This window comes from Exiguobacterium artemiae 255-15 (assembly GCF_000019905.1).
GTDB classification, from domain to species: domain Bacteria; phylum Bacillota; class Bacilli; order Exiguobacteriales; family Exiguobacteriaceae; genus Exiguobacterium_A; species Exiguobacterium_A artemiae.
In genome coordinates this window covers 784,386-842,056 of sequence record NC_010556.1, presented here as the reverse complement: position 1 = coordinate 842,056, position 57,671 = coordinate 784,386, and the positions used below count along the sequence as shown (strand labels likewise).

Sequence of the window (57,671 nt, the reverse complement as noted above, 5' to 3'; positions counted from 1 at the left end):
GAGATTCATGACGGTGGGTATCAGTATAATGCCAACGGCCGGACAAACGAATTGAATCCAAGTGACTTCTTCTAAGCATACTTGACGAAAACCCCCTCAACGGACTGACTCGCTGAGGGGGTTTTGCTGTTTGTTCATATTACAGTTTAAACTGGCTGGTTTGTTGATCCAGTGAAGTCGTTGTTTGTTCCAGTTCCAGCATCAGTTGATGAATTTGTTCGAATGATGCTTGCTGATCGCGCATCGACGCCGCCACTTCTTCGTTCCCGGCGGCTAATTCTTCCATCACGCCACTGACTGAGCTGACTTGATTTACGACCTGATTCGCCTGGTCTTTTGACTGAAGTAACTGTGTCGTCATGAACTGGACGGCTTCCGTTACATCCGTCACGTGACCACGGGTTTCCTCGAATGACGATGTCACCTCAGCAAAGTTTTGAACCTGATGTGCTTGCTCCTTTTCAGATTGAAGCAATGCTTCCTGCAAAATCGCTCCGTCTGCCCGAATCGAACGAACGAGTGAAAAGATGGAACGCGTCGCTTGATGGGTTTCGTCCGCTAACTTCTTCACTTCACTCGCCACGACGGCAAAACCACGTCCTGCTTCTCCTGCCCGAGCCGCTTCGATGGCCGCGTTTAATGACAGTAAATTCGTTTGCGCCGAGACACTTGAGACAAGTTGCGCCATCTGTTCGATTTGCTGGGTTTGTTGTAAGAATCCGGCTAGCTTGCGACCGAGTTCCTGATTTTGAAGTGTCGCTGCCGCCAGTGATTCCGCTTGTTCCTGCATGATGGTTGCACTTTTCCCCATCGTCGTATCCGCCAGTTGACCTTGACTCAATGCTTGTTGCGCCCGTTGTTCGCTTTGTTCAAACAATGTGCTCATATCCGTAATGGTACTGACTGTCGTTTGCAAATCATCCGAGACAGTTTGTGTCCCACTGGCCATTTCATTGATGGCATGTGTCATGTTGCCTGATACTTCGACGATATTGGCATTTTCAGCTGTCGCCTGTTCGCTCATCTGATTGATGGTCGTCGATGTCTGACTGATCGTTCCGATGACACCATGCAATGTTCCTTGCATCTGGGCAATCGCTGACTCGAGACGACCGATTTCATCCGTCCGTCCCGAGATTTGTAGTTGTTGTGAGACATCCCCTTGCGAAATCTGTTCCGCCGTCTGAACGACCCGGCTGATCGGACGGGTGATGCTCCGCGCAAAGTACCAGTTATAGAGTGCTAATGCAATCAGAAGAATGAATGTCGCGATTAAAACCGAGCGCGTCAGATTCAATGTCTTATCTTTTGCTTCCTGTTGCAATACATCGTAAAATTCACCATTTTTCGTATGTAACGTATATAAATCGCTTAATACTCCTTCCACCTGGGCTGCGTGGGAGCGGATTGCAATTGGATCAAGCTCATTTAATAAAGTTGTCCGTTTCTCCGCCAAAGTCGTATATTTCATTTTGGCACGATTCAAATCCGGTTTAAACCGATCAATCAAATACGTTTTTTGTAAGGAATCAAGAGCTTTTTCATTTTTTTTACTTAAGGCAAGTGCTTGTTCTTTTTGATTTTCTGAAGGCTGACTCGCTAACCGGTTCCAGGCTGCCTGCTCATACAGTAACTTAGTCTCCAGTTCTGAAATCTCGACCAGTTGCTTTCCGTAATCCTCGTTGTAGGACTGGATTTGACGCAGTTCAAATAACGTCCAGCCCATTAAGGCGACAACACTGACAATCGTCACGAGTGTCGAAACCAAAAATCGTTGTCGTAACGTCATTGGACCTTCACCTTGCCTTCCAGTATGTCTTGTTTCAATTGTTCGAGTCGTTGTAAATCTTTTTCTGTAAAGTTGGTATTACGAATCGGCGCGAGTTGAATCGCTCCGTCTTTCACGCCTAATACGATTTGACCGGCTTGAAGACCCGGTGCTTTGACGCTGTCGCCAATTTTCGTAATCGCAAGATCGACCTGTTTTAACATCGATGTCATGACTGCGTCCGGTGCAATCGCCGTTTGATCGCTGTCGACACCAATCGCCTTGTTTCCTTTTTCTTCTGCTGCCTCAAGAACGCCACTGCCGGTCAGTCCTGCTGCCGCGTATAAGACATCCGCCTCTTTTTTCATTTGGGCATTAGCGAGCTCACGTCCTTTATCCGGCGCCGCAAAGTCTTCTGCATAATCGACAAGGACACGGATGTCCGGATTAATGGCTGTTGCACCGGCACGGTAGCCTTTTTCAAACTTCTCAATGAGCGGTGATTTCATGCCGCCGATAAAACCAATCGTATCACTGTCGGATTGGATTGCTGCCGCTGCCCCCGCCAGATAACTGCCTTCATCTTCTTTAAATGTGACGGATAATACATTCGGTAGTTCCGACACGGCATCAATTAATGCAAACTGCTGTTTTGGATACTGTTTAGCGACTTTTTCCAAGTCCGCCTGTCCCATAAACCCAAGACCGACGACAACGGTCGGATGTTGTTTCGCTAACGTGGCAAATGCCGTTTCATATGACTTTGTTTCACTTAATTCTCTATAATCAATGAACCAGTCTTCTTTTTCACGTAGTAAAGACATACCGCTCATGGCAGCATCGCTGAACGACTGATCCCCTAATCCGACATCGGATAAGACGACTGCCATTTTCCGGCGCTCCTTCACTGCTTGTTCAGGATGATCGATGATACTGCCGCAACCCGCCAGACCGATGGTTAAGGCCAGCATGGACAAACTGAATCGTTTTGACACTTTTCCACTTCCTTCCCTTGTTCTACAATGGATTATCGGAAGGGTTGTCTGACTTCTTAACCTGAAAATCAAATTCAGAATTGTTTTAAAACAAAAAGTGGCTGAATCAAAAAAGAATCACTCGTTCTTTCACACCCTTTCCTCAGGCGAGACACAAGCCAGTTTCCCTGCCTTATTGAGGCAGGAAATCGGGTCTTGTTTGTCTCTGACAGCGCAAAATGCGCTTTTCCTGTAGGAGTTGCGTGAAGAGAGTGATTCTTTTTTTACGAAATCAGGGTGGCAGATTATCACTCCGCCACCCTGATCTTTATCGAGAGTGACTTTTAAGTCAGCCTCTGGTTTTATCAAATTAAATTAGTAGTCGCTGTCTGAAGTTCCACCTGTAACGATGGCAATTCCGGCAGAAGCACCGATACGTGTTGCGCCGGCATCGATCATTGCTTTTGCTCCTTCAAAATCACGAACGCCGCCTGAAGCCTTGACACCGATGTCAGGTCCGACTGTTTCGCGCATGAGACGGATGTCTTCTACCGTTGCGCCGCCTGTTGAGAAACCAGTAGACGTCTTAACGAAATCCGCACCGGCTTTGACTGATAACTCAGCAGCTGTTTTGATTTCTTCTTTTGTTAAGAGGCAGTTCTCGAAGATGACTTTGACGAGTGTGCCGTTTGCCGCTTCGACAACTGCACGAATGTCGCGTTCAACGAGTGAAAGGTCGCCGTCTTTTAATGCACCGATATTTAGGACCATATCGATTTCTGTTGCGCCGTTTTTGATGGCATCTTGTGTTTCAAATGCTTTTACTTCCGGTGTGTTTGCACCGAGTGGGAAGCCGATAACTGTACATACTTTGACCGCATCGTCTGATTTCAAGAGTTCTGCCGCGAGTGCTACGTTTGTCGGGTTGACACAAACACTGGCAAATTTGTATTCGAGCGCTTCTTTACAAAGTGTTTCGATTTGGGCACGTGACGTTTCTGCTTTTAAAGCGGTATGGTCGATCATTCCTGCTAAATTCATGATTCAGTTCCTCCTTAAGGATATCCCTTAGACTCTGTTTTCATTCTATCACGTGAGAGGTCAGACTTCTATCTTTTTACGCGACTTTTCGTAGCTGTTTTTTTCGAATCAGTAAACCGTTTAATGTAAAGACGAGTGCCGCGGACCAAATGAATGTAAACGCAATCAAGTGTGTTCTCGTAAATGGTTCGTTATACAGAAGAACACCGATCGCAAGCGACAAGGTCGGGGCAACGAATTGCAGGAAACCGACGACCGTAAACGGAATCCGTTGGGCACCAAATCCGAACAATAATAACGGAACGGCCGTGATGATACCGGTTAAGAAAAGTCCAATCATCACAAACGGAGAAGAGGTAAAGGTCTCTTGTCCACTGACCCCCATGTATCCTAAAAATAATAAAGCAATCGGTAACGGAGCCAGTGTTTCGATCGTCAGACTGACGGTTGACTCAAGCGGCCGTTGTTTTTTGACGACACCGTAAAAACCAAAGCTGAAGGCTAGTGCCAAGGAAATCCAAGGGAATTTCCCATAGCCGATCGTCAGGATCAAGACACCGATCGTTGCAAGCAGAATCGCAAGCCACTCGATCCGCGACAGTTTTTCCCGGAAAAAGAACACCCCGAAAATAATGCTGACAATCGGATTGATGTAATAACCGAGCGATGCTTCAACGATAAAATTATGATTGACCGCCCAAATGTAGATGAACCAGTTCATGCTGATGATCAGCCCGTTCAGGAAAAACAAACGCCGGGTAAAGGGATTCTTCAGCGCACCGGTAAACTTCGGCAATGCTTTTTGAAGTGATAATAATAACAATAAGAAAATAAACGACCAGACGATCCGGTGTGCTAAAATCTCCTCACTCGAGACGGTCGCAAGTAACTTCCAGTAGATCGGCAACAGTCCCCAAATGACATAAGCGGCTAATGTCGCGATAAAACCTGATTTATTCATGATTCATTTCCTCTTTTCTCGGTCACGATACTTTTTTCATTTTCATCCGTCCGTTCGATATCCCACTGATTGTAAATAACGCAACAGCCAGCCAAATGAACAGGAAGGCGATGAAGTGAACCGGTGTAAAGACGTCATTGAATAAAAAGACACCGAGAATCAGGGTCAAGGTCGGGGCGATATATTGTAAAATCCCGACGTAGACGAACGGAATTTTCGGCATGCCGTATCCGAACAACATCAATTGGACCGCAGTCGCTACACCAAGCATGACGATGGCAAACAGTGCTTCCGTCGGCAAGGCAATCGGATTTGCTCCGGTCAGACCAAGCGTCAGCACGGCAAACGGTAACGTCACGAGCGTCTCAAGAAACAGACCGGATAACGGTTCTGCCGCCGCCTTCTTTTTCAGCACCCCGTAAAAAGCAAACGAAATGGCGAGTGAAAAGGCGATAATCGGAAACTTTCCGTATCCGAATGTCAGAATCAAAACACCTGTCACGGCACTCGCCATCGCAAAAAGTTGAGCCCGGTTCAGGCGTTCTCCGAAAAACAGCAAACCGAACAGGACACTGACGAGCGGATTAATGTAATAGCCGAGTGAAGACTCGACGAGATACCCTTCACCGATTGCGTATAAATATAAGGTCCAGTTTCCCCCAAGGACAAGTCCTGCCGTTAAAACGGTATTCCGTTGACGTTTGCTTCGCCAAAGTTGCTTGACGTGCTTAAATTTCCCGGTCAGTCGCAATAATAACGTAACAAAAATAAAAGCACTGATGATGCGAATCGAGACGACCGTCCATGCCGGTACGTGATCCGCAAACAGTTTGTAGATCGGTAATAATCCCCCAATCACATAGGCGACGAAGGTCGCACTCATTCCCCGTTTATCCACGATGAACCCCCTTATATGTATACAAGTAAAGCCGCCATCATCATGGCGACTTTTTTCAGCTTATTGTTGATCGAGTGTCTCGAACAATGTTTTCATTTCCGACTCCGTCAAGTCACGCCATTCCCCAATCGGTAAATCACCGAGTTCGATGTTCATGATCCGGACGCGTTGCAGACGTTTGACACGGTAACCAAACTCTTTGCACATCCGGCGAATTTGCCGGTTCAAGCCTTGGGTCAAAACGATTCGGAACGTCCGCGACTCGAGCTGTTCGACGACACATTCTTTCGTCGTCGTCCCAAGAATATCGACGCCGCCCGCCATGCCTTCGATAAACGTTTCCGTAATCGGTGCGTCGACCGTCACGATGTACTCTTTATCGTGATTGTTTTCCGCTCGTAAAATCCGGTTAACGATATCTCCGTCGTTCGTCAGGATAATCAAGCCGTCCGAATCTTTGTCGAGTCGTCCAATCGGGAAAATCCGGTTCGGATGATTGACGAAATCAATGATGTTGCCTTCGATGTCACGTTCCGTCGTACACGTGATACCGACCGGTTTGTTTAAAATCAAGTACTCGAGATCCGGTTTTGGCTGAAGCGGCTGTCCGTCAATTTCGACAGCATCCGTTTTTTCGACTTGCGATCCGAGCTCGGCGACGTTGCCGTTAATCGTCACACGTCCTGCATCGATCAGCTTATCGGCTGCGCGGCGGGAACAATATCCTGTTTCACTGATGAATTTATTAATTCGCATATCCTTATCCTCTTTCTTTTGTGTAATCTTTACTCAGTGTAGCGTATCCGTTCCTTGAAAACAAAAGAATTTGTCGGACTGTAAAATAAAATCCGCCTTCCTGTAACCGGAAGGCGAATCCCTTTTAAATCGCTTGCTCTTTTAACGTTTCCATGACGCGGACAAATTGTCCGTCATTCATCGGATAACCCGCTTTGCTGATTTTGACGCGAACGAGTTGACCAATCAGTGATTCGTCGCCTTCAATCGCGACACGTAAGTAATTGTCTGTATAACCGACAAGACGACCGCCTGCCTCTTCCGAAAATTCTTCCGGAATGATTTCCAGCAGTTCTCCTTCGTACTTCGATGCATATTCCTTTGCCAGCTGATCCGACAACGCAATCAGACGTGCGACACGTTGCTCCTTCACCTGCTCATCAACCTGATCGTCCATCATTGCAGCCGGTGTTCCGGTCCGCTTCGAGTACGGGAAGACATGCAGTTCGCTGAACTTATGGTCGTTGATGAAGTTAAATGTCTCCATGAACTCTTCTTCCGTCTCGCCCGGGAAACCGACGATGACGTCAGACGTAATCGCACAGTCCGGCAGAACTTCTTTCAGACGTGTAATCCGTTTTCCGAACTCTGCCATCGTATATTTCCGGCGCATCCGGCGTAAGACCGTATCCGACCCCGATTGAATCGGAACGTGCAGGTGGCGGACGACGATTGGCGAATCTTTCAGAACATCCAGCACTTCATCCGTGATTTGACTCGCTTCAATGGACGAAATCCGGAGCCGTTCAAGACCTGTCACGGACTCGAGCGCTTTCAGCAACTTCGCCAAGTTGTAGTCTTTTAAGTCTTCCCCGTAACCGCCTGTATGAATACCGGTCAAAACGATTTCCTTATATCCGGCATCGACAAGTTGTTGCGCCTGTTTCAAGACATCTTCCGGTTGGCGGGAACGCATCAGACCCCGTGCCCAAGGAATGATGCAGAACGTACAGAAATTATTGCATCCTTCCTGAATCTTCAGGGAAGCCCGTGTCCGGTCGGTAAAGGCCGGCACATCGAGTTCTTCATAGACTTTCGCCTTCATGATGTTCCCGACGGCATTGATCGGCATCCGTTCTTCGCGGAACTGTTCGATATAACCGATCATCTTATGACGGTCCTGTGTGCCGACGACGACATCAACGCCTGGAATCGCCATGATTTCCGCAGGTGATGTCTGGGCGTAACATCCCGTGACGCAGATGACGCTGTCCGGATTTTGACGGATTGCCCGCCGTATGACCTGGCGGCTCTTTTTATCACCGGTATTTGTTACTGTACATGTATTGACGACGTAAACGTCGGCATGATCTGCAAAGTCGACACGTCCATATCCCGCATCCTTGAACAGTTGCCAGACGGCTTCTGTCTCGTAATGATTGACTTTACAACCAAGCGTTTGAAAGGCAACCGTTGCCATTTCACTCACCCTTTCAATTCAAAATGATACGATACGGCGGATAGGACGTAGAGTGGTGCCGTTTCTGTCCGCAAAATCCGTCGTCCGAGTGATGCCGGCACGAATCCGCCAGCGGTTAACCGCGTTACTTCTGTTTCCGTCAGTCCACCTTCCGGACCGATCACAACCAATAAAGAGTCGCCTGACTGAAGCCGGGACAACGTCGAAGCAAAGGCTGCCGCCTCTCCCTCTTTTGCCGATTCTTCATAGGCAATCAGACACGCTGTATAATCGGCAGCACATTGTAGGACTTCATCATACGTTACATACTCAATCGTCGGCAAGTGTGCCCGGTACGATTGTTCTGCTGCTTCTTTGCTGATTTTTTGAAGACGTTCGAGCTTCTTCGGAATCTTTTTCGCATCCCATTTCGAGACCGAGCGGGCCGACTCAAATACAAGCAGCCGGCTAACGCCAAGCTCTGTCGCTTTTTGGGCAACGAGCTCCACTTTATCCCCTTTCGGCAGGGCATAGGCAATCGTCACATGAATCGGAAGTTCCGTCTCAATCGGTAATTCTTCAAGCAGCTCTGCGACGGCTGTTTGCTTATCCAGTTGCTCAAGCCGGCAACGGAACAATCCCGTTCCGTCCAATACTAAAATCTCATCCCCGACGTCCATCCGCATGACGTTTTTTATGTGATGGGCGTCGTCTTTTGACAATGTGAAGGTATTTCCTGCACGTGCGGTCTGTTCGACGAAATATCGTTGCATCGGCTTACGCCTCGCGTTTCGCGATAATCGCGACCCAGTCTTCGAGTTTCGTCGTCTCAACGATCGTGAATCCGGCAGCGACCATGGCGTCACGTACCATCTCTTTTTTCTGACCGATGATGCCGGAAGCGATGAAGTGACCGCCCGGTAATGTTAGTTCATACGCATCGTTGACAAATAACAAAATCACTTCGGCCAGAATGTTTGCGACAATCAACTCGACCGGCTCTTTGAGTTCTTTCATCAAATCACCTTGGCGGACGGTCACTTGCTGGCTGACTTTGTTTAACGCCACATTGTCTGTTGCCGAACGAACCGCGACTTCATCCAAATCAAGCGCAAAAACATCCTTGGCACCGAGTTTGGCCGCTGCAATCGCGAGAACACCCGAACCGGTCCCGACATCGACGACACGATCGTTGTCTTGAAGATAGTTTTCGATGGCTTGAATACAGAGGACGGTCGTCGGGTGTGTTCCTGTCCCGAATGCCATGCCTGGATCGAGCTCGATGATTTTCTCATCCGGTTGCGGTGTGTACTCTTCCCACATCGGTACAACCGTCAAATGACGGCTGATTTTAACCGGTTTATAAAACTGCTTCCACGAATGGGCCCAATCTTCTTCATCGACTTGTGTCAGCGTGACAGTTCCTGCACCAATCGTCAGACCGAATTTTGTCAGCATCTGAATGTCGCGTTCGATTCCTTTGATCGTATCCGTCAAATCGCTGCTTTCCGCAAGATACGCTTTGACGAGGACACCGCTGTCCGGATATTCGTCGCGCTTCTTCTCATCCCAAATCTCACCGAAGTTATCTTCACGGTGTGACATCATTTCGAAATCTTCGACGTCCTCGATGACGACACCGCTTGCTCCTGCTTCATGTAAGATGTTCGAGACTGCTTCGATTGCTTCTTGTGTCGTATGGACACAGACTTCTGACCATTTCATTTCCTGTCACGCTCCTTTAGTGATCACCCTGTAAAGAATGTTTTAATCCGGCTGAATACGCCTTCGTGTTGTTCTTCGACACCTTTTTCATCACTGATCTCATTGAACTCACGGAGTAGTTCTTTTTGACGGTCTGTCAGATTTTTTGGTGTGATGATGACGACGTTGACATATTGATCCCCGTGATGGCCTGAACGGACGTTCGGCATCCCTTTGCCGCGCAGACGGAATCGTGAACCGGTTTGTGTTCCGGCCGGAATCTTTAAGCTGACTTTCCCATGAACCGTCGGCACTTCAATTTCATCGCCAAGCGTCGCTTGGGCGAACGTAAGCGGCATATCCATCACGATATGATCGTCGACCCGTTCAAACAATTCATGTTCGCGGACACGGACGACGACGTACAGATCTCCGAATGGTCCGCCGTTGACGCCGGCTTCCCCTTTACCTGCCAGACGAATCTGTTGACCGTTGTCAATCCCGGCTGGAATCTTGACACGAACATCTTTGTTTTTACGGACACGACCTGCTCCGCGGCATGTTTCACACGGTTCTTTGACGATTTGTCCACGACCGTGGCATGTCGAACATGTCGTTTGATTGACGACACGTCCGAACATCGTGTTTTGCTCGACGTTGATGTGTCCTGATCCGCCACAACGTTTACATGTTTCCGGATGTGTTCCCGGTTTAGCACCTGAACCGTGACATGTTCCGCAATCTTCTTCGACTGGAATCGTAATGACTTTCTCGACACCTGAGAAAGCTTCCATGAAGTCGATTTCTTCGACATATTGTAAATCCTGCCCTTTACGCGGGGCATTCGGATCTTGACGGCGTCCGCCGCCGAAGAACATATCAAAGATATCGCCGAAACCTTCTGCTCCGCCAAATCCACCACCGCCTTGCGATGGATCCTGGTGACCGAACTGGTCGTAACGGGCACGTTGATTGTCGTCTGACAAAACTTCATAGGCTTCCGATAACTCTTTGAACTTTTGATCGGCATCCGCCTCTTTATTGACATCCGGATGATACGTCCGGGCTAGTTTTCGGTAAGCTCGTTTAATCTCTGCTGCTGAGGCATCGCGCGCGACGCCTAACACTTCATAATAATCGCGTTTTTCCACGTGCATTCTTCCTCTCTTTAGGTCCGATTCATTTCATACTGTTTGATTTTACCGAACTTCAGGCGACATGGAAAGAGCCAAAGCGCGGATTACGCTTTGGCTCTCTCTAGCGCCCGAAAAATCGGTCGGTTACTTATTTGTTGTCTTTATCGTCGACTTCTTCAAATTCAGCGTCCATGACATTGTCATCTTGTCCACCAGCTTGCGCACCTTCAGCGCCCGCTTGTTGTTGAGCCATGTTTTCGTAAACTTTTTGTGTCAATTCTTGAACAACCGTTGATAATTCGTCTTTTGCAGAACGAATCGCTTCGACGTCTGTTCCTGCGAGTGCAGTTGTTACTTTTTCTTTTGCCGCTTCCGCTTTTTCTTTATCAGCTGCGTCAATTTGCTCGCCAAGATCTTTGACTGCTTTATCCGTTGCGAAGACAAGTTGATCCGCTTCGTTACGAAGTTCTACTTCTTCTTTACGTTTGTTATCAGCATCCGCGTTTGCTTCTGCATCTTTGACCATTTGGTCGATGTCTGCTTCAGTCAAACCGCTTGATGATTGGATTGTGATCGATTGTTCTTTGTTCGTACCAAGATCTTTCGCTGATACGTTAACGATTCCGTTTGCATCGATGTCGAATTTAACTTCGATTTGCGGCACACCACGTTGTGCTGGCGGAATGTCTGTCAATTGGAAACGACCAAGCGTTTTATTGTCTGATGCCATCGGACGTTCCCCTTGAAGAACATGGATGTCAACGGCTGGTTGGTTGTCAGCAGCTGTTGAGAAGACTTGTGATTTTGAAGTCGGGATCGTCGTGTTACGATCGATCAATTTCGTCATCACGCTACCCATTGTTTCGATTCCGAGCGAAAGTGGTGTGACGTCGAGAAGGACAACGTCTTTGACGTCCCCTGTCAATACGCCACCTTGAACAGCTGCTCCGAGGGCAACGACTTCATCCGGGTTAACGCCTTTGAATGATTCTTTGCCTGTGAAGTCTTGAACGGCTTTTTGAACTGCAGGAATACGTGTTGATCCACCAACGAGGATGATTTTGTCGATTTTGTCCGGTGTCATGCCAGCATCGCTGAGGGCACGACGTGTTGGAGCCATCGTCCGTTCTACGAGATCAGCTGTCAAATCGTCGAACTTCGCACGTGACAATGTCATTTCAAGGTGAAGTGGACCTGCTGCGCCAGCCGTGATGAACGGAAGACTGATTTGTGTGGAAGAGACACCTGAGAGGTCTTTCTTCGCTTTTTCAGCAGCATCTTTTAAGCGTTGAAGCGCCATTTTATCTTGGGCAAGATCGATGCCGTTGTCTTTTTTGAATTCTGCAACCAAGTGGTCGATGATTTTTTGGTCAAAGTCATCTCCACCAAGACGGCTGTCACCGGCAGTTGAAACGACTTCGAAAACACCGTCTCCGAGTTCGAGAATCGAAACGTCGAATGTACCGCCACCTAAGTCATAGATGAGGATTGTGTGGTCTTCGCCTTTTTCAAGACCGTAAGCAAGTGCTGCTGCCGTCGGCTCGTTGATGATCCGTTTGACGTCAAGACCAGCGATTGTTCCTGCATCTTTTGTTGCTTGGCGTTCTGCATCGTTAAAGTAAGCAGGAACCGTGATGACCGCTTCCGTTACTTTTTCACCAAGGTAGTCTTCCGCTTGTGCTTTGAGTTTTTGAAGAATGATGGCAGATACTTCTTGTGGTGTGTAGTCTTTGCCTTCTACTTCGACTTTATAGTCTGTACCCATATGACGTTTGATCGACATGATTGTGTTCGGGTTTGTGATGGCTTGACGTTTTGCGACTTCCCCGACTTGACGCTCGCCGTTTTTGAAAGCAACGACAGATGGAGTCGTACGGTTTCCTTCAGCGTTTGCGATAACGACAGGCTCTCCACCTTCCATTACTGCGACACATGAGTTTGTTGTTCCTAAGTCAATACCAATGATTTTTGCCATGATAAATTCCTCACCTTCGAATAGTTAGTAGTGTTAAATCAGATCGAAATGTAGCTTATTCTGCGACTTTGACCATACTTGGACGAATGACACGATCGTGTAATTTGTATCCTTTTTGGAATTCCGCTGTGACGACACCTGATTCGTGTTCTTCACTCGGCTCCTGAACGACTGCCTGATGCAGGTTCGGATCAAAGGCTTCCCCGACTGCTGGAATCTCGATGACGCCTTCATTTTGAAGTGTTTCCACCAATTGACGTTTGACCATCTCGACACCGGCAAGGACAGATTTTGTCTCTTCGTTGTCCGATTCGATTTGAAGTGCACGGTCAAGGTTATCGACCAATGGAAGCAATTTCTCGACGATTGTCTGAGAAGAATACTTCGCACGGTTTTCGGCTTCAATCCGGTTCCGGCGTTTAAAGTTGTCAAAATCCGCACGAAGGCGTAATTCTGATGCTTTTGCTTCCGCAAGTTGTGCTTCGAAGTCAGGTGCAGCCGGTTCTTCAACGAGATCCGCCTGAACGACTTCTTCTTCTGTTACTTCAACTGTTTCTGCTTCTGTTTGTTGCTCGGTTGTTTCTTCAGTATTGAGGTTTTGATTCTGCTTATTTTCTTCCACTCTGAATCGAGCCCCTTTCTATATTCAATCCAAGCTGTTCTTACGCAACTCGGTTTGGAATGCTTGTAAAAGATGAATGATCGAATTGATGCCTCGATTATAATCCATTCGTTTCGGCCCAATCAGGGCGAGTGTGCCAAGTGAGACGCCATCAACGGAATAATGGGCACGAATCACGCTGCAGTCTTTTAAGGCATCGACGTTATTTTCACTGCCGATCGTAATCAAAATCTGATTATCGAGACTCGGACTCAAGAAATCAAACAAGGCTTCCTGCTGTTCGATCAACTCGAGGACCGGACGCAATTTCGCGACATCCTGAAACTCCGGTTGATCAAACATGTTGGCTTTTCCCCCAAGGTAAATCAAGGGACGTTCCTCATGCTGATCCGTCAAGACGATATCGAGTGCTTTTGACAGCAGGGTCGTCTGTTCCGAATGTTCGGAACGGAACCGTCTGATTTCTTCGAGCAGACGGAGACGCAACTGCCTGAGCGGCGTTCCGCGTAGCGTTTGGTTCAACCGTTCCATCAAGCGGCTGGCCGCCTCACGTGAGAGGGCTTCCGCGAGCTGAAGTGTCTTATGTTCGACGTGACCGGTTTCTGTCACGAGAACGATAACGACACGTCCTTCCGCTAAGGGAATCAGTTCTAAATGATGGAGACGTTGTCCTTCTTCTTTTGGACCTAATACAAGCGTCGTATAATGTGTCAATTCGCTCAACAAGTCCGCTGTATGTCGGATTAACCGATCATTTTCATTCACGGAATGGGCAAATAACGATTTTAACGCTTTTGCCTCTTGCGGTGAGATGCTTTCCGGACGAATCAGATGATCGACATAAAATCGATATCCGAGCTCGGATGGAATTCGACCTGCAGAAGTATGTGGCTTTTCAATCAATCCCATTTCTTCGAGGTCCGCCATCTCATTTCGAATGGTCGCGGAACTGAACGTCACGTCACTCCGTTTCGAGAGCGTCCGTGAGCCGACGGGTTGAGCGGTTTTGATATAATCATCGACGATTGCACGTAAAATCAACAATTGGCGATCCGTCAGCACCTTCTTCACCACCTTATTTTGTTAGCACTCACTTTTAACGAGTGCTAATTACATCTTTACTATAAGGAATTGGCGAAATGATGTCAACCAATTTGCTGAACCCTTTGAAGACTTTCCCATTCTGCGATACAGTGAAACAAATGACGAAAAGGATGAGATCTATGCTCGAACTGTTTGCAATGGCTGGAGTGTTCGTTTGGGTGTTCATCGCAATCATCGGCACGACCGCCTACTTTTTACGAAAACCGAAAAAATAAAACGGCGCCGGATACTTTCGTATCGGCGCCGTTTTATTTCCTGCTGTTCTGTTATTCCACTTCTGCTTCGCCGATGAACTCGGCAAATACTTCGTTGGCGAGCGGGACACCGGCGTCCGTCAGACGAAGATGAGTCGCTGTCCGTTCGACGAGTCCGCGCGGCAATAATTTTGCAATTGTCTGTCCGAAGACCCGGTCGAGCGAATGACCGTATTTTTCTTCGAAGTGCCGTTCTGACACCCCTTCTTTCATCCGTAAACCGAGAAACATCTCTTCTTCCATCCGTTCGACTTCCGTCAACGGCGTTTCATTACGGACCGGTAATCCTTCCGCTTTAATGTAGTGCGGAATCGGTGCGATGTTTGCCCGCCGTGTTTTGTTGATATAACTGTGGGAGCCGGCGCCAAACCCGTAATATTCATCATTTTCCCAGTAGACGCGGTTATGCCGGCTTTCCCGACCCGGCAGAGAAAAATTCGAAATCTCATATTGATGCAATCCGCCGGCTTCAATCGTTTCAATCATCAAACGGTACATATCCGCTTCCAGGTCCTGCGTCGGTAACGGCAACTTGCCTTTTCGTTCTTGAATCGCAAAAACGGTATGCGGCTCAAGAATCAATGAATACGACGAGATATGCGTGATTGGCAAATGTAATGCCCGTTTGACATCATACCGGACTTGTTCGAGCGTTTGGTTCGGTAAGCCGAACATCAAATCAACCGAGATGTTATCAAAGCGCTTTGCCGCATGATCGAGCGTCTCTGCGACTTTCGCTTCCCGGTGCGTCCGGCCGATCCGTTCGAGTAATCCGTCGTCAAATGACTGGACACCGAAGCTGACCCGGTTGACGCCGCCCGCTTTCATGATATCGAGTTTTTCCGGCGAAACGCCGTCCGGATTCGATTCGACGGTATACTCAAGTGTCGCATCCGTCAGCGGCAGAAGGTGCTTCGAAATGATATCCATCAATCGTTGCATCTGAGCTTCATTTAAGGCAGTCGGTGTTCCTCCACCGATGAAGATCGTTTCGAGCCGATCCGTCGGATAGTGTTGTAACGTCAGTTCGATCTCCCGTTCCAATGCATCCAGATATTCTGCAACCGGCTGATTTTTTAAAAAGACTTTATTAAAGTCACAGTAATAACAAATATGCTCACAAAATGGAATGTGGACATATGCGGCGCGTGGTGTCATTTCGCCTCATCCTTTCTTTCTTAAACAGAAAAAGGGTGCGCCAGAAACGCCCCCTTTGTGTCTTCTTTAATCTTCATCCATCGACAGAACCGACATGAAGGCTTCTTGCGGTACCTCTACCGAGCCTACCATCTTCATGCGTTTCTTACCTTCTTTTTGCTTCTCGAGCAATTTACGTTTACGCGAGATATCTCCGCCGTAACACTTGGCGAGAACGTTCTTACGCAACGCTTTGATTGTCGAACGGGCGACAATCTTCGTTCCGACGGCTGCTTGAATCGGTACTTCGAATTGCATCCGCGGAATGAGTTCTTTTAATTTATCAACGATGACTTTCCCGCGTTCATACGCAAAATCACGGTGAACGATGAAACTCAGTGCATCGACGTTTTCATTGTTTAATAAGATGTCCATCTTGACGAGACGCGACTGCTGATAGCCGATCAATTCATAATCAAGCGACGCATAACCTTTTGTGCTCGATTTCAACTGGTCGAAGAAATCATAGACGATTTCCGATAACGGCAGTTCATACGTGATTTTAACGCGTGTCGTATCAATATATTCCATATCGATGAACGTTCCGCGTTTCTTTTGACAAAGTTCCATGATGGCACCCACATAATCGTTTGGTGTCATGACGGCTGCCTTAACGTACGGCTCTTCGATGAATTCGACTTTTTGCTGTTCCGGCATCTTCGATGGGTTATCAACATGCAGCACTTCTCCCGCAGTTGTTGTGACATGATAGATAACCGACGGCGCCGTCGTAATCATATCAATGTTGAATTCGCGTTCAATCCGTTCCTGAATGATTTCCATATGAAGCATTCCAAGGAATCCACAACGGAAACCGAATCCGAGTGCCTGTGATGTTTCCGGCTCGAATTCAAGGGCTGCGTCACTTAATTGAAGACGCTCGAGTGCTTCGCGTAAATCGTTATAACGTGCCGCATCAATCGGATAGAGACCACAGTACACCATCGGGTTCATCTTCCGGTATCCCGGTAAAGCTTCTTGAGCCGGTTGCTTCGCCAAAGTAATTGTATCCCCGACGCGGACATCGCCGACTGTCTTTATAGAAGCCGATAACGTTCCAACGTCTCCGACCGTTAATTCTTTTTGACGAAGTGGTTTTGGTGTCGAGACAGCAAGTTCCAAGACTTCAAAGTCTTTTCCGGTCGACATCATCCGGATCTTGTCACCGACCTTTACCGTACCGTTGACGACACGAATCGACGCCACGACGCCACGATAAGCATCATAGTAGGAATCAAAAATCAATGCTTCAAGCGGCGCTTCCGGATCACCCGTCGGTGCCGGCACTTTCGCCACGATTTGTTCAAGGATTTCTTCAATCCCGATACCGGCTTTCGCAGATGTCGGAACAGCTTCAGAAGCATCCAGACCAATTACATCTTCAATCTCTTGACGAACACGTTCAACGTCGGCTGAAGGCAAATCAATCTTATTGATGATTGGCAGGATTTCCAAGTCGTTATCGAGTGCCAAATATACGTTGGCAAGCGTTTGGGCTTCAATCCCTTGCGCCGCATCGACGACGAGTACCGCCCCTTCACAGGCTGCAAGAGAACGGGAAACTTCATATGTGAAGTCGACGTGTCCCGGTGTATCGATCAGATGGAGGATATATTCCTCACCATCTTTTGCCGTATACTTTAACTGAACGGCGTTCAATTTAATGGTAATTCCGCGTTCGCGCTCGAGATCCATGGCATCCAGTGTCTGATCTTTCATCTCACGTGATGTCAAAGCACCTGTTTTTTCTAAAATGCGGTCTGCAAGTGTCGATTTCCCGTGGTCAATATGGGCGATGATTGAGAAGTTTCGAATACTTTTTTGCCGCTTTAAACGATCTGCATTATTCATGTTTATAGTCACCTTACCTTATAGTCAAACGTACATATGCTTCATTATACCAAAAATTACACGTGGTGCACCATCTCGTTTTGTTTTACCGAAAAACAAAAATCGAAAGAAACACTGGAGCTGTTATTGCTTTTAAGAAAAACGTTTGCTACAATTGTGTTTGTTCTGTTGAACGATAAATGCAGATATGCGAATATAAATCTCGAATGAGTTTTCTTGGAGGTGAATCATCCATGGCTAACATTAAATCAGCAATCAAGCGTGTTAAAACAGCTGAAAAACGCCGCGTCGCTAACGTACAACGTAAATCGTCTATGCGTTCAGCTATCAAAGCAGTCGAAACTTTCGCTACTGAAGGCAACAAAGAGCAAGCGCTCGTAGCTTTCAACACAGCATCTAAGAAAATCGACAAAGCTGCTGCTAAAGGTCTTATCCACAGCAACAAAGCTGGTCGTGACAAATCACGTCTCGCTCGTCTCGTAAACGCACTTTAATTCTTCCTTGAAGGAATACAGTGATTGAATCACCACCTGGAGCCTGCTCCGGTGGTGATTTTTTTTATGTTTAAAAACCATCCGACGGTCTTGTCGGATGGTTTTGCTTTTTCTCAGAAACGATCCACCATGATATGATGCGGACCAATTCCTTCAATCTCAAATGATTCGCTTGCCACCGTCAAACCTAGTCTCTCATAAAAAGGAACGGCAACGAGTCGGGCGTTACACCACCAACCGTCTGCACCTTGTGCTTTCAGTCGATTCCGTGCCTCTTCCAACAATGCTTTTCCATACCCTTCACCACGGACAGCAGGACTTGTCGCCATCCCCCGTAATTGATAGGTCAATTCCGGATAAGTCTCATGGGAACGCTGTATGAAAGTACCGACTGCGACGATGTGTCCGTCCTTGATTCCTCCGAGGTGAAAGGTGCCTTCCCGTTGATCGTCCGGATACGTACACATCTCAATTGGTTGGTTCGGACGCAATACTTCATGTCGAAGTGAAATGACTTCAGGTGCTTGAATGATTCGAATCTCCATCTGTTTTGCCTCCTATAATGTAGCGAGCCGCACAATCAAGGCATCAAACAAAATTCGTTTGTCTCCTCTGCCCGTCTTCATCCCTTCATCCGTCGTCGTAATGGCGACCAACGCCTGCTCCAGCTGCGCAAACGTAAAGCGTTTCCCCGCCTGTAAAGCCAGTTTGATGGCATAAGGATGCGCTCCGACTTTTGACGCGATTTGCCGCTCCCCGTATCCTTGTTCCGCCAGACGTTTTGACAACAGCATCATCCGATACTGGCGTGCCATCAGTCCGAGTAATGCCAAAACTTCCTGTCCCTGTTTTTCAAGATCCCGAATCAAACGAATCGCCGGTTCCAGCTGACGCTTCATCAAATAATCCGTCAATTGGAATACATTATCCTCTAACGTCCGCGGCACCAGTAAATTAACATCTTCCAGTTCAATCGTCGGATGATCCCCGGCATACAGCATGAGTTTATCCAGTTCACGTGTCAGTGTCGCCCACATCTCACCCGTCAAAAAAATCAATCGTTCGATAGCCGGCCGCTCCATCCGGTATCCTTTGTCGTTAACAGCATCCATCACGAAACGAAACAGTTCTTCCGTCGTCGGTTTCTTCGCCTCGAGTATGACAGCCCGGTCCTTTAACCGTTTGACGATTGTTTTCCGCTCATCCAGTTTCTCCGCCTCGACGATCAACACGACCACTGCATAATCGGCAGGTTGAACGATGTATTCGGCTAACCGTTCCACATTATGTGTTTTTTTATCCTTTGCACCCGTTAAAAAAGTAGCCGGTTTGGCAATGACGACACGGTAATCACTTAAAAAAGGGACGGTTTCCGCTTCGTCCAGGACGGCGTCGAGCGGTTGGTCGTTTAAATCAATTTTCATGTAGTCAAAACGTTCACCGTCCGGTAAAGCGGCTTTGACGATTTCACGTTCCCATTCTTCCAAAAGATGTCGTTCCGTTCCATATAATAAATAAAGGTTCGCCAGTTTTCCGTTGACAAGCCAAGGTGTTTTCATCTTCCCCACCACATTTCACAGTTTGTTCTTAACTTCATCATAGATAATCCTCTTTTATTCCGCTATACTAGAAGCGGAATCTATTTTTAGGGGGAATGCAGCATGGCACATTCAGTACGTCCACCAAGTGAGAATGCGTTTGAAAACGACATTCAGTCAAAACGTAATGACGCGCTTGACTCAGCGGTCGGTTTTGGCGCATCGTTCGGCTTTTTCGCAGTCTTGTTCATCATTGGCGTTGTCATTAAATTCTTAAGCCTATAATCAATAAAACAGCAACCTTGGGGGGTTGCTGTTTTTTATTTTAGCATAGGTTCACAGCCCGTTGCAGAACAAGTTATCATTCCCGATTGATCGGTCCGCATGACGGTCCGGTCTCTTGTTCGTTCCAGTACTTCCGGATGAGGATGACCATACCGGTTGTTCCGCCCTGCCGAAATGATAACCAGATCCGGATCCGTTTTCTGCAGAAGCTGTTCTCCGGTCGATGTTTTCGAACCATGATGACCGGCTTTTAAAATATCGACCTTCTGGACGGACCACGTCTCCTCTTGATCAATACTGGCATCCCCCGTCAGCAAAACGCGCTTCCCCGCAACATCGGCAAGCAATACGACCGACCGGTCATTTTCTTCTTCTGCGTTTGTTGCCGGAGCCACCACTTCGAGCCAGGGACGAATCCGTTGTCTCGAATGAATGAATTGAATCCGTGTTCCTGTCGCTTCAATCTGATCAATCAATGCGCGCCGTTTCGGATCTTGATTATCAAACTGTCCCATATAAACCGTGTCTACTTGAATCTTCCGCAAGAGACCGACCAATCCGCCGATATGATCATGATCCGCATGTGTGACGACCAATCCTTCAATGTGTGTTTCTCCCCGTGTATGTAAAAACGGGGCAACGATTTGTCCTCCCGGATCAAACGGTCGTAACGGCGGACGGATGGATAAGGAAAACGCTCCTCCTGTATCAATGACAAACGTTTCCCCCGCTTTTTCAATGACCGTACTGTCTCCCTGTCCGACATCAAGAAAGGTAATTCGCTCCGGCGTCTGATGGTCCATATAGAGGCTTGCTGCAAGCAGGCCGACCAGCGGGACCAGATGCCCGAACCATCTTCGTTCGGCTAACCACCAGCCGCTAAGGACGGTTCCTGTCCCGATCAGAAGTACGGGTAACGAAAAAAGATGAACAGCAACCGTCGGGACAGGCAGCTTTTCCGCCCAAGCCAATGCTTGATCGAGAAAAGACGTCGCCTGACCATGCAGACGAATCAGATTATCGGACGATGGAATCAGTACCGCGGTACCGACCAGGAAAGACAGCGGTAAAATCACCCATTCTATCCACCCGCCAAGAAGAATGTTCAATAATGGCGACCACAACGAAACTTCCGTTTGTTGCGCCAGCTGCAACACAAGACTTGTCATGATTTGAGCCCAGAGGCTGATCAGCAGCCAGTTCCAAGGACGTTTGATTTTTTCCCACATCTTACGGGACAGGAGCAGAAAAATCGTCAGTCCGACAGTCAGTTGAAATCCGACATCATACAAAGATGTATACGAAATCGCCAATTGAAGCGCACCAATCAAACTGACGACCCACAAAGGATCCGGCCGCCGGTTGATCCGGTGACAAAACAGCAACACCATCGCGACACAGACCGCCCGTGTGACCGGGGCACTCCATTCTGTCAACCATCCATATAACGGCAAAGTCAACAATAGAAATTCAAATCTCCGCTCCCGCGTCAACCGCAGTTTTTTTAAGAACCACAAGACCGTCAAAATTAAAAAGGCAATATGTGAACCGGAGATGACGATTGCATGCAAGAGTCCGAACTTTTTAAAGCGTTCCATCGTCATCTGATCCATTAAGCGGTCTTCGCCTAACACTAAAGCTTCCACATACAACGCTTGTTTGACCGGAAGTTGTTCAATCCGTGTCATCCACTGCTGGCGAATCCGCCGCCCGTTCGCTCCCAATCCGGGAGTTTCGGTGCATTTGCCCCATTTCACGACCTCATATTTCCCCCGTAACTGTTCGGTGCGCATCCAACGGGCTTCATCAAATCCGCCCAAATTCACTCTCGGCAACACCGGCCGTTCTTCCAACTCGACTTCACAGCGTTGTCCGATCCGTTCATAGTCGCTCTCTGTTTTTTCATCCAATGTGGCGGCGACAACGATTTGTTGATTATGAGATTTTGCGAGATACCGGATTCGGTCCCCGTTCTGTTTCGCGTCCAGAATATCGATGACTGTGATCGGTGCAAGCGGCTGTTCTGTCGGCATACTCAGTAAAAACACGACCGTCAGTCCTAAAAGTGACAAAACAGAATACCTCGACATCGACCAGGACTTTAGTATAAGAATCATTGAACAGATTGCAACCAGCCACAGAGATTCCTTTAAGGCAATAAGTCCGATCATAAAAAACAACGGAAACAGCGGCATCAGTAGACAATGAGATATGCTTTCAGATTTTCAAGTGTCTTTGGTCCGAAACCTTTTACATCTCCAAGATTTTCATACGTTGCAAAACCGCCTTTTTCTTCCCGGTATTGTAGAATCGCACCGGCTTTAGCAGGACCGATTCCCGGCACTTCCAGCAGCTGTTCTTCTGTCGCTGCGTTTAAATCGAGCAGTCCTTTCGGAATTTCTGCCTGTTCAGAAGTTTCCGGTGCCGCCTTCTTGGATGACTTGGCCTTTTTTCTAGTCGGAACAATCACTTCCTGACCGTCAATTAAACGTGCTGCTAGATTAAGTTGTTTGATGTCCGCTTCCGCCGTCACTTCCGCTCGTTTAATGGCATCTTGAACGCGATCACCGAGTCGAAAACTGTATGGACCGGGCCGCTTGACCGCCCCTTTGATATCAACCATGATTTTTTTCTGGACGAGCGTCTGATCCGCCGAACGGTCTTCTGCCTGTGCTTCCTGTTCTCGTTCAACGACTGCCGGTTTTTCAACCAATGCTTCGTTCGAACATGAAGGCAGCGGAACAAATAAGATAACGAGCAGTAAGAGAACAACCGTGATCGTTGCTACTTGCTGTAAACGTGGAATCGTCATCCATATCCCTCCTGTCCCTTCGACTGTATCAATCTTTCCGTCGCTTCTGAACAGGACTAATCTTCATTATCCGGTGACGTGCCTCTCCTGACCGCCTTTATTCTTCCCTTTGATTCAATCATCCATCGGTTCACCCGAAAACAACGTCAAAAAAACCATCAACATGAGATTCGTTGATGGTTAGAGACCTTTATATTTTTTCAGCAACGAAAAAAATACGTTCGGCTGTTTCAGTTGGTGCATCGGATTTAAAATCACCGGTTACGGCACATACACGAAAACCTGCTTCGCGCAACCAAGTGATATATTGTTCCGGCGGATATGTCCGTTGATGATGTGTCTCGTCGACACGATCGTACCGGCCGTCCTCGCCTTCAATAAAGAAGGTCAGTTCATGAACAACCGATAACGGTTCTTCACCGGGATCTGCGAACCAGATATACGAACTTTGCTCGGCATGGGTGGCGTATGTTTTCCCGTTAAATAACGTCTCCATTTTATACGGGGAATGAACATCAAACAACAACTTTCCACCGTCCGTCAACAAACGTGCTGCACTGTCGAACGTCTGTTTGACATCTGCTTCCGTCTGCAAGTAATTCAAGGAATCACATAAAATCGTTATCGCATCCACCGGTTCCGGCAATTCCAGTTCCCGCATGTCCTGTACCCAAAAATCAACGTGCCGATTGGTCTCCATTGCTTTTTCTTGGGCAATTTCAAGCATCTCTTCCGATAAGTCGACACCGGTGACTTCATAATGGTCAGCCAGTAACAAGGTTGCCGTTCCGGTTCCGCAACCGATATCCGCAATTCGCTTGCCGGGCTCGACCTGTTCAAGTACCCACGCGACCCATTCGGGATACGGGACGTCTTGCATCAGTTCGTCATAGACATACGCAAACTGTTCGTACGCCATTAGTCAATCTCGACTTCGACTTTAGGAGCATCTGCCCAGAGCTTCTCAAGGTTGTAGTAATCACGGTCATCACGGTGGAAGACATGAACGACAACGTTCTCAAGATCTGCGAGGACCCAGCGTGCCGCGTCCATTCCTTCTAGTCGTTTGATCGGTAATTCATTTTTGTGCGCGACTTCTTTCACTTCACGCGCGATGGCTTGCACTTGTTTTTCCGAGTTCCCTTCACAAATTACGAAGTAATCCGCGATCGGTGAAATGCTCGACATGTCGAGTACGACGATGTCCTCGGCACGCTTATCATCAATTGCATTTACGATTAATTTTAATTCTTGTTCGACTGTCATAGGACGGTCCCCTTTCGTTTTTCCGGCACGAACGCATTATACGTCTTAATCGTCAACGGAAAAATCACTGTTTGTTTTTTGCATAAAAATGAAATCGTCTGAACAAGTGTCGCGATGACAGCTTGCGTCAAATCTTCCTGCGCGATTTGCCGAAGCTGTTCGACACCTGGATAATGACGATTCGGTTCAATCGCATCTGCGACAAAAATGACTTGATCGAGCAGCGGCATGTTCGGAGCACCCGTCGTATGGTTGGCGATGGCTTGATAAATATCAGCGTCTTCCACCCCGAGTTCCCGCTTGACGAGTTCTGCCCCGACCGGTGCATGCAATAATTCTTCATCATAATTGAGTAATTCATCCAGTCCAAGTTCCACTGCTACACGTTGCATCTCGGACACATTCCGATATTTCGCATAATCGTGCAGCATGGCTGCCAAAGCAGCCTTGTCTTCTTGAACTCCGTATTGTCGTGCCATTTGAATGGCGGTCTCGACGACACCGAGTGTATGGATGTAACGTTTTTCAGGCAATGTTTCCTTAATGATTCGTTTCGCTTCTTCAAGTCGCATAGAGGTTCCACTCCTCGATTAATTGTCGGACCGGTTCCGGAACGAGATAACGAATACTGCGTCCTCTCGCCACCCGTTGCCGGATATCGGTCGAAGAGACTTCAAGCAACGGCATATCGACTGCTGTGACACGCGCACCTTCCGGAATCAGATAACGACTGCCCGGACGTGCGACTGCCCCGAACTCGATTTCCTTGTACAACTTTTCCGACCGGTGCCATGTCCCTAAACTGACTAATGAATCCGCACCAATCAGGAAAAAGAATGCATGCTCGGGATAACGTCTCTTCAGTTCCCGGATTGTATCAAACGTGTACGATTTCGTTTCCCGTTCGAACTCAATCTCCGATACTGAAAAATCCTGATTGTCCCGGACGGCTGCTCGGACAAGTTCCAGACGTTTCGCCGCACTCGTCACGGTCGATTGTTTGTGCGGAGGCAGTTTTGCCGGCAAAAACCAGACCGCATCCAGTTGAAGTTGCTCTTTCGCTTGTTCGGCAATCAGCAGATGACCGATATGGGGTGGATCAAACGTTCCGCCCATCAAACCGATCTTCATCGCGGTAATTGAAGTGTCTTATTCTCTTTCGATTCCTTGTAGAGAACGATGACTTTTCCGATGACTTGAACGAGTTCTGCATTCGTTCCGTCAACGAGCTCAGCCGCGACATCTTTCGGAGCGTCGGCACAGTTTTGAAGCACTTGTACTTTCAAAAGTTCACGTTTTTCGAGTGCATCCATCAAGTCTGCACACATCGCTTCACCAACACCGTTTTTTCCGACTTGGAAAATCGGGCTTAAGTCGTGAGCCGTTGCGCGTAAATACCGTTTTTGTTTACCTGTTAACATATTATGATTCCTCCAATTGCTTTCTAATCACCTGCTCGCCGAGAGCGATGTCAGGTTTATGACCGGTGAAGCGTTCAAATGCTTCAGCCGCTTGTAGTACAAACATTAAAACACCATCAAGTGTATCAAGCCCGTTTGCGGTCGCTTCCCGCAAAAGACGGGTCGGGGTCGGTCGATAAATAATATCACAAATCAAGGCTGTCGTCGCTGTCAATTCAATTGGTGTCTGATCGATGGCAGGAGCCATTCCGACAGAAGTCGTATTGATGATGACATCATATGGCGTCAAATCAAGCGTCCTTGACCACGGAACAGCAGATTGTCCGAATTCAGCAGCCACCTGTTCAGCCGTCTGATTCGTCCGGTTCATGACAGTAACATGACCGGGAAGCATCGGAATAATTCCGCGGGCTGCTCCGCCTGCTCCAATCACTAAACTGTTTTTCGCATTCGTCCATGTCGCAAGGGCACGGGCAAACCCGGTGCCGTCTGTATTGGCACCGACCAGTTCCTCCCCGTCCCAGTAGACGGTATTGACGGCACCGGCGCGGGCTGCTGCCGGCTCCAGACGATCAAGAAAAGGAATGATGGCCGACTTATGTGGAATCGTCACATTGATTCCATCAAACTGCCGTTTTCTTACCTTCTGAACGAACGCTTCCAGCCCGTCCCCTTCGACATCTAACGTAGTATAACAACCGAAAAGCCCAGCCGCTTTCAGCCATGTTTCGTGCAACATGGGTGAAAGTGAATGGGCAATCGGATGACCGATGACAGCAAATTGCATCAGACAAGCGCCTCACGTAAGGAGACAGCAACACCTTTTGGTGCATAGGCAGCAACTCGTCCGCCTTTTCCGTGAACTGCCACCCAACCGAGTCCACTGAAAACGATATCCGTTTTCATGTTGTCGCGTAGACTGAACTCGTGTCGAACGAGCGGCGGAAGCATCTCAAGCGTCTTTTCATTCGGCGGAGATAACAATTCTCCGTTATGATTCGCATACAGATCGTCTGCTTTGTCGAGCTTCGTCCGGTGTACTTTTAAGTCATTTGACATATAGATGACGAATGACCGTTTGTTGCCTTCCATGTAGTCAAGACGTGCCAGACCACCGAAGAACAACGTTTGTTGCGGATGAATTTGGAAGACTTGCGGTTTGATTTCTTTTTTCGGCGTAATCAATTTCAAGTCTCTTGCATCCACATAATGTGCCATTTGGTGATGATTGATGATTCCCGGTGTGTCGTACAGATTACAGTTATCATCGAGCGGGATATCAATCAAATCAAGTGTCGTTCCCGGGAAGTGGCTGACTGTGATGACAGCTTCTTCTTCTTCACCGAAACGTTTGATGACTTGGTTAATCAATGTCGATTTACCGACGTTCGTACAGCCGACGACGTAAACGTCGCGTCCTTTACGGTAATAATCGATTTTTTCCGCCAACTCATCCACACCGTGTCCTTTTTTCGCACTGATCAGATGGACATCGACCGGACGCAGACCAAGTTCTTTTGATGTTTGGCGCATCCAGTTCATCAGACGATTCGGATTAAGTGATTTCGGGAGCAGGTCGGCTTTATTTCCGACGAGCAACACATCATTTTTTCCGACAAACCGGTGTAATCCAGGTAACCAACTTCCGTTAAAATCAAAAATATCGACAATTTTAACGACTAATGCATCTTTTTGACCGATTCCATCTAAGATTTTGACAAAATCATCGTCCGTTAATGCGACGTCTTGAATTTGGTTGTAATGTTTTAGTTTAAAACAACGTTGGCAAATGACCATTTCACGGTCAAGTGCAGATTTAGGCGCATAACCAGGTGCTTTTGGATCCTCTGTTTGGATCGCGACACCACAGCCTGCGCAATTGATTTCTTCCATGTGTGTGTTGAGCCGCATCGGGACTTTCCCTTCTCTATTCAACGTAGCGCCCTGCACGCCACTCCAAGAGCGTAACTTCCGACCTTTCGCCGTACATGTTGCGACTGCTGCCTATCCTTTCATCTACCGGTATGACAGGGTCATTGCTGCTTATCTTGACGAAGGGTCTCAATCGGGTGTTTTAACACTGCCGGATCTTCTTTGACACGTTGCGTCAATTTGTAGATCCCTTTGCGTTTCATCCGACGGAAAATTAACCGTTCCATCAAGCGATTAAATTTTGTGACGACACCGTCTGTCTTGACGACGGGTTGAACGTGAATTACTTCGATACCTACTGAATTTGCGCCTAACACATCTGTAAACAATTGATCTCCAAGGAAGACAACTTCCTTCGCGTGATAACCAAATTCCGTCAACGCACGTTTGAAACCAATCGGTAAAGGTTTACGGGCCGGTGCAATATAATGTAAGCCAAGTGGATCCGCAAATTTCTTGACTCGATCGCCGTTATTATTCGAGACGATGATGACGTCAAATCCGTATTGGTTATTCACCATATCGAGCCATGACACCAATTCGTCTGGAGCATCGGCAATATTCCAAGCAACAAGTGTATTATCAAGATCCGTCAAAATTGCTTTGACACCGTTTCGTTTTAACATCTCTAAGTCGATATCATAAATCGACGCCACAAAATGTTTTGGATAAAGTCGTTTAAACAAGAATAAAACCTCCAGATAATGGTCTAGCTCTATAGTTAAGTTTAAGAAACAGTTATGTTCTTATCGTTCGATTATAGCACAATCCATTTGATAGAGCGACGACCAAAAGAAAACGAAAGAGTACATGTCTCTTCCGTTTCAAAAATTTTCTTCAATAATAGCGGATCCATAAATAAAGTTGCGAAATAATCAGCGTTACGATGGTGATCGGAGCCCCGTAAAGTAAGAATCTTCCGTAGGTGAACTTCTCCCCTTGCCGCGTAGCTAATCCCGCGACAATCACATTGGCTGACGCGCCAATCAATGTTCCGTTCCCTCCAAGACATGCTCCGAGCGACAAGGACCACCATAAGACGTCGACTTGTTGACTGTCGGGTGACAATCCAATTCCTGTCGCCACATCATTGATCAATGGAATCATCGTCGCGACGAACGGAATATTATCAATCGTCGCACTGGCAATGCCGGATAACCAAAGAACAGCGGTTGCTGTCGTCTGGATGTCTCCCCCTGTCAACGTGATTGTTTTTTCTGCCAAGAAACGGATGACGCCCACTTCCTGAATTCCGCCGACTAAGATAAACAGTCCCGCGAAGAAAAAGATTGTCGTCCACTCTACCCGGGCGAATACTTCCTCCAATTGGTGGTTGTTTTCAATCGTCAGCAGCATTAAGATAGTCGCTCCTAGGATTGCGATGGCAGGTGCTTCCAAATGAAGACCGATTCGACTCAGTAACGGATGAATGACGAACAATGCAATCGTACTTACCAGGACGATACTGCTGCGCGTGACTAATTTACGGCTGACGATGTAGCTGTTTTCGTCAATCTCCATCAATTTTTGTTGGTCTTCCGGTTCCACGTGTAAGTGTTTGCGGAAAATCATATACAAAATACCGATTGTCACGATTGTAATCAGCACAATCACAGGTGCGAGGTTCAATAAGAAGGCATTGAACGTCAAATGCGGATTAGCGGCTCCAATCATGATGTTCGGAGGGTCACCGATCAATGTGGCCGTTCCACCGATGTTGGCAAACAGGACTTCCGCCAGTAAAAATGGAAACGGCTTGATTTTTAAGACCTTCGTAATCGAAAACGTAATTGGAACAATCAACAGGACCGTCGTGACATTGTCTAAAAAGGCAGATCCGAGTGCCGTCAATCCGGATAGTAAAATCAAGATTTTTACCGGATCTCCCTTTGTTTTTTTAGCCGCCCGAATGGCAATGTATTCAAACAATCCGGACTGATTGGCAATCGTCACTAAAATCATCATCCCGATCAATAAGACGATTGTTCCCCATTCAACGTATTCAAACAAGGCAGATTCCAACCGGACGATGCCGAATATCACCATTGCTAATGCACCTAACAGGGCGACAATTGCCCGACTAATTTTTTCACTGATGATAAATGCATAGGTCACTAAAAAAATGAATAAGGCCCCGTAAATTTGAAGCGACGAACCCGATGCTCCCGTAAACATTAAAACCTGCATGATAGCTTCCTCCTAAGCATGACGAAACGCTCCCTTCGTAACGGGAGCGTCTCCATTCATGAATTCCAATAACCGATGCGTTGCCCCATCAAAACCGGACCTTTGATGTCCGTTTCTAATGTGATGGCATCTTTCGGGCAAATCAAGACGACTGTTGAGCCGAATGAAAAATAGCCGAACTCATCGCCCCGTCTGACTTCTCGGTTTTGATTCGTTTGGACGATGGTGTTCACGTTCAAGGCACCGACCATGACATGCTCCAGTGCGTGTTTCCCGTGTGTGATACGGGTGACCCGGCGATAGTTTCGCGTCAGCGGCCGTTTTCCGTATTCAAGTCCGAGATCATTGACCGGTGCCGAATCACGGCCGAGTGTATAGCTCGTCCGAACGGTTCCGTCGATTGGTACATGCACCCGGTGATAGTTCTGTGGACTGAGGTAAAAAATCAATACCTTTCCTCCGATGTAGTGATCGGCTTCATGGTGCGAACCGAGCAACTCAGATACCGAATACGTCTGCCCTTTGACGGTAAAACGACTGTCTTCCGTCAAATCCTCGACAACCGATAAGACGCCGTCACACGGACTGACGACAGCTTGCTCCGACTGGTCAATCGGACGAACGGTTTCCTTTAAATTCCGGACAAACAAATCATGCAGCGTCTTATACGACTCAAGCGGCTGATCCGCCTCCTGCATCTGTAAGTCATACATTTTAACAAACGGTCGAATCAGCGGACGGCTGACCGGACTCATCGCAAAACGCCGCAATTGTTTTGCGACGGCCGGATGACCGTTCAGTTCAAACAGTTGTGTAAAGAACCATTTTTTAATCATTTAAATCACCTGACGACTCTTCCTCGGAATTTTTCACGGCTTTCCCTGCGAAAAATTCTTTATACGCGTCTTCTGTCTGCTCTCCGGATACGCGGCTGACTTCTTTTCCATCTTTGAAATGAACGACAGTCGGTGTGCCTTCGATTCCAAACGTGTCCCAAGCCGACTGTTCGACGGCTAAGTCAATTTGTTCAAATGGAATATCCTGTTTTTCACCGAGTGGTACTAAGTACGGTTTTACTTTTTCACAGTGTACGCATCCCGTCTGATAAAAATACGTATAAAATTCATCACCGGACTTCAGCTTATCCGACACTTGACTCGCAGTTAGGTTTCCGTTTTTAGAGGCGGTATCCTCTCGATCCGTAAACAGTAACATCGTCGCCCCGATCAAGACGATCAGCGCAATCACACCAGCCGTAATCCAATTAGCTTTCGATTGCGGTTTTTTGGTTGATTTCACACGGTTAGATTTCTTTGACACAGTATCCCTCCGTCATTTTGGCAACAGCCATTTTTTCTGAATCATTATAGCATGCCCCTCTGCAAGAATCGTATCGATTTGCAAAGCGTCATCAATCAGTAACAGATCGGCACGTTCACCTGGTTGGATGTTCCCTCCGGAAATACCATAGGCCTCGGCGACGTTTGACGTGACCGTCTGAATCGCGTCCTTGAAATGCACGCCATGCTTCACTGCTTCACGGACCGCATCCAACATCGAGGTCGGTTTTCCGGTTTCAAGACGAAGCAGTTTCCCGCTCTCGTCAAAGGCAGGCGGGCTTGCACCGGCGTCACTGGACATCGTAATCCGGGTCAAAGGAATACCGGCAGCAAGAGCACGGTGAAGCGCCTGTCCTGCTGGAATTTCCCCTTCTTTAATGAATGCTTCCGTCGTACAGGTCGTAAAATCAATACGCCCGCCTTGTTTCGCCCAACGTAAGCCGGCTTCAAAAATCCGTTCACTACGGTTGATGTGCGTTGGCAAAAATTGGGTAATCGGAATATCCGTCATTTCGACTACTTCTTCGAGCAGAGCAAGGGCGCGTTTCCCGTCGCCGATATGGACATTCATCGTTCCCCGCACTCCTTTTAAGAGACCGGCAATCCGTGCTTGCGAAGCAAGACGTGACAACTCATGGACCGTCGGTTGGGTAGAACGATGATCATTGATCGCAATCTCACCAATTCCGATGACTTCGTTAATCAACAGAATATCTTCAGCAATCGACGGCGTAATCGAAACCGGCGGGACGGCGTAACTGCCTGACAAGAGAAAAGAACGGATTCCTTGGCTCGTATAGCCCCGCAAGTGTGCGAGCAAATCGATTCCTGTTCGTGTCCAGCCATCTGTTCCAAGCAATCCGACGACGGTCGTGACACCTGCTTCGAGAAAATCAGCGGCCGAAAGCGGAGGTGTCCGTGTTGCAAAACCACCTTCCCCGCCCCCGCCGATTGGATGGACGTGTCCATCGAGCAGACCCGGGATCAGTTGTTTCCCCGTCCCGTCAATCGTCTGAGTAATCAGCCGTTCATCCACCGTATAGGAACCGATGGCAAGAATCTTCCCCGCACCAATCAGTACATCCGTCGCTTCACCGGCTACTGTCACATTTTTAAGTATTATCATCACTTGCCTCCCAAATCATAAAAAGCGAGCCTATCGTCCAAATGACGATATCTCGCTTTTACCTTATTCTGCCTTTGTCCCTTGACCAAGACCAAGATCTTCATTGACTGCATCAAGTGCGAAGACGACAAGTGAAGTCACGACTGACATAGCTGTCGCGAATCCGAAGTTATACGTGACTGCATCGACCGCTGATACGATGAACACGGCTGTGTTCACGAGTAAGAACGACCAGAAGAATGTAACGAGAAAACGCATTCTTCCCCCTCCATTTCTTAACTTACTTTTTAATGTCCTACGTTTCGTAGTATATCATTTTTTAAGGGAACGGACAGCTTTTCTCCGATTTTTTTAAACGCTTTCCCGAATTCAAAAAGCAGACAATTTTAGATATTTTTCGATGGATTATGCTACAGTAAGCGTAATGAATCCAGAGTGGAGTGAGTATCCCATGCAACGTCATCTGATCGCCGTCGATTTGGACGGCACATTATTACGCGACGACAAAACCATCAGTCAGGCCAACTTACACGCATTGAGAACGGCACGCGAGAACGGCCACGAAGTCGTCATCGCCACCGGACGTCCTTTCCGGCACGCGAAACGCTATTACGATGAACTCGGATTGACGACACCGATCGTCAATTTTAACGGCGGACTGGTTCACCATCCGCATGATCCACATTTTGAAGTCAGCCATCATCCGATTCCGCTGAAAACCGTCCAGCACATCCTGGAGTCGGTATCGGACTCGAAAACACAAAATATCGTGTGTGAGGTGACCGATCATGTTTACTTCCAAAATGATCCGGTCGGAATTTATGAATTCTATACAGATCATGCTTTATCCGTAACGACCGGCGATTTACGAAAGGTTCTGCAACACGAACCGACATCGCTCCTGATTCATGCGAAAGGTGAACATGTCCAGGACATCCGGTCCGAACTTTCAAGCATTCATGCGGAAACGGTCTTGAACCGTCAATGGGTCAAACCGGAATATATGGTCGAGGTCATGCGAAAAGGGACGAGTAAAGCAATCGGCTTACACCAAATTTCACGTCATCTCGGAATCGAACAAAAACAGATCATTGCTTTCGGAGATGAAGAAAACGACTTGGAAATGCTCGAGTACGTCGGGCATGGTGTCGCGATGAGCAACGCCATCGGAGCACTGAAACTGGTTGCCAACGGTACGACGAAATCGAACCAGGAAGACGGAATCGCTTATTACCTGAAACATGTGCTCGGCCTGATTTAATCTCATGAACAAAGCCGGCTTCTCTGTCCATCAGACAGAAAAGCCGGCTTTGTTGTTTCACCTTACCCTTTACGGAAGTAACCGACGACAGAGTCTGTCGCGACGACGTTGATGAACACCGTTTCGTCCGCATCGCGGCAAATCCGTTCAATATCGCGCAACTCATGCCGTTCGATGACCATCATCAGCGTCGACTTCTCAGCCCGTGAGTACGTCCCGATGGCCGGCATCTGAGTAATTCCGCGAATGATGTGTTGATGAAGTGCCGTCGTGATATCGTCGGCATGATTCGTAATGATGAAAATCGTCAACCGTTGATTGCTTGTATGAATTTCATCGACGACTTTCGACGTGACATAAATGAAGACAATCGTATACAGTGCCGTCGACCAACCAAACAATGCTCCTGCAAGGATTGCAATCAAAAAGTTCAATACAAACAGGTATAATCCCACGCTCCGGTCGGAGAAACGGGCAAAAATCAATGCCACGATATCAAAACCACCCGTAGATGCCCCGAATTTAATCGTAATTCCGGTTCCGATTGCCAGTAAGACCCCACCAAATACGGCATTGAGCGTTTGATCACCCGGAATAACAGCATACTGAGGAATAAGTCCGATAAAAATCGTTGTCGCCAAAACCGATATCAATGTAATGATGGTAAAACTGCGTCCTAGCATGATCCATGCTAAAACAATCAATGGCAGATTCAAGACTAAAAACCAGACGTTTTCCCCGAAAGCAAACGCCGTCCCTTGTAACACCTGCGTTAAAATCTGGGCAAGTCCCGTAAATCCTGTCGAGTAAACACCACTTGGAATCAAGAACCAGTTCATCGCTACTGCGATGACGAACCCGCCAATCGAGGCGACAATCACTTTTAGCATACTTTCCTTTACAACCGCTGTCACACCTTGTTCTCCTCTCATTCGTAAACTATCTTGGAACACTTTAGCACATAACAAATGTGTCCGGATAGTCAAGATGATGAAAGAATTACATTTCTTTTTTTGGTAACGCTCTCATTTTCAGAAGTTGAACACATTCTTCCTCAGACGAAAAAAGGGGGCAGATTTGACATCCGCCCCCTTTGTTTCATATCCGGTAAAAATCCGTCTTTTTTCGGGTTTTCTTAAACAGTCATCGAAGCTGGAATGGTAACCGCACCTTCTGCCGGGACTTCAACCGGTTCACCGTGAAGCTGTAACGTAAAGACTTCACCTACGTTTTGTTCAATGCACACTTCGTTCTGCTTGACCTGAACGAGAATGTGATGTCCACGCCATTGCATCCGGAACGAATAACTCGTCCAGCCCTTTGGCAACATCGGCTTGAAGGACAATGTCCCCTGCTCGACACGCAGTCCGGCAAATCCGTGAACGATTGACATCCAGGATCCGACCATCGACGTGATGTGGAGACCATCTTCCGTATCGTTGTTATAGTTATCAAGATCGAGCCGTGCCGAACGTTGATAGAGTTCCATCGCTTTTTCTTCATAACCGACTTCAGCCGCAATGATCGAATAGATACAAGGTGAAAGTGATGATTCATGGACCGTCCGCGGCTCATAAAAATCAAAGTTTTTCTTCTTCTCTTCGATCGAGAAACGATCCGTCAGGAAATAGAGTCCTTGCAGAACATCAGCCTGTTTGATGAAGACAGAACGCAGAACACGGTCCCACGACCAATTTTGGTTTAACGGTAGGTGTTTTGGATCAAGATCCGCGACCATAATCTGTTCCTTATCCATGAAACCGTCTTGCTGCATGAATACATCCGGAACAGAATCGTCTTTCGGATAATACATTTTCTGATCAATCTCGGCCCAGTGAGCTAATTCTTCTTCCGTGAGAGCCAATTGATGCATCAATTCTTCGAGGCGTGCCGGTTCTTCCTGCTCCAGGTGACGATAGACGGTCTGCGCATACTCGAGACACCAGGCAGCCATTAAGTTCGTATACCAGTTGTTATTGACGTTATTTTCGTATTCATTTGGTCCAGTGACACCAAGAATCATATAAACATCTTTATGCGGGACATAGTTGACGCGACTCGCCCAGTAACGTGCGATTTCAACGAGCACTTCAAAGCCGTATTGTCCGAGGTAAGAGGTATCTCCTGTGTAGTTCGTATAGTTATAAATCGCATGGGCAATCGCACCGTTCCGGTGAATTTCTTCATGCGTAATTTCCCACTCATTGTGGCACTCTTCCCCGTTCATCGTCACCATCGGATATAAAGCACCCTTCATTCCGACATTTTTATCCGCATTTTCTTTTGCTTGTGGGAGTTGGTTATGACGGTACTTCAACAAATTCCAGGCAACCTCCGGCTTCGATGTCGCAAGATAGAAGTTCAGGCAATATGCTTCTGTATCCCAGTAAGTCGCCCCACCGTATTTTTCTCCCGTAAATCCTTTTGGCCCAATGTTCAGGCGGGAATCTTCGCCTGTGTACGTCTGGAACATATGGAAAATGTTAAAACGAATTCCCTGTTGGGCTTCGATATCCCCTTCAATCTTCACGTCCGCTTCTTCCCAATGCTTCAACCAGGCCGCTTCATGTGCTGCAAGCACATTGTCAAATCCGCTCTCAAAAGCGTCATTCACGCGTTTCATCGCCTGTGCCAGCAAGTCTTCAATCTCATAATCACGATTCGTGACGAGGGCCACTAACTTTTCAGCCGTCACTGCTTCGCCGGCCGGTACCTGTTTCGTGAAACGATTGGCGACATATTGTAATGTACTTTCAAGCACTTCGCATCTCGCACCTTCGACATCGGTAATCATCGCCGCCGTGACATGCCAGTCCAACTTCTTCGTTTTTGACGTGACGTAAGCAAACCGTTCTTCCACGCCGTGCTCGACCGGAAGCCAGAATTTCTCGTCATAGTTAGAATCTTCGTTTTCGACGTCGGCGTCGAGATAGGATTCTATGACGACTTCCGCATCAAAGTTGACCGGTGTGACCGTGTAACGAAGTGCAGCTAATTCCTTATCAACGATCGAGAAGAAGCGTTTCGACTCAATTTTCGTTTCCTCGATTCCGTTTCGGATCAGCATCGTCCGTGTCAGAACACCGTGTTGCATGTCGAGTTCCCGTTTAAAATCGACGACTTCCCACTCGTTTAAATCGACATTCTTGCCATTGATCGAAACACGAATTCCCATGATGTTGACGGCATTCAAGACTTTGGCGAAATATTCCGGATAGCCGTTTTTCCACCAGCCGACCCGTGTTTTATCCGGGTAGTAGACGCCCGCGACGTACATCCCTTGATGCGTGTCTCCCGAGTAGTCTTCTTCAAAATTTCCGCGCATTCCCATATGACCGTTTCCGATCGCTGTCATCGATTCAGCAAGCCGGTTGTCTTCCGGATGAAAACCCTGCTCCGTAATTTTCCATTCATTGATATCAAACAATCGTTTCATGATTAGTCGCTCCCTTATTCTTAATCACATCGATGCTTAGGCATCTTTTTGTAAGCGTTTTAATTTTCTCTACATTCTTTATTCTACACATAATCATCGTTAATGCAATCGTTTGCACGAAAATAAAAATCTTTTTCCATTCGTCCTGTCTTTTTGGATCACGGAGAGCTTTCTTGTCCTTTTCCGCACAAGAAAACACCACCTGCCGCGAACGGACAAGTGGTGTTTTCTTGAATAACATTCATTTTATTTTGCCGTGCCGCCGCAAGATTGACGAACAACTAGATAATGAGGAACGATGACACGTTTTCCATAAGGTGTCGCCTCTTCGTTCATTTGTTCGATCAGACAGTTTGTTGCTTCAAATCCTAAACCGAAGATGTTAATTTCAACGGAGGTCAACGGCGGACTGGAAAATTCTGCGATGAACAGATTGTTGAAACTGACGACAGCCATCTGATCGGGTACGCTAATTTCCATCTCATTTAACGTACTCATGACACCAAGCGCCATCATATCATCACTGACGACGACAGCCGTCGGCGGGTGCTCAAGCGACATCAATCGTTTGACGGCGTCTGCTCCTCCGGTCGTCATGAACGGTGCACTGACGATATATGATTCGTTGATCGGAAGACCTTCCTCCATCAAAGCTGTCTTGTATCCACCGACCCGTTCCTGAGTGACGGCTAAATCCTGGGATCCCCCGACAAACGCGATGCACTCATGTCCAAGTTGATGTAAATATTTCGTGACTTCGCGCCCCGCAAGATAGTTGTCGGTATCGACATAAGTGACATGTGAGGAGTCACTGAATGGTTTCCCGACAACGACGAACGGAAACTTTGAATCCTGTAAAAACTGAACGACCTTATCATCTGTCCGGGAATACAAGACCACGACACCGTCGACCCGACGACCCTGAACCATCGAGACGACACCTTCGTAGACTTCTTCTTCCGAAACCCCTGTCGTCATATACAACGAATAACCGTTTTGATGTGCTTTTGTGCTGATTCCGCGAATTACTTCCGAGAAAAATGGATTTTGCAGTGTTTTTGTTGCTGCACTGGGCATGACAAGACCGATGGCCTGAGTCGTTCGATTAGCAAGACTCCGGGCATGGACGTTCGGATAGTAGCCGAGTTCCTCCATCGCCTGACGGACACGTTCTTTTGTTTTTTGACTGATGCGCGGACTGTTGGCAATTACACGTGAGACCGTAGACGGTGCAACGTTCGCTTCTCTTGCGACATCCTTGATTGTTACTTGCATCCCTTTCACCTCATCATTTCCCTACAAATGTATTTTAGTGTGTTTCCTTTGTCCGATTGATCCGTCGTCGATGGACGAATAAAATGATTAAGGCAAGGATCGGAGCGATTGAGCCGATCGCAACGAGCGACATCCAGTTGACCTGCGAATGTTCCACGACATATCCATTGGCACTGCCCGCATCAAGCGTTACTTCATAGGCATCTCCGTCTTGACGTACGACGTCAGAGAACAATAGCCCCCGCAGACGTTGATCGTCACCGATTTCTGATGCTTTCACGCGCAATGTCGTTTTCTTTTCCCCTAAATTGATGGCATATAGGACAGACTGATCTTTGACTTTTCGTTCGAAGACCGCCATATGGTCCGTTTTAGCCACCAACCGCTGTTTCCCAGTCTCAAAAGCAGGATAGTTCTTGCGCATCTTGTTTAATGTCTGCACATATTCCTGCATCTTATCGTTTTTATCGAATTCCATCATCATTCGGTTTCCCGGATCTTCTCCACCGGGCATCGCGACTTCTGTTCCCTGGTAGACAATCGGCATGCCGGGTGCTGCATATAAAGCGAATAACGCTAAACGCAATTGTCGTTCCTCATCCGCGGCTCCACCGATTTTCGCTTCCGTAATAAAGCGTTTTAAATCATGATTATCAATAAAGTTCGCTAAGGACATCGCTTTCGGATTAAACGTAGTATCTCGATTATAAACCGAATCTAATTCTTCCGCCGAACCATTTTTCCGGGCAAACTGATCCTTGATTCCGTAGTAAAACGGGAAGTTCGTCACAGAGTCAAATCCTAGTTTCGAATAGATCGCAATCTTACGCGGATCACCGTCAAATACTTCGCCTAATAAAAAGAGATCCGGATGCTCTTTTTTGACGGCCGGGATGAATGTTTTCCAAAAAGCCGGCGGAACATGACGGACCGTATCGAGTCGGTAGCCGTCGATTCCGGTCTCATCCACCCAGTAGTTAGCAACGTCAACTAAATACTTGACGACCTCTTTATTTTCCGTATTGAAATCCGGTAAATCAAACAGCCAATTGTTCTCGACTTCCGCCTGATTGTTCCAGTTCATGATGGTCTGTTCTTTATGGAACCAGTCCGGTTTTTCTTTTACGAGTGGATGGTTCGGTCCGAGGTGATTGACGACTAAATCGAGCACCACTTTCAGATCACGTTTGTGTGCCTCTTTGACTAACGTTTTAAATTCTTCTTTTGTTCCGAAATGCGGATCGATTTCATAATAATCATCCGTCCAATATCCGTGATAGCCGTTTGGCCGGTTCTTAAAAATCGGTGTCAGCCAGATTGATGTAAATCCTTGATCCTTGATATAATCCAGACGCTTTGTGACACCTGCTAAGTCCCCGCCTTGAAACGCTTTTGGATCATCGGGATTGGCCTCTAAGTCATTACTTTTGTCACCGTTTTCAAACCGGTCGACCATGATGAAGTACATTCGTTCCTTTTCCCATCCTGCAGCTTCGCTTGTCTGTGGAAATATTCCGATAGACAAGAGAAGCGGCAAGAGGAGAAGCATCACGCCTCGTCTCATGCCGCTGATTCCCCCTTGATTGATTAACCTTTCGTTCCGCCTGCCGTCAGTCCAGATACGAAGAAACGCTGGAATGCGAAGAACAGAAGAACGATTGGTACTGCTGATAATACGGCACCTGCCGCAAACAATGTGAAGTTATTATCGAATTGCTCTGAAACCATGTTGTACAGTCCAACAGCGAGTGTCTGTTTCTCCGGTGAGCGGAGAACAAGTGACGCCAGGATGAAATCGTTGAACGGTGCCATGAAGTTGAACAAAGCGATAACCGCTACCATTGGTTTTGCAAGTGGAAGAATGATCTGCCAGAAAATCCGAAGATGTCCTGCCCCATCCATCCGTGCCGCTTCATCCAGTTCTTTTGGTATTGTATCAAAATATCCTTTTGCAAGATACGTGTTCATTGGAATCGCTCCCCCTGCATACAGAAGAATCAATGCCAAATGCGTATCAAACAATTGCAACATGTTCAACAGAACGTAAATTGCGATAATGGCAACAAATTGCGGAACCATCTGCAAGACGAGGAACAAGATCAGTGAATTCTTACGTCCGACGAACCGGTAACGTGAAAAGATGTAACCCGTCAACGTAATCAGTGCGACGGAAACGACCATCGTAATGACAGCGATTTTGATCGTATTCAGATACCACATGCCATAATCCGTTTGTGTCGCATCAAATAAATCAAAGTAATGGATCAATGTCGGATTACTCGGGAAGATGTCCGAAGTGATGCTTTTCCCCGGGTTGAGCGATGTGCCGACAACCCAAAGGAGCGGATACACGATAATTATCGAGGCGATCGTCAAAATGAGGTATGACAACGCCATATTGATTCGGTTTTGTTTTCTCATTAGATCATATCCTCATCTTTGAATGATTTTGAACGTTTAAACTGAATGACGGCAATCGTCATGATGAAGAACGACAGCACCAGCGTAATCGCGGCAGCAAATCCGTACTGCGGATTCGAACCAAGTGACAGTTTGTAAATCCAGGAGATCAGGATGTCTGTTCCACCGGCCGATTGACCTGGAACAGCCGGTCCCCCGTTGTTAAAGAGATAGATGATGTTGAAGTTATTGAAGTTGAACGTATATTGCGTAATCAAGATCGGTGCTGTTGCAAACAAGATCATCGGTAATGTAATCAGGCGGAATTTTTCACCTGACGTCGCACCGTCAATCGTTGCCGCTTCATACAAATCTTCTGGAATCGACTGCAGAATCCCTGTCGTCAATGTCATGATATACGGGAAACCGAGCCACCACTGAATACCGATTAAAGCAAGCTTCGTATAAGTCGGATCTGTCATCCACTCGAGCCCGCTGTCAAGTCCGATCGCCGGTAGCAGTGTCGTATTAAAGACACCAAACGTCTCATTGAACATGGAGCGGAAGATGAGGATTGTGATAAATGCCGGTACAGCCCAAGATAAAATCAAAATTGAACGGAAGAACCGTTTTCCTTTTAACCCTTTTTGATTCAACAAGACCGCAAGACCAATCCCGATTGCGATGACACCTGTTGTCGAAGCGACCGTCCAAACGAGTGTCCATCCGAGTACGCTGACGAACGTTTCGCGGAAGATGTCGACCGTAAAGATGTTCAGGAAGTTTTGAATCCCGATCCAGTCGACGAGTTTCGCCGGTGGCGAATTATTGAACTTATAGTTCGTAAAGGCAATCAAAAACGTGAAAATCAAAGGTAAGACGACCGTAAAGACAAGGAGAACCAACGATGGAATCAGCATCGCGTACGGGAATCCGTTATCTCGGAAGTTCCGCAACTGCATTTTCAAAGAAGGAACTTCTAATTCCAAGTCACGGAGCTTACCAATTCGATACGCATCGATAAAGTTCCAAACGTAAATGGCGATACCAAACACAAGCAGAATCAATGCAATGATTCCCTCGACCATCAAGAAGATCGAGTGATCCCCCCTTACGCCTGCTACCTCACCGAGTGTAATCAATCCCCAGATCGCTCCGCGATCTCCGGGACCGTTCCCAGCACCTTTAAAAAACAGTTCGAAGTTAACTAAAAAATACGATAGGACGACGATAAAAAATGTCGCACCCTTTAAAAATTGTTTGTTGTACAGTTGTCCCATCCCTGGAACGATCGATATCGCTGCTGCAATCGTCCGGTGATTCGTTTTTGGCTTTGGTGTTTTCGTGGGTTGTGGTGTCGCAATGGCCGCCATCGTCTGTTCTCCTTTCCAAAGGCCATGTCTGACCTCAGGCTTCTCTTCCAACCATAAAGATAAGGGGGAATCCAAGATCCCCCTTTCTTTAATTCTGTGTCAGTCATTCAGTTGATTATTGATTGTTTGCTTCGATTTGTTGCTTGATTTGTTTCACAGCGTCATCAGCTGATTTTTGTGCATCTTGTTTGTTTGTTGCAACAAGTTGAAGTGCTGCTGCCATTGGCTCCCAAACTTGACCCATTTCAGCGATGTTCGGCATTGGTACACCGTCTTTAGACTGTGCGAAGACGGCTGCTGCCACTTCGTTGTCTTTGATCGTTGCATCTTCTTGAAGCGAAGTGACCGGTGGGATCTCGTTGTATTTCTCAAACATCGCTTTCGCGTTTTCTTCACCCGTTAACGATTTGAGGAATTTTTCTGCCCATTCTTGGTTTTCCGAGTAAGCTGAAACAGCATACGTCTTCACGCCTACGAATGTTTTGATTGCTTCACCGTTTGGAAGCTTCGGAAGTGCTGAAGCACCTAAGTTAATCCCTTTTTCTTTATAGCTTGCGACTGCCCATGGTCCGTTCATGACTGCGACTGCTTTCTTGTCGCCGAACAATTGGTCCATTGCTTGACCACCGCCACCGCCGATCAAACCTTTCGGGAAGAGCCCCTCTTTATACCATTTACCGATGTAATCCATTCCTTCAACTGCACCTTTGTTGTTGAGACCGATGTCAGCAGGATCAAGTTTTCCACCGTTATCTTTAAAGACGTATCCACCGTATCCACCGATTGGACCGTGTGCGAAGTAGAAGTTATCCCATAGTGCGAGGAAACCGTATTTACCGTCTTTTTTCTGCTCTGTTGAGATTTTGTACAGGTCATCCATTGAAGCCGGTGCTTCTTTTAACTCATCTTTGTTGAAAAGAAGGATTGGTGTTTCAACTGCTTTAGGATAACCGTAAACTTTACCGTCGAACGTAACAGCTGATTTAGCTGTATCGATGAAAGGTTCGAGTGCTTTTTCACCATCTTTGAGTTCAGCAATCAACCCTTGGTCAACAACTGTTCCGATTTGGTCATGTGGAAGAAGAATGATATCCGGACCTTTTCCTGCAGGACCGTCAAGAGCGACTTTCTTTTGTTGATCTGTCATTTTAACTTCTTTGACTTCAACTTTGACGCCTTCTTTTTCCTCAAATGCTTTAGCAGCGGCTTTAGTTGTTTCCGCTTTTTCTGTATCTTCCCAGATAACGATTTTCGTTGGTTTTTTACCGCCTTCTGAACTTGTATCAGAAGAACCTGAATCTGTTCCGCCGCCACATGCTGCAAGAGCACCGATTGCCATGACAGATACTGAAAGACCTGCTACTAATTTTTTGATTTCCATGTTCGAAAATTCCTCCCCAAGTTAACGTACGAATGATAAGTTCTGATGCACAACGTTTGCATAAAGGCACAACCATTTTCTCATGATAACAACTGAGCGGTTGTAAGCGTTTTATGAAAACGTTTGCATCACCTTTACATTTTTATTATACAATCTAAAATCCTTTTGACAAGTCCTTTTCTTTAAATATTTCCTTACATTCAAAAAAGATTTTCGAAAAGTATTCTTAAAAATCGTTCGGGCGCATTAGTTAAATGATTTTAAAAAGAAAACGTTTACATTTATCTGATTTGCACAACTAAGTGCAATCGATTGCGCTAATATAGGAGGATTCCCTGTCTCCTCTTGTTTTTTTCTGGAATTCCAATTGACTTTAAGAAAGCGCTTCACTATTCTTAGGTCGAGGACAATTATATTAGAATGCAAGCGATTGCACATAGGGAGTGACCAAAATGCTGAAAGAAGCTGTTTTCCACCGCGCGATGTCACCGTTCGTCTATAAGTATGATGACAAAACCATTCATGTTCGACTGCAGACGAAAAAAAATGACGTCGACCATGTTGATCTTATTTGGGGAGATCCGTACGACTGGCATACCGAAAACCCGGATGATGCCGATTGGAACTTTGATCCGTCCAAATCAAACTATTGGAATACTTTCGAAACCCCTATGAAACGGAGCGGGTCAGATGAGTTATTCGATTATTGGTTCATCGATGTCGTTCCTCCTTTCCGCCGACTTCGTTACGGATTCCGGCTTCACGACGGACATTCGAGTCAAGTCTTTACCGAACGTGGCTGGTTTGATGAAAAGCCGCTAGATGATACCGGATACTACTTCTGTGTTCCTTTTTTAAACAAAGTGGATGTGTTCCATGCTCCGGACTGGGTGAAGGATACAGTGTGGTATCAAATCTTCCCCGACCGCTTTGCCAACGGAGATTCGACGAATGATCCGGCCGGTACCCTTCCATGGAATAGTACGGCACCTACAACGACAAATCTGTTCGGCGGTGATTTTCAAGGCGTCATTGATAAAATCGATTACTTAGTGGATCTCGGCATCACAGGCATTTACTTCTGTCCAATTTTCGAAGCCAAGTCCAATCATAAATACGACACGATTGATTATTTGGAAATTGATCCGCAGTTCGGAACTAAAGAAAAGTTTAAGGAAATGGTTGATTTACTGCATGCAAATGGAATTCGCATCATGCTGGATGCCGTCTTTAATCATGCCGGTTTCCACCATAAAGCATTCGCCGACATTCGGGAACACGGCAGCAATTCTTCTTACCGGGATTGGTTCCACCTCCGGAACTTCCCTCTCGTAACCGAGCCGATGCCGAACTATGACACGTTTGCGTTTGTTCCGGAAATGCCGAAGTTCAATACGGAAAATCCGGAAGTAAAAGAATACTTACTTCATGTCGCCCGTTACTGGGTCGAAGAATTCGGGATCGACGGCTGGCGGCTTGATGTTGCCAACGAAGTCGATCATGCCTTCTGGCGTGACTTCCGTTCTGTCGTCAAGGAAGCGGATCCGGAGACGTATATTCTCGGTGAAATTTGGCACGATTCACAGGAATGGTTGCTCGGTGACCAATTTGATGCCGTTATGAACTATCCGTTCACGAATGCTGCACTTAATTTCTTTGCACTCGATAAGACATCTGCTTCCACCTATGCCAATGACATGTCGCATGTCTTATTCTCAAACACGGTCAACGTCAACGAAGTATCGTTTAACTTAATCGGTTCACACGATACGCCGCGTGCCTTGACCCGTGCCGGAAACGACAAAAACAAGATGCGTCTGCTGCTGTTATCCATGCTGACCTTCTCCGGAAGTCCGGTTATCTATTACGGAGATGAAATCGGACTCGACGGTGATCAGGATCCGGGTTGCCGGAAATGTATGCCGTGGAATCCGGAAGAGCAGGATTTGAATCTGTTGATGTACACGAAACATCTGCTTCAGTTACGAAAGCAGCACAGGACACTTGCCAATCACGGACAGATTTCATTCGTCCATGCCGACGATGAAACCAATACCATCGTCATGCGTCGTATGAGTCAGGATGGGACGTATTACGTCTATTTCAATAACTCGAATCATCAGGCGACAATCCCGGCTCCTCAGTCCGGCCAAGGAATGGATCTCTTTTCGAACACACCACTTCCTTCATTAGAAGTGACGCTCGCTCCGTATACAGGAACTATCATTCAAGTGATTTGATTTTCAGACAGACTTTTTGCCCCTCAGCAAAAGTCTGTCTTTTTTCATTTCTGTGACAAACCCGTTAAGGTGTTTGATTTAGGGTAAAGGAAAAAGAAAGGAGGGAAAACTTTCTCATGGAAATATTTCTTTATGCGGGATTGATTCTGATCGGCTTGTTCGTCGTCAGTTATTTCAGCGAACGGTTTCACCTCCCGAGCATTCTTGCCTTTATCCTGATCGGAATCATACTTGGTCTTTATTATGATTTGCCGGAAGAATTAAAACTCGGCGGAGAAGCAGGCATCATCGTCTTGTTTTTCCTGCTCGGTCTGAAGTTTTCGGTCGCTGATTTATTAATCCAGTTTCGCAACATCTGGAAAGCGGGACTGATTGATCTTCTGTTATCGTTTGGCGGTACCTTCCTCTTGACTTTGGCCTTCGGATTTTCGGTACCCGAGGCATTTTTAATTGGCTGTGTTCTGTATGCAACAAGTTCGTCGATTTCGGCCCGCCTGCTCGACCGCGAACCGGATAAACACAAAGACGTGAATCGGTTTGTTCTCTCGTTACTTATCTTCGAAGATTTAGCGGCGCCTCTCTTATTAACAAGTGCCCCCTTTGTTCTCGGAGCACAAGAGTTCACCTTCGTAAAAGTCGGAACGATTTTTCTTGGATTTATTTTCTTATTCAGTGCTCTGATTTTTTTAACGGTCTTCATCCGTCAAAAATCGAGAGTCGTCGATTCTCTTTACCGTCACCCGGATGCCGGCATCGGAATCATCGGCTTAATTTTGACTTTTTCAGGAATCGGGATCATGTTTGGTTTATCCGAAGTCCTGGGTGCGTTTATCGTCGGGATTTTATTAACGGAAATTAAAGAGACACGTTATTTAAAAAGACTGGTAACGCCTTTCCAAGATTTACTTTTACCCTTGTTTTTCATCTCGTTCGGCATGTCGTTTGAATTGACGGAAGGGCTCCCCTTGGATTGGTTTTTCGTTGCCCTCGTCGTTTGGGGACTTCTTTCTAAATTCCTGGTCGGTTTTTTAGGGGGACGAGCGTTTGGTCTTTCCAACTACCATGCGATTGAGTCCGGATTCTGTTTAGGACCACGCGGAGAATTCTCTATTTTATTCATCACGCTTGCGAGCGGAGCTTTTGTCACATTGACCGGATTGTATATTTTTGTTTCCGCTTTTCTTGGAATCATGCTATTTCGAATCTCAACCGGCCTGACGGATCGTACTCATGCGACTGCTCAAAAGATCAAACAAAAAATCAAGTGAATCATAATAGGACCTTCCGGCAGATTTCCGGAAAGTCCTATTAGTCGTTCACTCTGTCATCAGCGACCGCTGAAAACGGGCGCTTTTTTTTCTAGAAATGCTTGAACCGCTTGCTGGTGATCTTCTGTCTTTCCGGCACGGGATTGATAAATAATTTCCTGAGCCAGCATATCCTCGAGTGTCGATTCGGAACTTGCTGATTGCAACTGTTTGATATATCCGATGACTTTCGTCGGTCGGCTGGCAAGAAGTTTAGCAAAAGAAGCTACTTCCTGTTCGTACTGTCCGGCGTCCACACTTTTTGTCACTAAATGATAGTCGTAGGCTTGTTGCGCGGTAATTGTTTCACCTAATAAAGCAAGCTCGAGTGCTTTAGCTGACCCGATCAACCGGGGTAAGAAGTACGGAGCACCGGCATCCGGAACCAGTCCGATATTGATGAAGCCAAGTGATAATTTCGCATCATCGCGTACGATCCGGAAATCACAGGCTAATGTAAGAGAGAGTCCCGCCCCTGCAGCCACTCCATTAATGGCAGCGATGGTCGGCTTTTTCGTCGTTGCCAATGCCCGAATGACAGGATGGTAATATTGTTTTAAGTAGTCCCCGTGGTCCATACCGGGTTGTACGGTTTTTAAATCCTGGCCCGCACAAAATCCGCGCCCGGCCCCCGTCAAAACGATGACCCGAATAGTATTATCTTGATTCGCCTCTTCGATCGACTCCGCTAGTTCGGTTAAAAGTGTTGATGTGAGCGCATTCAGCCGTTCCGGACGTGATAACGTGATGGTCGCAACCTGCTCTTCAACAGCATAAGTGATTTCAGTTTTCATTCCATTCCCCTCCATTTCAAAAATGAACATCCATTCATTATGATGTATTCGTGATGTTTTATGAAAATCCTTTTAAATACTCTCTTTTTTTATGAAAGCTTACCTTTTGCTCTTTCATTATGAAAATCGAAGGCGTATAGTTTCCAAAAGATACAGAAAGACAATACGTTTTAAGGACTTAAAGGGGAATTAAATTTATGAAAACAGTTAAACAACAATCATTATTCCAAATTACATGGCCGCTATTCATTGAAATCGCGCTTCATATGAGCCTCGGGATCATCGCTACATTGATTCTCAGTTATTATTCTGACAGTGCAGCTGCCGCTGTCGGTGTTTCCAATCAGGTGCTGAACATTTTCATCATCCTGTTTAACATCACATCCGTTGGAGCAACCATCATCATTGGTCAATATTTAGGGGCGAAACGGGTTCAGGACGCCCGCCAGACCGCACGATCTGCTTTTTCCATCAATTTATATATCGGTTTAATCATTTCCGTTCTTGTTGCCTTGTTCGGAAAACAATTACTTGGATTCTTCTCTTTAGAAGGAGAAACACTCGTATATGGCGAAACGTTCTTAAAGATTGTTGGTCTCTTCTTATTCTTGGAAGCCATCTCTCTTACACTCGGTGCCATCTTACGCAGTCACGGTTTTACAAAAAATGCTATGTACGTCACGTTACTGATGAACTTCGTCAGTGCCTTTGGTAATGTCATTGCCGTCCTCGGATTATTCGGTATTCCTGTCCTTGGAGTCGCCGGAGTCGCTTGGTCGATCGTCATTGCCCGGTCTGTCGCCGTCACTTTACTCTTTTTCGTTGTTTACCGGAAACTTTCTTTACGATTTAAGTTAAAAGATTTGGTACAAATCAATCGACGCGATATTAAAAGTATCATGAACATCGGAATCCCTTCTGCCGGAGAAGGTGTATCGTATCAGTTTTCTCAACTGATCATTACCGGTTTCATCGCAACCATCGGAGAGTCTGCTCTCTCTGCACGCGTTTATGTCTCAAACATCACAATGCTTTGTTTCTTATTCACATTAGCCATCGCACAAGGGACACAATTATTAGTCGCCCGCCAAGTCGGGGCTCAGCAATTCGAAGCAGCACATGCACGTGCTGTAAAAACGCTGAAAATCGCTGTTTTTGCCAGTTTTGCCTCTGCTGTTGCACTGGCATCTGTCGGAACATCCATTCTGTCTATGTTCACATCAAGTCCGGAAATCATCGCCATCGGTATTCCGTTGTTATGGGCGAGTGTCATTCTTGAACCGGGCCGTGCCATGAATATCGTTCTGATGGGAACACTAAAATCAGCCGGGGACGTCCGTTTCCCTGTCGCAATCGGTATTCTCTCGATGTGGGGAATCGCTGTTGTGCTCAGTTATACACTCGGCTTGCAATATGGACTCGGTTTACTCGGTATCTGGATTGCCTTCTCTGCCGACGAGTGGTTCCGCGGTATCTTTGCCTTAAAACGTTGGAACAGTCGGAAGTGGGCTCAATATGCTGTCGTCAAAGGAGAACAACATGACCACAACGAACGTCGCGAGACTTCTAAAGCAGTCTGACATCCCGTTCGACTTGCTTTCCTATCCTGTTGATGAACAGGATTTATCCGCTCAAAATGTCGCTAGAAAGATTAATTACCCGCTTTCGTCTATTTTTAAAACATTAGTTTTAGAAACAGACGCCCATCAATATGTGTTTGCTGTCATTTCCGGCGAAGAGGAAGTCAGTTTAAAAGCAGTCGCCCGGGCGGTGTCTGCCAAGAAAACACATTTGGTGCCAATGAAAGATTTAAAGCAACTGACGGGGTACATCCGAGGAGGTGTCGCCCCGATTGGTGCGAAAAAACCTTTCCCGGTCCTTTTATCGCATTCGGCTCTGAATCAAGAATTCATCATCATTTCGGCTGGCAAACGCGGTCTGCAGGTCAAACTCGCTCCTGATGATTTTCTCCGCTTCACGAACGGGATTGTCTTCATGAACCGCTGATATCTATCAGTTGTTTATGATATGATGGATAGTATCGAAGAAGTGGCAGGAGGAATCATTTTGTGGAAAGAACGTGTGCGTAACTCTATTCCGAACCTCTTTACGTTCGGAAATTTATACTGTGGTTTTCTTGCCATCGTCATGGCGGCGCGGGGAGATTTTCAAAATGCGACCTTACTGATCGTCATCGCGATGATGCTCGACAGTCTGGATGGTCGGATCGCCCGTATGCTTGGTGTCGCTGGTGATTTCGGAAAAGAACTGGACTCACTCGCTGATGTCGTGACCTTCGGTGTCGCTCCAGCCATGATGGCCTATTACACTTATTTTTATGATTTTGGAGAAATTGGTTTGCTGATTGCGGCGTTGTTCCCTCTGTTTGGTGCATTCCGCCTGGCCCGTTTCAATCTGTCGGCCACTAATGTAGCTTCCGCCTATTTTTCCGGCGTGCCGATTACAGCAGCCGGAGGTATCTTAGCCGTCGTCACCCTGTTCAGCGGCCGTATGAATGATTTAATGGTGCCGCTCGTCTTTACGGCTCTCGCCTTCTTAATGGTAAGCCGAGTCAAAATTCCGAGTTTCAAGGATATTCCGGTACCGCGACATACATTTGTCATCACTTTTACATTGCTGTACGTAACCTACGTCATGATTGCCCGCAGCAACGAGTGGTCGACTTTCTGGTTCGTCGCCGTTCCTCTCTACATCGCCTTTTTGTTATTTTCGTTCATCAAAAAGAAAAAACAGAAAAATCATCAGATCGATTAAGCAGACCGGTTCATGCGGTCTGTTTTTTTTTAACTAAATTTAGCGAGAATTCTCCCACCTCTAAGCGTACCGGGACGAAGCCAAGCGTAGGTGGGAGATGAATCGCCTGTCTTGGCAAGACTAGAATCGTTTGATACAATCAGTGTGACTAACCAAAAGGACTGATATATCAATGAAAATGGACACAAATAAACATTCAGTCTTCCTTCTGAATTATCACCTTGTCCTAGTAGTGAAATACAGACGCAAAGTGATCGATGACGCCATCTCGGACTTCGCGAGACAGACGTTCGAACGAATCGGTGCATCGTATCACATCACGCTGAACGAGTGGAATCATGACGGCGATCATATCCATGTGCTCTTCAAAGCACACCCAAACACGGAGATGTCAAAGTTTCTGAACGCTTACAAGAGTGCAAGCAGCCGACTGATCAAACGAGACTTTCCGCATATCAAGAAACAACTATGGAAAGAAATGTTTTGGTCTCGAAGTTACTGTCTAGTGACGACCGGAGGTGCGACAAGCGACGTCATCAGACACTATATCGAAAAACAAGGAAAGGAGTGATTGCTTTGCTGAAGGCGCACAAGTTTCGACTCTATCCGACGAAATCCCAACAAGAATATTTCGTGAAGACGTTCGGTTGTGTCCGTTTCGTCTACAATAAGATGCTCGAAGAGCGGATCCGATTGTATGAAGATTCGAAGCTCAATCCTGACGCGAAGCAGAAGCTCCCAACCCCGGCGAAGTACAAGCCCGAATTCCCCTTCCTCAAAGAAGTCGACAGTCTTTCTCTTGCTAACGCTCAGATGGACTTAAACCAGGCGTATCAAAACTTTTTTCGAGATCAGTCTGTCGGGTTTCCGAAATTCAAATCGAAGCACAACGACCGAGCCTCTTACACAACAAACAATCTGAAGGGAAGCATCCGCATCGAAGATCGTAAGGTGAAACTTCCTAAAATCGGTTTTGTGAAGTTGAAACAACATCGTCCGTTTGATGGTGTGATCAAGTCCGCGACGGTCTCGATGACGAAGACGCGGAAATTCTTCATCTCCATCCTTGTCGATCAAGCCGAAGCGCAATTGATTCCAGCCCAAAATAAAGTAGGAATCGACCTTGGTTTGGAGCACTTCGCCATCCTGACAAATGATGAACGTGTTTCTGAGAAAGTTGACAATCCTCGTTTTCTTCGAAAGTCCGAAGAGCAGATCAAGAAGGCGCAACGCGCTTTGGCCCGCAAGAAGATCGGGAGTAAGAACCGAGAGAAGGCGAGGATCATCCTCGCCAAGAAACATGAAAAGTTTGCACATCAACGTCAAGATTTTCTTCATAAGCTTTCGAAACGGATGGTTGACGATAACCAAGTCATCGTCGTCGAGACACTTAAATCGAAGAACATGATGAAGAACCATAAGATCGCCAAATCGATTGGAGATGTCAGTTGGTATGGGTTCGTCCGACAGTTAGAATACAAATGCGCATTCTACGGACGAACACTTATCAAGGCGGATCAATGGTACGCCTCGACCCAAATCTGTTCTTCTTGTGGAGTAAAAGGTGAGAAGAAAACAATCGATGTACGCGAGTGGACATGTACTTGCGGTGCGCATCATGATCGAGATATCAATGCAAGTATCAACTTGTTGCTGTTAGCAGACTAAAAAACCTTCAGGGTGGGAACCACCCGATGAGCTTGGCAAATAATCGTAGCTCTTAAAAGTACGGTCTTCCCAAGAAGCTCCCCCTTCAATTTGCGAAGCAAATAAGTGGTGAGTAGTTCACTACCGTGAATTCCACCTCCATTCTGGCTCGACGCCCTTTGCTACAGGTATACTAATATCAGAATAGAAAGAGATGGAGGACGTACTCATGATGGATCGATTTCAAAAAAAACTCTGGTTATTTTTTACGGTCTGGTTTTTTATCGGACTGATTTTAGTCGGTTTTTCCTTACTTCCGCCTTGGCTGGAATGGGCAAACGCTGTTTTTTTATTTGCATCGGGTTTATATGCTGCGCTTTACCTGTGGGATGTCGTACCGAAAGGACGTTTTATCATTCCTGTCATTTTCTTCGGGTCCATCATCATCGAATCAATCGGCGTCCATACCGGCTGGCCGTTCGGTACATATGCCTATGAGGCTGATTTTGGCGTCCAGCTGTTTGGTGTACCAATCACGATTGGTGCTGCCTGGTTGTCTGTCATGGGAGCCAGCCTTGCCTTCTCACGACGATTTCCGATTCGTTTCAATACCGTCATCTTAGTCCCGTTATTTGCAATTTGGCTGGATATGGCCATCGACCCGGTGGCTGCCAACGTCAAATCCTATTGGCTCTGGCAGGACGGCGGTTTCTATTATGACATTCCGACACAAAACTTTTTTGGTTGGTATGGAACTGCACTCTTTTTCTCGCTCCTGATCGCCCGGTTTGAACAACAGTCTACCATCACAGCTCTTGAACGGAACAACCAGTATCTTTTTCTGATGCTTCATGCGCTGTTCGGTCTGACAGCAGGTGTCGCAGGACTTTACGGTGTCACATTAATCAGTCTCCTCGCTGGTATCACCTATTGGCTCACAAAAGGAGGCGTGCGTTTTGCAAAAAGCAAACAAAAGCAAATGGGCTGAACACACTTTTCATTTATACGTAAAAGAACGCTTAATCCGAAAACAGTTTCACCGTGTCCTGTACCGGGCAGATGATTTACCGACACCCGGCTTGATGCTCGCGACACACGGATCATGGTGGGATGGAATGATTTTATTTCATTTGGATCAAACAGTCCTGCGTCACGACCCTTACGTCATGATTGATCAGCAAGGACTGGAACGGTTTCCTTTTTTCACACGTCTTGGAGGATTCTCGATTGATCGGAGTTCATTTGGAGAAATCAAGCAAAGTCTCCAGTATGCAAAAGAGCGGTTGGCGGACGGAAGCAGTGTCTGGATGTTTCCTCAAGGGGAGGAACGGCATCAAGAAGAGCGTCCGCTCCAGCTCAGCAGCGGGGCGACACATCTTGCCAAAACAGCCCGGTCGATTTCCCTGTTTTCGTTTTATTATTCGTTTGGTCACGAACAACAGCCGGACGTCTACATACGGACCCGGACCATTACACTGCCTGCTACGCGTGCTTCGGAACAGTTGCGTTATCTAACGGATGCGATGACCCGGCTGTACGATGATGTCCGGACTGATGCCGTTGAAGAACGCGTTGAATCGTACTGTATATTGACCACAAGAAAGGAGCCGCTTCCGGTGAAGACGGAACAATGGCTACGGGCAATTCGCACATGACTGTCATACTGTTTGTTTTTGCTGCTCTCGTTTGTCTCTACACGTTCATTAATCTGTCTTTTTTACCTAAACTAAGTGAACCTCTAGTTCCTTCGAGTCTTGCAATCTGTATTCCGCTTCGGAACGAAGAACGGAATGTCGAGAAACTGATTCATTCCCTCCGACAAGCGCTTCATCCGAATATGCACGTCTATTTATACGAAGACCGCTCGACTGACCGGACCCGCGAGCTATTAGTCCGGCTGGTCGGCAAAGAAAATCAGTTCACAATCATTGACGGTCTTGACCTACCACCCGGATGGGCCGGGAAAGTCCACGCCTGTCATCAATTGGCACAGGCGACCCATGAAGAATACCTATTGTTCTTAGACGCTGACATCACACTGGCAGCAGACACGGTTCCCCGGCTCTACGCAACGCTTCAAAAAGAACAGGCGGTCTTCTTATCAGGCTTTCCGTCGTTCCCTGTTCCGACTTTTCTCGGAAAGTGTCTCATTCCGATGCAACATGTCTTGATCGCCCAACACCTTCCGATTGCTTTTCGGAAGGTCAAGCATCCCGCCTTTGCAGCAGCAAACGGGATGGTCGTCCTTGTTGAACGGCATGCTTATGAACAAGTCGGCGGACATCAGGCGATTCAAATGGCGCTCGTCGACGATTTGGAACTCTGCCGGACGTTCAAACAAAACGCCTTTACAACAACGCTCGTCGACGTGGCTCCTTATGTCAGCTGTGACATGTATGCGACCAACCGTGACGTCTGGCAAGGTTTCCTGAAAAACGTCTTTCGTGGTATGAATGATTCCTATATCGCCGGCAGCTATTTCCTGCTGTTTTACTTGATCCAAGCGGCCGCTTTACCGCTTGTCTTCTTCTTCCCGTCCATTTGGACGCTCGGAGCCTTTCTTTTGATGATGATTGCCCGTTACCGCATCGATCGGAAGGCCATGATTTCTCGTGCTTGGTTTTGGCATCCTGTTGCGTCCATTCTTTATGTCGTATTACTCGCGACAGCGATGATTCGAAGACTGAAGAAAAGGGAAATCAGTTGGAAGGGTCGGACATATTCTTAAGGAGGTTTCATTGTTATGAAACATATCGCAGTCATCGGAGCGGGACTCGGCGGTTTGAGTGCCGCCATCTCACTTGCTTCAAAAGGATTTAAAGTCACCGTCATTGAACGTAATGAACACATTGGTGGAAAGATGATGCCTATCACATCAGAGGGACACCGTTTTGATTTCGGTCCCAATACGATCACAATGCCTGAAATCTTTCAATCCGTCATTTTGGAATCGGGAGCAGATCCTGATGACTATTTTACTTTTGAAAAATTGACGCGTCATACGGTCAATCATTTTCCGGACGGTCGTTCATTGACATTTGCCAGCGGCCGTGAAGCGATGCGGACTGAAGTTGACCGTTTCACGAAGGGACAACTTGCCAAAAATGATATTACGGGTTATCAAGATGAAGTCCGGGAACTGTACAATATCGCCAAACAACAATTTTTCATCAATATCGACTCTTATTTTAATTTTTCTTTATTGCGTGACATGACGAAGGTCCATCCCTTTAAGACACTTCATGGGCTACACAAAAAATATTTTAAAGATCCCCAGCTGATCCAAGCACTCGATCGGTATGCGACTTACATTGGAAGCAGTCCGTTTCAAGCGCCGGCAACATTCGGTTTAATTGCCCATCTCGAGCTGAATGATGGTGTTTATTTCACACGCGGCGGAAATACCGCCATTGCCGAAGGATTTGCCCGTCGCGCCCGTGAACTCGGTGTGACGTTTCGGTTAGGTGACGAAGTGACACAGATTGAAGTGACCAATCAGTTGGCAACGGAAATCGAACTCAATCATGTCGATTACCTGTCTGTTGATTTCATCGTGTTAAATGGTGACCTGCTCACCCAATATCCGCGGTTGATTTCAGAAACGGTCCGGCCTGACTTCAAAAATCCGACTCCTGCGCAAATGGAGCCGTCGATTTCTGCTTATGTCCGGTGCATCGGACTCGGACGCCGTATTGCCGGACTTGCCCATCATAACGTCTTTTTCTCTTCCGACTATGAAGCCGAATTCGAAGCGTTATTTAATCAACATCGCTATGCAGAAGAGCCGACCATCTACATCTCGAATTCCTCGGTCACGGCACCGGAAATGGGAGAAGCCGGTGACAACCTGTTTGTCCTTGTCAATGCTCCGGCTACCCACAAAGGATCTGCCGTTGATTTTGACACGTACGATAAAATCATCGATCAACGCCTTCAACAGTTCGGAATCGATATTACGTCTGACGTTTTATTCGAACAACGGATCACACCACAGGATATTGAACAGAAATTTTCAGCGTATCATGGTTCGCTGTATGGTCTTTCTTCGAATGGTACACGGGGAGCTTTCATGCGTCCAAGTAACCGTTCAAAGAATGTTCACAATTTGTTTTTTGCCGGCGGATCGACGCATCCCGGTGGCGGTAGTCCAATGGTGACGCTTTCAGGAAAACTGGCAAGCGAACGAATCGTGTCTGCAGTCGCTGCCACCCTGTGAACGTTATGTGAATTGCATATCAATTACTTGTACGGACAACTTAGATTTGATACGATTACTTCGAGTTCAAGAGGTAGTGATTGACCCCACATCCTCAATCAAGCGCATGGTGACTTCCCCGAGTCAAACGCGTTTAGGAACTTAACATATCTGTTTCGTCTGAATCATTTGTTCAAGACCCACTTGTTCAATCGATACACCACTGTAAACGGTTCGGCATGACTTACGACGTTCCCCCTTAGATCGTCTCATCCCGATTCGTTTACGGACAGCTCAATCATCATCAGATCCATCCCCGTGGATCGCGACCTGTCTTGTTGGAACTCTGTATCTGATTTTGTACAAACAGATTTTAGTTTAGACTCCCCGGTCTAAACTCCATAAAAAAAAGACCTTGGTCCCCGCCGAGGTCTTTTTTTTATGGAGTTTTTCGTCAAATCGTAGCGAGCAACTTCATCTTTTGCCATCGGCTGACATAAGCACGTTTCGTGAACACATCGTATTGATTGTCACGTGCTGCGTCGAGGATTCCCCGGTACAGTAAAGCCGCCACTTTCAGTGCACGACGGCTTTCTTTCGGATAGCGGTCAAACGAAGGCGTTGCTGCATCGTATAAATGCTCGGCTCTTAATGCCAATGCTTCCCACAATCCGGCAAAGTCGCCGGAAGGAGTTCCCGCCAACAACGATTCCGTTGTCACACCATACTGGTCCATCCAATCTTTCGGTAAATAGATACGTCCCCGCTTTGCATCTTCTCCGACATCCCGAAGAATGTTGGTTAATTGCATCGCGATTCCGAGTTGAATGGCGGACTCCCGTAAATCATTTTGTTTCGGTGCAAGAATCGGCAACAGCATCAAGCCAACCGTACTCGCGACATAATAACTATATTTCTCCGTCTCTTCCAGCGAGTGGTACCGATTTTTTTCGATGTCCCACCGCATACCTTCTGCCAGTTCTAAAAACGGCGTCTCATCCATCTCATACCGTTTAAAGACATCTGCGAGTGCAATCCATAAGGGTTTATTGATCGAGTTACCCGACCGGAATAAACGAAACTCTTCCAGGAATTCCGCTAAGCTTTCTTTTGGTGTCGCTGATTCATCCACCGTATCATCGAGATGACGACAAAACGTATAGATGGCGTAGACTGCCATCCGATCTTGCTTCGGCAGTAAAGAGAAGGCTTTATAAAAGGTTTTTGATCCACCTTGAATCGTTTGTTCACATACTAGATATGCGTTCGTCACTGTATCCATTTTTCCACCTCATCTCTTGTTCCATTCGATTGACAAGTAATGTCGCTCCCATCATAACGATCGGAACGCCTCCACACGGATGGACAGATGCGCCTACTGCATACAACCGTTCAATATCAGCATAAGGTTTAGCTTGTGTTTTTAAAGCAGCCGATTGGCGAATCGTCGGTGCGATGCCAAAACTTCCGCCTTCATACAATCCAAAATCTTGAGCATCTTGAGGTG

57 protein-coding genes (2 of these 57 cut by a window edge) are annotated in these 57,671 nt (G+C 46.9%); 15 read left to right on the top strand and 42 right to left on the bottom strand.

Translation table 11 applies throughout. The annotated features are described in order from the left end of the window. Nucleotides 1-75: the 3' end of a murein hydrolase activator EnvC family protein gene (locus EXIG_RS16215; RefSeq protein WP_012369697.1), read on the top strand. The gene continues 1,182 nt to the left of window position 1, outside the view; only the last 75 of its 1,257 coding nucleotides appear in the window; its start codon lies beyond the left edge, outside the window; it ends in the stop codon at nucleotides 73-75. Nucleotides 76-139: 64 nt separating this feature from the next. Here the strand turns inward: EXIG_RS16215 and EXIG_RS04285 are convergent, their stop codons facing one another. The 15 genes from EXIG_RS04285 to lepA form a co-directional block, all read right to left on the bottom strand. Then, entirely contained in the window at nucleotides 140-1,789 is a 1,650-nt protein-coding gene (locus tag EXIG_RS04285; RefSeq protein ID WP_012369696.1) for a methyl-accepting chemotaxis protein, read from the bottom strand. After that, on the bottom strand, nucleotides 1,786-2,739 hold the full coding sequence (locus EXIG_RS04280) for a BMP family lipoprotein (RefSeq protein ID WP_234944573.1): 954 nt from the start codon (nucleotides 2,737-2,739) through the stop codon (nucleotides 1,786-1,788). The genes EXIG_RS04285 and EXIG_RS04280 overlap by 4 nt, the downstream gene beginning before the upstream one ends. Nucleotides 2,740-3,117: 378 nt before the next feature. Then, nucleotides 3,118-3,783 (bottom strand): deoxyribose-phosphate aldolase, encoded by a 666-nt coding sequence (deoC, locus tag EXIG_RS04275; protein WP_012369694.1) that lies wholly within the window; start codon nucleotides 3,781-3,783, stop codon nucleotides 3,118-3,120. A gap of 76 nt (nucleotides 3,784-3,859) precedes the next feature. After that, a complete protein-coding gene (gene rarD, locus EXIG_RS04270; protein ID WP_012369693.1) occupies nucleotides 3,860-4,744 on the bottom strand; it encodes an EamA family transporter RarD in 885 nt (294 codons plus the stop codon). Nucleotides 4,745-4,766: 22 nt separating this feature from the next. After that, a complete protein-coding gene (gene rarD / locus EXIG_RS04265) occupies nucleotides 4,767-5,642 on the bottom strand; it encodes an EamA family transporter RarD (protein ID WP_012369692.1) in 876 nt (291 codons plus the stop codon). A gap of 60 nt (nucleotides 5,643-5,702) precedes the next feature. Beyond that, nucleotides 5,703-6,398 carry a 23S rRNA pseudouridine(2604) synthase RluF gene (rluF, locus tag EXIG_RS04260; RefSeq protein ID WP_012369691.1) on the bottom strand — a complete coding sequence of 232 codons (696 nt, stop codon included), beginning with the start codon at nucleotides 6,396-6,398 and terminating at the stop codon, nucleotides 5,703-5,705. 124 nt (nucleotides 6,399-6,522) lie between these two features. Further along, nucleotides 6,523-7,857 carry a tRNA (N(6)-L-threonylcarbamoyladenosine(37)-C(2))-methylthiotransferase MtaB gene (mtaB, locus tag EXIG_RS04255; RefSeq protein WP_012369690.1) on the bottom strand — a complete coding sequence of 445 codons (1,335 nt, stop codon included), beginning with the start codon at nucleotides 7,855-7,857 and terminating at the stop codon, nucleotides 6,523-6,525. 5 nt (nucleotides 7,858-7,862) lie between these two features. Next, nucleotides 7,863-8,609, bottom strand: a complete 747-nt coding sequence (locus EXIG_RS04250; protein WP_012369689.1) for a 16S rRNA (uracil(1498)-N(3))-methyltransferase — start codon at nucleotides 8,607-8,609, stop codon at nucleotides 7,863-7,865. 4 nt (nucleotides 8,610-8,613) lie between these two features. Further along, nucleotides 8,614-9,561, bottom strand: coding sequence for a 50S ribosomal protein L11 methyltransferase (gene prmA / locus EXIG_RS04245; protein ID WP_012369688.1), 948 nt, complete (start codon nucleotides 9,559-9,561; stop codon nucleotides 8,614-8,616). A gap of 23 nt (nucleotides 9,562-9,584) precedes the next feature. Next, entirely contained in the window at nucleotides 9,585-10,691 is a 1,107-nt protein-coding gene (dnaJ, locus tag EXIG_RS04240; protein WP_012369687.1) for a molecular chaperone DnaJ, read from the bottom strand. A 133-nt stretch (nucleotides 10,692-10,824) separates the two neighbouring features. Further along, nucleotides 10,825-12,651 (bottom strand): molecular chaperone DnaK, encoded by a 1,827-nt coding sequence (gene dnaK / locus EXIG_RS04235; protein ID WP_012369686.1) that lies wholly within the window; start codon nucleotides 12,649-12,651, stop codon nucleotides 10,825-10,827. Between the two features lie 55 nt (nucleotides 12,652-12,706). Then, on the bottom strand, nucleotides 12,707-13,273 hold the full coding sequence (grpE, locus tag EXIG_RS04230) for a nucleotide exchange factor GrpE (RefSeq protein ID WP_012369685.1): 567 nt from the start codon (nucleotides 13,271-13,273) through the stop codon (nucleotides 12,707-12,709). 24 nt (nucleotides 13,274-13,297) lie between these two features. After that, nucleotides 13,298-14,335 carry a heat-inducible transcriptional repressor HrcA gene (hrcA, locus tag EXIG_RS04225; protein WP_012369684.1) on the bottom strand — a complete coding sequence of 346 codons (1,038 nt, stop codon included), beginning with the start codon at nucleotides 14,333-14,335 and terminating at the stop codon, nucleotides 13,298-13,300. A 308-nt stretch (nucleotides 14,336-14,643) separates the two neighbouring features. Continuing rightward, entirely contained in the window at nucleotides 14,644-15,789 is a 1,146-nt protein-coding gene (gene hemW, locus EXIG_RS04220; RefSeq protein WP_012369683.1) for a radical SAM family heme chaperone HemW, read from the bottom strand. A 66-nt stretch (nucleotides 15,790-15,855) separates the two neighbouring features. Then, complete coding sequence (lepA, locus tag EXIG_RS04215) at nucleotides 15,856-17,679, bottom strand: translation elongation factor 4 (RefSeq protein ID WP_012369682.1); 1,824 nt, start codon at nucleotides 17,677-17,679, stop codon at nucleotides 15,856-15,858. Nucleotides 17,680-17,912: 233 nt separating this feature from the next. On the opposite strand from lepA, the gene rpsT reads away from it, so the two are divergent. Next, on the top strand, nucleotides 17,913-18,173 hold the full coding sequence (rpsT, locus tag EXIG_RS04210) for a 30S ribosomal protein S20 (protein ID WP_012369681.1): 261 nt from the start codon (nucleotides 17,913-17,915) through the stop codon (nucleotides 18,171-18,173). Between the two features lie 113 nt (nucleotides 18,174-18,286). Here the strand turns inward: rpsT and EXIG_RS04205 are convergent, their stop codons facing one another. Beyond that, nucleotides 18,287-18,718, bottom strand: coding sequence for a GNAT family N-acetyltransferase (locus tag EXIG_RS04205; protein ID WP_012369680.1), 432 nt, complete (start codon nucleotides 18,716-18,718; stop codon nucleotides 18,287-18,289). A 12-nt stretch (nucleotides 18,719-18,730) separates the two neighbouring features. Then, a complete protein-coding gene (gene holA, locus EXIG_RS04200; RefSeq protein ID WP_012369679.1) occupies nucleotides 18,731-19,732 on the bottom strand; it encodes a DNA polymerase III subunit delta in 1,002 nt (333 codons plus the stop codon). Nucleotides 19,733-19,834: 102 nt separating this feature from the next. On the opposite strand from holA, the gene EXIG_RS15690 reads away from it, so the two are divergent. Beyond that, nucleotides 19,835-19,996, top strand: coding sequence for a YqzM family protein (locus EXIG_RS15690; protein WP_012369678.1), 162 nt, complete (start codon nucleotides 19,835-19,837; stop codon nucleotides 19,994-19,996). Nucleotides 19,997-20,031: 35 nt separating this feature from the next. Here the strand turns inward: EXIG_RS15690 and EXIG_RS04190 are convergent, their stop codons facing one another. The 15 genes from EXIG_RS04190 to EXIG_RS04120 form a co-directional block, all read right to left on the bottom strand. Continuing rightward, a complete protein-coding gene (locus EXIG_RS04190; RefSeq protein ID WP_438940148.1) occupies nucleotides 20,032-22,167 on the bottom strand; it encodes a DNA internalization-related competence protein ComEC/Rec2 in 2,136 nt (711 codons plus the stop codon). Nucleotides 22,168-22,190: 23 nt separating this feature from the next. After that, nucleotides 22,191-22,808, bottom strand: coding sequence for a helix-hairpin-helix domain-containing protein (locus EXIG_RS04185; protein ID WP_012369676.1), 618 nt, complete (start codon nucleotides 22,806-22,808; stop codon nucleotides 22,191-22,193). Between the two features lie 190 nt (nucleotides 22,809-22,998). After that, entirely contained in the window at nucleotides 22,999-23,727 is a 729-nt protein-coding gene (locus EXIG_RS04180; protein WP_012369675.1) for a class I SAM-dependent DNA methyltransferase, read from the bottom strand. Continuing rightward, nucleotides 23,727-24,074 (bottom strand): ribosome silencing factor, encoded by a 348-nt coding sequence (gene rsfS / locus EXIG_RS04175; RefSeq protein WP_012369674.1) that lies wholly within the window; start codon nucleotides 24,072-24,074, stop codon nucleotides 23,727-23,729. Before rsfS ends, EXIG_RS04180 begins: the two co-directional genes overlap by 1 nt. Next, nucleotides 24,071-24,646, bottom strand: coding sequence for a bis(5'-nucleosyl)-tetraphosphatase (symmetrical) YqeK (gene yqeK, locus EXIG_RS04170; protein ID WP_012369673.1), 576 nt, complete (start codon nucleotides 24,644-24,646; stop codon nucleotides 24,071-24,073). Before yqeK ends, rsfS begins: the two co-directional genes overlap by 4 nt. After that, nucleotides 24,636-25,205: a nicotinate-nucleotide adenylyltransferase gene (nadD, locus tag EXIG_RS04165; RefSeq protein WP_012369672.1), complete on the bottom strand. Its 570-nt coding sequence runs from the start codon at nucleotides 25,203-25,205 to the stop codon at nucleotides 24,636-24,638. Before nadD ends, yqeK begins: the two co-directional genes overlap by 11 nt. Then, on the bottom strand, nucleotides 25,202-25,495 hold the full coding sequence (yhbY, locus tag EXIG_RS04160; protein WP_012369671.1) for a ribosome assembly RNA-binding protein YhbY: 294 nt from the start codon (nucleotides 25,493-25,495) through the stop codon (nucleotides 25,202-25,204). The genes nadD and yhbY overlap by 4 nt, the downstream gene beginning before the upstream one ends. Before the next feature lies 1 nt (nucleotide 25,496). Further along, entirely contained in the window at nucleotides 25,497-26,282 is a 786-nt protein-coding gene (gene aroE, locus EXIG_RS04155; RefSeq protein WP_012369670.1) for a shikimate dehydrogenase, read from the bottom strand. Further along, a complete protein-coding gene (yqeH, locus tag EXIG_RS04150; protein ID WP_026829033.1) occupies nucleotides 26,282-27,388 on the bottom strand; it encodes a ribosome biogenesis GTPase YqeH in 1,107 nt (368 codons plus the stop codon). Before yqeH ends, aroE begins: the two co-directional genes overlap by 1 nt. 140 nt (nucleotides 27,389-27,528) lie before the next feature. Then, nucleotides 27,529-28,113: a YqeG family HAD IIIA-type phosphatase gene (locus tag EXIG_RS04145; RefSeq protein ID WP_012369668.1), complete on the bottom strand. Its 585-nt coding sequence runs from the start codon at nucleotides 28,111-28,113 to the stop codon at nucleotides 27,529-27,531. Between the two features lie 151 nt (nucleotides 28,114-28,264). Next, nucleotides 28,265-29,614, bottom strand: a complete 1,350-nt coding sequence (locus tag EXIG_RS04140) for an ArsB/NhaD family transporter (protein ID WP_012369667.1) — start codon at nucleotides 29,612-29,614, stop codon at nucleotides 28,265-28,267. A 56-nt stretch (nucleotides 29,615-29,670) separates the two neighbouring features. Then, nucleotides 29,671-30,450 carry a phosphatidylserine decarboxylase gene (locus tag EXIG_RS04135; RefSeq protein WP_012369666.1) on the bottom strand — a complete coding sequence of 260 codons (780 nt, stop codon included), beginning with the start codon at nucleotides 30,448-30,450 and terminating at the stop codon, nucleotides 29,671-29,673. Then, complete coding sequence (locus tag EXIG_RS04130; RefSeq protein WP_012369665.1) at nucleotides 30,443-30,934, bottom strand: thioredoxin family protein; 492 nt, start codon at nucleotides 30,932-30,934, stop codon at nucleotides 30,443-30,445. The genes EXIG_RS04135 and EXIG_RS04130 overlap by 8 nt, the downstream gene beginning before the upstream one ends. A 12-nt stretch (nucleotides 30,935-30,946) precedes the next feature. Next, nucleotides 30,947-32,080, bottom strand: coding sequence for a beta-aspartyl-peptidase (iadA, locus tag EXIG_RS04125; protein WP_012369664.1), 1,134 nt, complete (start codon nucleotides 32,078-32,080; stop codon nucleotides 30,947-30,949). Nucleotides 32,081-32,143: 63 nt separating this feature from the next. Beyond that, nucleotides 32,144-32,338, bottom strand: a complete 195-nt coding sequence (locus tag EXIG_RS04120; protein WP_012369663.1) for a YjzD family protein — start codon at nucleotides 32,336-32,338, stop codon at nucleotides 32,144-32,146. Nucleotides 32,339-32,531: 193 nt separating this feature from the next. On the opposite strand from EXIG_RS04120, the gene EXIG_RS04115 reads away from it, so the two are divergent. Then, nucleotides 32,532-33,341: a Cof-type HAD-IIB family hydrolase gene (locus EXIG_RS04115; RefSeq protein WP_012369662.1), complete on the top strand. Its 810-nt coding sequence runs from the start codon at nucleotides 32,532-32,534 to the stop codon at nucleotides 33,339-33,341. A 62-nt stretch (nucleotides 33,342-33,403) separates the two neighbouring features. On the opposite strand, the gene EXIG_RS04110 is transcribed toward EXIG_RS04115, so the two are convergent. The 7 genes from EXIG_RS04110 to EXIG_RS04075 all read right to left on the bottom strand — a co-directional run bounded on the left by EXIG_RS04110 (nucleotide 33,404) and on the right by EXIG_RS04075 (nucleotide 43,200). After that, nucleotides 33,404-34,255, bottom strand: a complete 852-nt coding sequence (locus EXIG_RS04110; protein WP_012369661.1) for a YitT family protein — start codon at nucleotides 34,253-34,255, stop codon at nucleotides 33,404-33,406. A gap of 221 nt (nucleotides 34,256-34,476) precedes the next feature. Continuing rightward, nucleotides 34,477-36,777 (bottom strand): glycoside hydrolase family 65 protein, encoded by a 2,301-nt coding sequence (locus EXIG_RS04105; protein WP_012369660.1) that lies wholly within the window; start codon nucleotides 36,775-36,777, stop codon nucleotides 34,477-34,479. Nucleotides 36,778-37,023: 246 nt separating this feature from the next. Further along, nucleotides 37,024-38,052 (bottom strand): LacI family DNA-binding transcriptional regulator, encoded by a 1,029-nt coding sequence (locus EXIG_RS04095; protein ID WP_012369659.1) that lies wholly within the window; start codon nucleotides 38,050-38,052, stop codon nucleotides 37,024-37,026. Nucleotides 38,053-38,086: 34 nt separating this feature from the next. After that, a complete protein-coding gene (locus EXIG_RS04090) occupies nucleotides 38,087-39,616 on the bottom strand; it encodes an alpha-amylase family glycosyl hydrolase (protein WP_012369658.1) in 1,530 nt (509 codons plus the stop codon). 23 nt (nucleotides 39,617-39,639) lie between these two features. Next, nucleotides 39,640-40,473 carry a sugar ABC transporter permease gene (locus EXIG_RS04085; RefSeq protein WP_012369657.1) on the bottom strand — a complete coding sequence of 278 codons (834 nt, stop codon included), beginning with the start codon at nucleotides 40,471-40,473 and terminating at the stop codon, nucleotides 39,640-39,642. Continuing rightward, nucleotides 40,473-41,825, bottom strand: coding sequence for an ABC transporter permease subunit (locus EXIG_RS04080; protein WP_012369656.1), 1,353 nt, complete (start codon nucleotides 41,823-41,825; stop codon nucleotides 40,473-40,475). Before EXIG_RS04080 ends, EXIG_RS04085 begins: the two co-directional genes overlap by 1 nt. A 115-nt stretch (nucleotides 41,826-41,940) precedes the next feature. Next, nucleotides 41,941-43,200, bottom strand: a complete 1,260-nt coding sequence (locus EXIG_RS04075; RefSeq protein ID WP_234944605.1) for an extracellular solute-binding protein — start codon at nucleotides 43,198-43,200, stop codon at nucleotides 41,941-41,943. Between the two features lie 458 nt (nucleotides 43,201-43,658). On the opposite strand from EXIG_RS04075, the gene EXIG_RS04070 reads away from it, so the two are divergent. Next, complete coding sequence (locus tag EXIG_RS04070) at nucleotides 43,659-45,446, top strand: glycoside hydrolase family 13 protein (RefSeq protein ID WP_012369654.1); 1,788 nt, start codon at nucleotides 43,659-43,661, stop codon at nucleotides 45,444-45,446. Between the two features lie 116 nt (nucleotides 45,447-45,562). Next, entirely contained in the window at nucleotides 45,563-46,714 is a 1,152-nt protein-coding gene (locus EXIG_RS04065) for a cation:proton antiporter (RefSeq protein ID WP_012369653.1), read from the top strand. 59 nt (nucleotides 46,715-46,773) lie between these two features. Here EXIG_RS04065 and EXIG_RS04060 read toward each other — a convergent pair whose 3' ends face one another. Beyond that, nucleotides 46,774-47,547 (bottom strand): enoyl-CoA hydratase/isomerase family protein, encoded by a 774-nt coding sequence (locus EXIG_RS04060; RefSeq protein ID WP_012369652.1) that lies wholly within the window; start codon nucleotides 47,545-47,547, stop codon nucleotides 46,774-46,776. A gap of 197 nt (nucleotides 47,548-47,744) precedes the next feature. On the opposite strand from EXIG_RS04060, the gene EXIG_RS04055 reads away from it, so the two are divergent. The 9 genes from EXIG_RS04055 to EXIG_RS04015 all read left to right on the top strand — a co-directional run bounded on the left by EXIG_RS04055 (nucleotide 47,745) and on the right by EXIG_RS04015 (nucleotide 56,185). Then, complete coding sequence (locus EXIG_RS04055) at nucleotides 47,745-49,127, top strand: MATE family efflux transporter (protein ID WP_012369651.1); 1,383 nt, start codon at nucleotides 47,745-47,747, stop codon at nucleotides 49,125-49,127. Further along, complete coding sequence (gene ybaK / locus EXIG_RS04050; protein ID WP_012369650.1) at nucleotides 49,087-49,554, top strand: Cys-tRNA(Pro) deacylase; 468 nt, start codon at nucleotides 49,087-49,089, stop codon at nucleotides 49,552-49,554. Before EXIG_RS04055 ends, ybaK begins: the two co-directional genes overlap by 41 nt. 21 nt (nucleotides 49,555-49,575) lie before the next feature. Further along, nucleotides 49,576-50,322: a CDP-diacylglycerol--serine O-phosphatidyltransferase gene (gene pssA / locus EXIG_RS04045; RefSeq protein WP_012369649.1), complete on the top strand. Its 747-nt coding sequence runs from the start codon at nucleotides 49,576-49,578 to the stop codon at nucleotides 50,320-50,322. A gap of 172 nt (nucleotides 50,323-50,494) precedes the next feature. Next, entirely contained in the window at nucleotides 50,495-50,893 is a 399-nt protein-coding gene (gene tnpA, locus EXIG_RS04040) for an IS200/IS605 family transposase (RefSeq protein WP_012369648.1), read from the top strand. Nucleotides 50,894-50,898: 5 nt separating this feature from the next. Next, nucleotides 50,899-51,990, top strand: coding sequence for an IS200/IS605 family element RNA-guided endonuclease TnpB (gene tnpB / locus EXIG_RS04035; RefSeq protein WP_012369647.1), 1,092 nt, complete (start codon nucleotides 50,899-50,901; stop codon nucleotides 51,988-51,990). Between the two features lie 208 nt (nucleotides 51,991-52,198). Continuing rightward, nucleotides 52,199-52,957, top strand: a complete 759-nt coding sequence (locus EXIG_RS04030; protein WP_012369646.1) for a carotenoid biosynthesis protein — start codon at nucleotides 52,199-52,201, stop codon at nucleotides 52,955-52,957. Further along, on the top strand, nucleotides 52,926-53,624 hold the full coding sequence (locus EXIG_RS04025) for a lysophospholipid acyltransferase family protein (protein ID WP_012369645.1): 699 nt from the start codon (nucleotides 52,926-52,928) through the stop codon (nucleotides 53,622-53,624). The genes EXIG_RS04030 and EXIG_RS04025 overlap by 32 nt, the downstream gene beginning before the upstream one ends. Continuing rightward, nucleotides 53,621-54,697 (top strand): glycosyltransferase family 2 protein, encoded by a 1,077-nt coding sequence (locus EXIG_RS04020; RefSeq protein ID WP_012369644.1) that lies wholly within the window; start codon nucleotides 53,621-53,623, stop codon nucleotides 54,695-54,697. Before EXIG_RS04025 ends, EXIG_RS04020 begins: the two co-directional genes overlap by 4 nt. Nucleotides 54,698-54,712: 15 nt before the next feature. Next, nucleotides 54,713-56,185, top strand: coding sequence for a phytoene desaturase family protein (locus tag EXIG_RS04015; RefSeq protein ID WP_012369643.1), 1,473 nt, complete (start codon nucleotides 54,713-54,715; stop codon nucleotides 56,183-56,185). 433 nt (nucleotides 56,186-56,618) lie between these two features. Here the strand turns inward: EXIG_RS04015 and EXIG_RS04010 are convergent, their stop codons facing one another. Continuing rightward, complete coding sequence (locus tag EXIG_RS04010) at nucleotides 56,619-57,446, bottom strand: phytoene/squalene synthase family protein (RefSeq protein WP_012369642.1); 828 nt, start codon at nucleotides 57,444-57,446, stop codon at nucleotides 56,619-56,621. Further along, on the bottom strand, nucleotides 57,412-57,671 hold the 3' portion of the coding sequence (locus tag EXIG_RS04005) for a phytoene desaturase family protein (protein ID WP_012369641.1). 1,213 nt of this gene lie beyond the right edge of the window; 260 of the gene's 1,473 nt are visible here — the last part of the coding sequence; its start codon lies beyond the right edge, outside the window; its stop codon occupies nucleotides 57,412-57,414. Before EXIG_RS04005 ends, EXIG_RS04010 begins: the two co-directional genes overlap by 35 nt.

Coding starts and splice junctions, on each gene's coding strand:
- EXIG_RS04285 (WP_012369696.1), bottom strand. CDS start 1,789: ATGACGTTACGACAACGATTTTTGGTTTCGACACTCGTGACGATTGTC.
- EXIG_RS04280 (WP_234944573.1), bottom strand. CDS start 2,739: ATGCTGGCCTTAACCATCGGTCTGGCGGGTTGCGGCAGTATCATCGAT.
- deoC (WP_012369694.1), bottom strand. CDS start 3,783: ATGAATTTAGCAGGAATGATCGACCATACCGCTTTAAAAGCAGAAACG.
- rarD (WP_012369693.1), bottom strand. CDS start 4,744: ATGAATAAATCAGGTTTTATCGCGACATTAGCCGCTTATGTCATTTGG.
- rluF (WP_012369691.1), bottom strand. CDS start 6,398: ATGCGAATTAATAAATTCATCAGTGAAACAGGATATTGTTCCCGCCGC.
- mtaB (WP_012369690.1), bottom strand. CDS start 7,857: ATGGCAACGGTTGCCTTTCAAACGCTTGGTTGTAAAGTCAATCATTAC.
- EXIG_RS04250 (WP_012369689.1), bottom strand. CDS start 8,609: ATGCAACGATATTTCGTCGAACAGACCGCACGTGCAGGAAATACCTTC.
- prmA (WP_012369688.1), bottom strand. CDS start 9,561: ATGAAATGGTCAGAAGTCTGTGTCCATACGACACAAGAAGCAATCGAA.
- dnaK (WP_012369686.1), bottom strand. CDS start 12,651: ATGGCAAAAATCATTGGTATTGACTTAGGAACAACAAACTCATGTGTC.
- hemW (WP_012369683.1), bottom strand. CDS start 15,789: ATGACACCACGCGCCGCATATGTCCACATTCCATTTTGTGAGCATATT.
- lepA (WP_012369682.1), bottom strand. CDS start 17,679: ATGAATAATGCAGATCGTTTAAAGCGGCAAAAAAGTATTCGAAACTTC.
- rpsT (WP_012369681.1), top strand. CDS start 17,913: ATGGCTAACATTAAATCAGCAATCAAGCGTGTTAAAACAGCTGAAAAA.
- EXIG_RS04205 (WP_012369680.1), bottom strand. CDS start 18,718: ATGGAGATTCGAATCATTCAAGCACCTGAAGTCATTTCACTTCGACAT.
- holA (WP_012369679.1), bottom strand. CDS start 19,732: ATGAAAACACCTTGGCTTGTCAACGGAAAACTGGCGAACCTTTATTTA.
- EXIG_RS15690 (WP_012369678.1), top strand. CDS start 19,835: ATGGCACATTCAGTACGTCCACCAAGTGAGAATGCGTTTGAAAACGAC.
- EXIG_RS04190 (WP_438940148.1), bottom strand. CDS start 22,167: ATGATCGGACTTATTGCCTTAAAGGAATCTCTGTGGCTGGTTGCAATC.
- EXIG_RS04185 (WP_012369676.1), bottom strand. CDS start 22,808: ATGACGATTCCACGTTTACAGCAAGTAGCAACGATCACGGTTGTTCTC.
- EXIG_RS04180 (WP_012369675.1), bottom strand. CDS start 23,727: ATGGCGTACGAACAGTTTGCGTATGTCTATGACGAACTGATGCAAGAC.
- rsfS (WP_012369674.1), bottom strand. CDS start 24,074: ATGACAGTCGAACAAGAATTAAAATTAATCGTAAATGCAATTGATGAT.
- yqeK (WP_012369673.1), bottom strand. CDS start 24,646: ATGCGACTTGAAGAAGCGAAACGAATCATTAAGGAAACATTGCCTGAA.
- nadD (WP_012369672.1), bottom strand. CDS start 25,205: ATGAAGATCGGTTTGATGGGCGGAACGTTTGATCCACCCCATATCGGT.
- yhbY (WP_012369671.1), bottom strand. CDS start 25,495: ATGTTAACAGGTAAACAAAAACGGTATTTACGCGCAACGGCTCACGAC.
- aroE (WP_012369670.1), bottom strand. CDS start 26,282: ATGCAATTTGCTGTCATCGGTCATCCGATTGCCCATTCACTTTCACCC.
- yqeH (WP_026829033.1), bottom strand. CDS start 27,388: ATGGAAGAAATCAATTGCGCAGGCTGTGGTGTCGCGATCCAAACAGAG.
- EXIG_RS04140 (WP_012369667.1), bottom strand. CDS start 29,614: ATGCAGGTTTTAATGTTTACGGGAGCATCGGGTTCGTCGCTTCAAATT.
- EXIG_RS04135 (WP_012369666.1), bottom strand. CDS start 30,450: ATGATTAAAAAATGGTTCTTTACACAACTGTTTGAACTGAACGGTCAT.
- iadA (WP_012369664.1), bottom strand. CDS start 32,080: ATGATAATACTTAAAAATGTGACAGTAGCCGGTGAAGCGACGGATGTA.
- EXIG_RS04120 (WP_012369663.1), bottom strand. CDS start 32,338: ATGCGTTTTCTCGTTACATTCTTCTGGTCGTTCTTACTCGTGAACACA.
- EXIG_RS04115 (WP_012369662.1), top strand. CDS start 32,532: ATGCAACGTCATCTGATCGCCGTCGATTTGGACGGCACATTATTACGC.
- EXIG_RS04105 (WP_012369660.1), bottom strand. CDS start 36,777: ATGAAACGATTGTTTGATATCAATGAATGGAAAATTACGGAGCAGGGT.
- EXIG_RS04095 (WP_012369659.1), bottom strand. CDS start 38,052: ATGCAAGTAACAATCAAGGATGTCGCAAGAGAAGCGAACGTTGCACCG.
- EXIG_RS04090 (WP_012369658.1), bottom strand. CDS start 39,616: ATGAGACGAGGCGTGATGCTTCTCCTCTTGCCGCTTCTCTTGTCTATC.
- EXIG_RS04085 (WP_012369657.1), bottom strand. CDS start 40,473: ATGAGAAAACAAAACCGAATCAATATGGCGTTGTCATACCTCATTTTG.
- EXIG_RS04080 (WP_012369656.1), bottom strand. CDS start 41,825: ATGGCGGCCATTGCGACACCACAACCCACGAAAACACCAAAGCCAAAA.
- EXIG_RS04070 (WP_012369654.1), top strand. CDS start 43,659: ATGCTGAAAGAAGCTGTTTTCCACCGCGCGATGTCACCGTTCGTCTAT.
- EXIG_RS04065 (WP_012369653.1), top strand. CDS start 45,563: ATGGAAATATTTCTTTATGCGGGATTGATTCTGATCGGCTTGTTCGTC.
- EXIG_RS04060 (WP_012369652.1), bottom strand. CDS start 47,547: ATGAAAACTGAAATCACTTATGCTGTTGAAGAGCAGGTTGCGACCATC.
- EXIG_RS04055 (WP_012369651.1), top strand. CDS start 47,745: ATGAAAACAGTTAAACAACAATCATTATTCCAAATTACATGGCCGCTA.
- ybaK (WP_012369650.1), top strand. CDS start 49,087: ATGACCACAACGAACGTCGCGAGACTTCTAAAGCAGTCTGACATCCCG.
- pssA (WP_012369649.1), top strand. CDS start 49,576: ATGATGGATAGTATCGAAGAAGTGGCAGGAGGAATCATTTTGTGGAAA.
- tnpA (WP_012369648.1), top strand. CDS start 50,495: ATGAAAATGGACACAAATAAACATTCAGTCTTCCTTCTGAATTATCAC.
- EXIG_RS04030 (WP_012369646.1), top strand. CDS start 52,199: ATGATGGATCGATTTCAAAAAAAACTCTGGTTATTTTTTACGGTCTGG.
- EXIG_RS04020 (WP_012369644.1), top strand. CDS start 53,621: ATGACTGTCATACTGTTTGTTTTTGCTGCTCTCGTTTGTCTCTACACG.
- EXIG_RS04015 (WP_012369643.1), top strand. CDS start 54,713: ATGAAACATATCGCAGTCATCGGAGCGGGACTCGGCGGTTTGAGTGCC.
- EXIG_RS04010 (WP_012369642.1), bottom strand. CDS start 57,446: ATGGATACAGTGACGAACGCATATCTAGTATGTGAACAAACGATTCAA.